Origin of the sequence: Acinetobacter sp. AOR18_HL (assembly GCF_027855145.1) — a bacterium.
Classification (GTDB): domain Bacteria; phylum Pseudomonadota; class Gammaproteobacteria; order Pseudomonadales; family Moraxellaceae; genus Acinetobacter; species Acinetobacter pittii.
Window position 1 is genome coordinate 1 of the sequence record NZ_JAKTIG010000003.1, and the last position, 42,223, is coordinate 42,223.

General features: G+C 40.0%; 39 protein-coding genes and 1 pseudogene. 33 read left to right on the forward strand and 7 right to left on the reverse strand.

The window, feature by feature from the left end; translation table 11 throughout:
- From MKL51_RS00250 to MKL51_RS00320, 15 genes are all read left to right on the forward strand, one after another.
- Positions 1-657, forward strand: a 657-nt coding sequence (locus MKL51_RS00250; RefSeq protein WP_270904154.1) for an acetyl-CoA C-acyltransferase, incomplete at its 5' end; no start/stop codon positions are given.
- A gap of 2 nt (positions 658-659) precedes the next feature.
- Positions 660-2,015 (forward strand): 3-carboxy-cis,cis-muconate cycloisomerase, encoded by a 1,356-nt coding sequence (locus MKL51_RS00255; RefSeq protein WP_032006320.1) that lies wholly within the window; start codon positions 660-662, stop codon positions 2,013-2,015.
- Complete coding sequence (gene pcaD / locus MKL51_RS00260; protein ID WP_032006319.1) at positions 2,012-2,797, forward strand: 3-oxoadipate enol-lactonase; 786 nt, start codon at positions 2,012-2,014, stop codon at positions 2,795-2,797. The genes MKL51_RS00255 and pcaD (MKL51_RS00260) overlap by 4 nt, the downstream gene beginning before the upstream one ends.
- A gap of 42 nt (positions 2,798-2,839) precedes the next feature.
- Positions 2,840-4,195 (forward strand): MFS transporter, encoded by a 1,356-nt coding sequence (locus tag MKL51_RS00265; RefSeq protein ID WP_032006318.1) that lies wholly within the window; start codon positions 2,840-2,842, stop codon positions 4,193-4,195.
- A gap of 15 nt (positions 4,196-4,210) precedes the next feature.
- On the forward strand, positions 4,211-4,624 hold the full coding sequence (pcaC, locus tag MKL51_RS00270) for a 4-carboxymuconolactone decarboxylase (RefSeq protein ID WP_000997505.1): 414 nt from the start codon (positions 4,211-4,213) through the stop codon (positions 4,622-4,624).
- A 10-nt stretch (positions 4,625-4,634) separates the two neighbouring features.
- A complete protein-coding gene (gene pcaH / locus MKL51_RS00275) occupies positions 4,635-5,360 on the forward strand; it encodes a protocatechuate 3,4-dioxygenase subunit beta (protein WP_000077913.1) in 726 nt (241 codons plus the stop codon).
- Between the two features lie 14 nt (positions 5,361-5,374).
- Positions 5,375-6,004 carry a protocatechuate 3,4-dioxygenase subunit alpha gene (gene pcaG, locus MKL51_RS00280; protein WP_270904155.1) on the forward strand — a complete coding sequence of 210 codons (630 nt, stop codon included), beginning with the start codon at positions 5,375-5,377 and terminating at the stop codon, positions 6,002-6,004.
- Positions 6,005-6,073: 69 nt separating this feature from the next.
- A complete protein-coding gene (gene aroD, locus MKL51_RS00285; protein ID WP_080612884.1) occupies positions 6,074-6,901 on the forward strand; it encodes a type I 3-dehydroquinate dehydratase in 828 nt (275 codons plus the stop codon).
- A 19-nt stretch (positions 6,902-6,920) separates the two neighbouring features.
- Positions 6,921-8,372, forward strand: coding sequence for a right-handed parallel beta-helix repeat-containing protein (locus MKL51_RS00290; protein WP_032006314.1), 1,452 nt, complete (start codon positions 6,921-6,923; stop codon positions 8,370-8,372).
- Between the two features lie 65 nt (positions 8,373-8,437).
- Entirely contained in the window at positions 8,438-9,757 is a 1,320-nt protein-coding gene (locus MKL51_RS00295; protein ID WP_032006312.1) for a carbohydrate porin, read from the forward strand.
- 82 nt (positions 9,758-9,839) lie between these two features.
- The gene (locus MKL51_RS00300; RefSeq protein ID WP_270904156.1) at positions 9,840-12,269 is read left to right on the forward strand and encodes a glucose/quinate/shikimate family membrane-bound PQQ-dependent dehydrogenase; all 2,430 of its coding nucleotides are present in this window, start codon (positions 9,840-9,842) and stop codon (positions 12,267-12,269) included.
- A 621-nt stretch (positions 12,270-12,890) separates the two neighbouring features.
- Positions 12,891-13,349, forward strand: coding sequence for a DUF6438 domain-containing protein (locus MKL51_RS00305; protein ID WP_080973551.1), 459 nt, complete (start codon positions 12,891-12,893; stop codon positions 13,347-13,349).
- A 135-nt stretch (positions 13,350-13,484) separates the two neighbouring features.
- Positions 13,485-13,898 carry a YeeE/YedE family protein gene (locus tag MKL51_RS00310; protein ID WP_032006308.1) on the forward strand — a complete coding sequence of 138 codons (414 nt, stop codon included), beginning with the start codon at positions 13,485-13,487 and terminating at the stop codon, positions 13,896-13,898.
- Positions 13,899-13,902: 4 nt separating this feature from the next.
- Entirely contained in the window at positions 13,903-14,316 is a 414-nt protein-coding gene (locus MKL51_RS00315) for a DUF6691 family protein (RefSeq protein ID WP_032006307.1), read from the forward strand.
- Between the two features lie 4 nt (positions 14,317-14,320).
- Complete coding sequence (locus MKL51_RS00320; RefSeq protein ID WP_032042682.1) at positions 14,321-15,187, forward strand: MBL fold metallo-hydrolase; 867 nt, start codon at positions 14,321-14,323, stop codon at positions 15,185-15,187.
- 93 nt (positions 15,188-15,280) lie between these two features.
- Here MKL51_RS00320 and pcaU read toward each other — a convergent pair whose 3' ends face one another.
- Entirely contained in the window at positions 15,281-16,093 is an 813-nt protein-coding gene (gene pcaU / locus MKL51_RS00325; RefSeq protein WP_032038506.1) for an IclR family transcriptional regulator PcaU, read from the reverse strand.
- 42 nt (positions 16,094-16,135) lie between these two features.
- A complete protein-coding gene (locus MKL51_RS00330; protein WP_032006304.1) occupies positions 16,136-17,056 on the reverse strand; it encodes a LysR family transcriptional regulator in 921 nt (306 codons plus the stop codon).
- A gap of 89 nt (positions 17,057-17,145) precedes the next feature.
- Between MKL51_RS00330 and MKL51_RS00335 the strand changes: the two genes are divergently transcribed.
- From MKL51_RS00335 to MKL51_RS00350, 4 genes are read left to right on the forward strand one after another with little or no spacing between them, the layout of a single operon-like run.
- Entirely contained in the window at positions 17,146-18,387 is a 1,242-nt protein-coding gene (locus MKL51_RS00335; protein WP_032006303.1) for an acyl-CoA dehydrogenase family protein, read from the forward strand.
- A 17-nt stretch (positions 18,388-18,404) separates the two neighbouring features.
- Positions 18,405-19,526, forward strand: a complete 1,122-nt coding sequence (locus MKL51_RS00340; protein WP_032006302.1) for a phosphotransferase family protein — start codon at positions 18,405-18,407, stop codon at positions 19,524-19,526.
- Positions 19,523-20,221 carry a histidine phosphatase family protein gene (locus tag MKL51_RS00345; protein WP_032006301.1) on the forward strand — a complete coding sequence of 233 codons (699 nt, stop codon included), beginning with the start codon at positions 19,523-19,525 and terminating at the stop codon, positions 20,219-20,221. Before MKL51_RS00340 ends, MKL51_RS00345 begins: the two co-directional genes overlap by 4 nt.
- Before the next feature lie 15 nt (positions 20,222-20,236).
- Entirely contained in the window at positions 20,237-20,980 is a 744-nt protein-coding gene (locus MKL51_RS00350; protein WP_001140450.1) for an SDR family oxidoreductase, read from the forward strand.
- Between the two features lie 35 nt (positions 20,981-21,015).
- Here MKL51_RS00350 and MKL51_RS00355 read toward each other — a convergent pair whose 3' ends face one another.
- The 3 genes from MKL51_RS00355 to MKL51_RS00365 form a co-directional block, all read right to left on the reverse strand.
- The gene (locus MKL51_RS00355; protein ID WP_032006299.1) at positions 21,016-22,272 is read right to left on the reverse strand and encodes an OprD family outer membrane porin; all 1,257 of its coding nucleotides are present in this window, start codon (positions 22,270-22,272) and stop codon (positions 21,016-21,018) included.
- 109 nt (positions 22,273-22,381) lie between these two features.
- A complete protein-coding gene (locus MKL51_RS00360) occupies positions 22,382-23,731 on the reverse strand; it encodes a spinster family MFS transporter (RefSeq protein ID WP_017399597.1) in 1,350 nt (449 codons plus the stop codon).
- Positions 23,732-24,131: 400 nt separating this feature from the next.
- Positions 24,132-24,599 (reverse strand): MarR family winged helix-turn-helix transcriptional regulator, encoded by a 468-nt coding sequence (locus MKL51_RS00365; protein WP_002121038.1) that lies wholly within the window; start codon positions 24,597-24,599, stop codon positions 24,132-24,134.
- A 149-nt stretch (positions 24,600-24,748) separates the two neighbouring features.
- Here MKL51_RS00365 and MKL51_RS00370 point away from each other — a divergent pair, with 149 nt between their 5' ends.
- The 14 genes and pseudogenes from MKL51_RS00370 to MKL51_RS00435 all read left to right on the forward strand — a co-directional run bounded on the left by MKL51_RS00370 (position 24,749) and on the right by MKL51_RS00435 (position 40,711).
- A complete protein-coding gene (locus MKL51_RS00370; protein ID WP_270904157.1) occupies positions 24,749-25,858 on the forward strand; it encodes an amidase in 1,110 nt (369 codons plus the stop codon).
- Between the two features lie 36 nt (positions 25,859-25,894).
- On the forward strand, positions 25,895-27,043 hold the full coding sequence (locus tag MKL51_RS00375) for an acyl-CoA dehydrogenase family protein (protein ID WP_080593013.1): 1,149 nt from the start codon (positions 25,895-25,897) through the stop codon (positions 27,041-27,043).
- 25 nt (positions 27,044-27,068) lie between these two features.
- Entirely contained in the window at positions 27,069-27,428 is a 360-nt protein-coding gene (locus tag MKL51_RS00380; RefSeq protein WP_000387554.1) for a hypothetical protein, read from the forward strand.
- Between the two features lie 4 nt (positions 27,429-27,432).
- Positions 27,433-27,966, forward strand: coding sequence for a nuclear transport factor 2 family protein (locus tag MKL51_RS00385; RefSeq protein ID WP_080973549.1), 534 nt, complete (start codon positions 27,433-27,435; stop codon positions 27,964-27,966).
- A 29-nt stretch (positions 27,967-27,995) separates the two neighbouring features.
- Entirely contained in the window at positions 27,996-29,273 is a 1,278-nt protein-coding gene (locus MKL51_RS00390) for an aromatic ring-hydroxylating oxygenase subunit alpha (protein WP_005069110.1), read from the forward strand.
- Between the two features lie 10 nt (positions 29,274-29,283).
- Complete coding sequence (locus tag MKL51_RS00395) at positions 29,284-29,769, forward strand: aromatic-ring-hydroxylating dioxygenase subunit beta (protein WP_032006295.1); 486 nt, start codon at positions 29,284-29,286, stop codon at positions 29,767-29,769.
- A gap of 10 nt (positions 29,770-29,779) precedes the next feature.
- A complete protein-coding gene (locus MKL51_RS00400) occupies positions 29,780-30,517 on the forward strand; it encodes an SDR family NAD(P)-dependent oxidoreductase (RefSeq protein WP_032006294.1) in 738 nt (245 codons plus the stop codon).
- 34 nt (positions 30,518-30,551) lie between these two features.
- A complete protein-coding gene (locus tag MKL51_RS00405; RefSeq protein ID WP_032006293.1) occupies positions 30,552-31,505 on the forward strand; it encodes a PDR/VanB family oxidoreductase in 954 nt (317 codons plus the stop codon).
- 45 nt (positions 31,506-31,550) lie between these two features.
- Positions 31,551-32,507 carry a p-hydroxyphenylacetate 3-hydroxylase reductase component gene (locus MKL51_RS00410; RefSeq protein ID WP_081033373.1) on the forward strand — a complete coding sequence of 319 codons (957 nt, stop codon included), beginning with the start codon at positions 31,551-31,553 and terminating at the stop codon, positions 32,505-32,507.
- 198 nt (positions 32,508-32,705) lie between these two features.
- Complete coding sequence (gene feaR, locus MKL51_RS00415; protein WP_032006291.1) at positions 32,706-33,620, forward strand: transcriptional regulator FeaR; 915 nt, start codon at positions 32,706-32,708, stop codon at positions 33,618-33,620.
- Positions 33,621-33,828: 208 nt separating this feature from the next.
- Positions 33,829-36,143 (forward strand): annotated as a pseudogene (tynA, locus tag MKL51_RS00420) (primary-amine oxidase).
- Between the two features lie 144 nt (positions 36,144-36,287).
- Positions 36,288-37,505: a hypothetical protein gene (locus MKL51_RS00425; RefSeq protein WP_080973550.1), complete on the forward strand. Its 1,218-nt coding sequence runs from the start codon at positions 36,288-36,290 to the stop codon at positions 37,503-37,505.
- A 66-nt stretch (positions 37,506-37,571) separates the two neighbouring features.
- Complete coding sequence (locus MKL51_RS00430; RefSeq protein WP_032006287.1) at positions 37,572-39,179, forward strand: GMC family oxidoreductase; 1,608 nt, start codon at positions 37,572-37,574, stop codon at positions 39,177-39,179.
- Positions 39,180-39,223: 44 nt separating this feature from the next.
- Positions 39,224-40,711 carry an NAD-dependent phenylacetaldehyde dehydrogenase gene (locus MKL51_RS00435; RefSeq protein WP_032006286.1) on the forward strand — a complete coding sequence of 496 codons (1,488 nt, stop codon included), beginning with the start codon at positions 39,224-39,226 and terminating at the stop codon, positions 40,709-40,711.
- A gap of 56 nt (positions 40,712-40,767) precedes the next feature.
- Here MKL51_RS00435 and pcaD (MKL51_RS00440) read toward each other — a convergent pair whose 3' ends face one another.
- Entirely contained in the window at positions 40,768-41,547 is a 780-nt protein-coding gene (gene pcaD / locus MKL51_RS00440; RefSeq protein WP_032006285.1) for a 3-oxoadipate enol-lactonase, read from the reverse strand.
- Between the two features lie 10 nt (positions 41,548-41,557).
- Positions 41,558-42,223, reverse strand: a 666-nt coding sequence (locus tag MKL51_RS00445; RefSeq protein WP_270904158.1) for an acetyl-CoA C-acyltransferase, incomplete at its 5' end; no start/stop codon positions are given.

Here is a 42,223-nt window from a genome sequence, read left to right on the forward strand (position 1 = left end):
TTTGCCTTGGTGAGCCAACAACGCACCGCAAGCGCGCAAGCCAAAGGCTTTTTTTCTAAAGAAATCGTGGCAGTTGAAATCCCTCAGCGTAAGGGCGATGCTGTTGTGATTGATACCGATGAACATCCACGTGCATCAACCACCCTTGAAGCTTTAAGCAAACTTAAACCAGTTGTTAAAGCAGATGGTTCTGTGACTGCGGGGAATGCTTCAGGTATTAACGATGGTGCTGCGGCTCTGCTGATTGCTTCTGATGAGGCAGTTCAAGCTTATAACCTCAAACCACGTGCCAAGATCATTGCTTCAACAGCAGTGGGTGTAGAACCACGTATTATGGGTTTTGCTCCTGCACCAGCGATTAAAAAATTACTTAAACAAGCCAACCTGACTTTAGAGCAGATGGATGTAATTGAGCTTAACGAAGCCTTTGCTGCACAAGCTTTGGCGGTGACCCGTGATTTAGGCTTGCCAGACGATAGCAATAAGGTAAATCCAAACGGTGGTGCCATTGCTTTAGGCCATCCACTTGGTGCATCAGGTGCACGCCTCGTGACGACAGCCTTGAACCAACTTGAGCAAACAGATGGCCGTTATGCCTTGTGTTCAATGTGTATTGGTGTGGGCCAAGGCATTGCTTTGATTATTGAGAGAGTCTAATCATGAGCCAGTTATATGCCAGCTTGTTTTATCAAAAAGACGTCACTGACATCTTTAGTGACTCATCTTTAATCAAATATATGATTCAGGTTGAAGTTGCGTTAGCTCAAGCACAGGCAAAAGTTGGTGTGATTCCTCAAAATGCGGCTAATACAATTGCCCAAGTAGCTGAGCAGGCAATAGAAAAGTTTGACTTTTCAGCTTTGGCTGTCGCAACTGGCTTAGCTGGAAATATCGCAATTCCATTTGTAAAACAGCTTACAGCAATTGTTAAAGATGTTGATGAAGATGCTTCGCGTTATGTGCATTGGGGTGCAACCAGTCAGGATATTTTAGACACAGCTTGTATTTTGCAATGTCGTGATGCGTTGAACATTGTGGAAGCTCAACTTCAACAATGCTATGCGACTGCATTACAGCAAGCCAAGCAATATCGCCATCAAGTCATGATTGGGCGTACATGGTTACAGCAAGCTTTACCCATTACTTTGGGGCATAAACTTGCTCGTTGGGCTTCTGCATTTAAACGTGATTTAGACCGTATTCAAGCAATGAAGTCACGTGTACTGACTGCTCAGTTAGGTGGTGCTGTGGGTTCATTAGCTTCTTTGCAAGATCAAGGTTCACTTGTGGTTAATGCATTTGCGAAGCAACTGAATCTGACTGTACCGACAAGCACATGGCATGGTGAGCGTGATCGTATTGTAGAAATTGCAAGTGTGCTTGGCATGATTGTCGGGAATACGGGCAAGATGGCACGGGATTGGTCACTCATGATGCAAACTGAAATTGCAGAGTTGTTTGAGCCAACCGCCAAGGGGCGTGGTGGTTCATCAACCATGCCTCATAAGCGTAATCCAGTTGCGGCGGCATCCGTATTAGCCGCGGCGAATCGTGTACCGGCACTTATGTCTAGCATCTATCAAAGTATGGTGCAGGAACATGAGCGTAGCTTAGGTGCATGGCATGCAGAATGGTTAGCAGTTCCAGAAATCTTTCAGCTTTGTGCTGGAGCATTAAGTCGTACTGGTGAAGTCTTACAAGGTTTTGAAGTTAATGCTCAGCATATGCAACAGAATCTTGAATGTACGAATGGATTGATTATGGCAGAAGCTGTAATGATGGCACTTGCTCCTAAAATTGGACGTTTAAATGCTCATCATTTAGTTGAAGCTGCATGTAAAACAGCGGTAGCACAAAACCAGCATTTGTTTAATGTTGTTAGCCAACTAGAAGAAGTGAAAGGACAGTTTAGCCAAGCAGAAATACGGGATATTTTCAAACCGGAAAACTATTTGGGCAATATTCAGCAACAGATTGATGCAGTTTTGCAAGAAGCACAAGGAGAGTCAAAGTGAATCAGACTATTAGCAATCGCCAAGGAAAACAGCTAGCTGTTTATATTGACGGTTTAAAAGATGCTCCTGTGCTTGTGTTCTCTAATTCATTAGGCACAGACCATGGTATGTGGCAGTCACAGGTAAGTGAATTAAAAAGTCATTTTAATGTCATTACATACGACACACGTGGTCATGGTGAAAGTGAGGTAATTAGTGACACTACATTGCAAAACTTAGCTGAAGATGTGGTTGATATTTTAGATGCCTTGAGTGTTGAAAAAGCTCATTTTTGTGGCATTTCAATGGGTGGAATTACTGGGCTTTGGTTGGGTATTCATCATCCAGAGCGCTTTTTAAGTATTACTGTTGCGAACTCGGCAGCCAAAATTGGTCAGGCGGAGGCTTGGTTGAGTCGTGCGGACTCGGTAGAACAAAATGGTTTAGCTGAGTTAGTTAAAACCACGCATACCCGCTGGTTCAGTGAAAAATTCGACTATCAACATAATGTTGTTGCGCAGACGACGATTCAAAGTCTTGCAAACACACCAGCACAAGGTTATGCAAATGCATGTCGTGCTTTAGCGTATGCCGATTTAAGAGATGAAATCGCACAAATCCAAATTCCGGTACTGCTGGTTGCGGGAACAGAAGATCCGGTGACTACAGTAGCAGATGCTGAGTTTATGCAGCGCGCTATCAACAATAGTCAGATTGCTAAATTGGAAGCATCTCATCTTTCTAATATTGAGCAACCGCAAAGATTTACTCAGGAATTGACTAGGTTTATTCAGCAAATCTAATAGCTTAGTGATTTAAAAGGAATTGGCCTTAAGGAGGCAAATATGGCGTCTCAGGATTACGCTGCACCAAATAAAAGTATCGATGCTCAAGCATTAATTAATGATGCTCCACTCAGTAAGTATCAATGGATGATCGCAATCATCTGTTTCTTAATTATTTTTACTGATGGTATTGATACTGCTGCAATGGGTTTTATTGCACCAGCTTTGGCACAAGACTGGGGAGTTGATCGCTCTCAGTTAGGACCAGTGATGAGTGCTGCACTTGGTGGAATGATTATTGGAGCTTTGGTTTCTGGTCCGACAGCTGACCGTTTTGGTCGCAAAATCGTACTGGCTTTTTCGATGCTTGTATTTGGTGGCTTCACCTTGGCATCTGCTTATGCAACTAACTTAGATAGCCTTGTCGTTTTACGCTTTTTGACAGGTATTGGGCTTGGTGCAGCGATGCCAAATGCTACCACATTATTTTCTGAATACTGCCCAACACGTATTCGTTCATTACTCGTGACCTGTATGTTCTGTGGTTATAACTTAGGTATGGCAACCGGTGGTTTTATCAGTAGTTGGCTGATCCCGACTTATGGTTGGCACAGTCTATTTTTACTTGGTGGCTGGTCACCTTTGATCTTAATGATTTTAGTGATTTTAGTTTTACCTGAGTCTTACCGCTTTTTAATTGTGAAAGGTAAGAATCCTGAAAAAGTACGCAAAATCTTAAATCATATTGCGCCAGCTCAGATCCAAAATGCGACTGCATTTCACGTACCTGAAGAGAAAACCGAGACAGCTCAAAAGAAAAATGTCTTTGGAATTATGTTTTCTAAACCATATGCGAAAGGAACACTTTTACTTTGGTTGACCTATTTCATGGGGCTCGTGGTTGTTTACTTGCTTACAAGCTGGTTACCAACGCTTATGCGTGAAACAGGTGCCTCAATGGAGCGTGCTGCATTTATCGGTGGATTGTTCCAGTTCGGTGGTGTGGTAAGTGCCTTGTTTATTGGTTGGGCGATGGACAAATTCAACCCGAACCGAGTGATTGCTATTTTCTACTTTGCTGCAGGTCTATTTGCGATTGCTGTTGGTCAAAGCTTAGGAAACTCAACATTACTTGCAGTATTAGTGCTTTGTGCGGGTATCGCAATTAACGGTGCGCAATCTTCAATGCCTGCGTTAAGCGCTCGTTTCTATCCAACGCAGTGCCGTGCAACTGGCGTGTCTTGGATGACTGGTATTGGACGCTTCGGTGCGGTATTTGGTGCTTGGATTGGTGCTGTACTACTCGGCAATGATTGGTCGTTTACCGCCATTCTTAGTTTATTACTAATTCCAGCGACTGCTGCGGCTGTTGCTGTATTTGTTAAATCAATTGTTGCGCATACCGATGCAACTTAATAGAGGTCTATCACAATGAATGATGAACAACGCTATAAACAAGGCATTGAGGTGCGGACTGAAGTTTTGGGTGAAAAGCATGTTGGTCGGTCTTTGCAAAATCTGAATGACTTTAACCAAGATTTTCAAAATTTTATTAGCCGTTATGCATGGGGTGAGGTGTGGTCTCGTCCGGGCTTACCGCGTCACACACGTAGTTTAGTCACTATCGCAATTTTATTGGCGCTTGGTCGTGAAGACGAACTACGTATGCATTTACGTGCTTGCTTTAACAATGGCGTGACTAAAGAAGATTTAAAAGAGCTGATCTTACACAGTTCACTCTATGCAGGTTTACCTGCTGCAAACGCTGCAATGCATATGGCTGAAGAAGTCTTTAAAGAGTTGGGGATAGAAGTAAACCCAATTGCAGCGAAAGAACAGGATTAAGGAGATAAAGATGTCACAACATAGCTGGGGTGCCTACGCCCAACGTAATACAGATGATCATCCACCAGCGTATACGCCAGGTTATAAAACAAGTGTATTACGTTCGCCAAAAAATGCATTGATCTCAATTAATGAGACTTTAACTGAAGTTACTGCACCACATTTTTCTTCAAATCTGTTTGGCCCAAAAGATAACGATTTGATTTTGAACTATGCCAAAGATGGTTTGCCAATTGGTGAGCGTGTCATTGTTCATGGCTATGTTCGTGACCAATTTGGTCGTCCTGTAAAAAATGCACTTCTAGAAGTATGGCAGGCCAACGCTTCTGGTCGTTACCGTCATCCAAACGACAAGTTTATTGGTGCAATGGATCCTAACTTTGGTGGTTGTGGTCGTACCTTAACTGATGAAAACGGTTTTTATATTTTCCGTACCATTAAACCAGGTCCATACCCATGGCGTAACCGTATTAATGAATGGCGTCCTGCACATATTCATTTCTCTTTAATTGCTGATGGTTGGGCTCAGCGCCTAATTTCGCAGTTTTATTTTGAAGGCGATACGCTCATTGACACTTGCCCAATCTTAAAAACGATTCCTTCTGAAGATCAACGTCGTGCCTTGATTGCACTAGAAGATAAAAACAACTTTATCGAAGCTGATAGCCGTTGTTACCGTTTTGACATCACTTTACGTGGCCGTCGAGCGACTTACTTCGAAAACGAATTGACTTAATCGGGAGCACGAGCATGAATAACTGGAATTTTCAGGAACTAAAAGAAACTCCATCTCAAACAGGTGGACCTTACGTTCACATTGGCTTATTGCCACAACGAGCAAATATTGAAGTGTTTGAAAACAACTTTAATAACCAGTTAGTACAAGATCAGACCAAAGGTGAGCGTATTCGTCTTGAAGGCCAAGTGTTTGACGGATTAGGTTTACCGCTACGCGATGTGCTGATCGAAATTTGGCAAGCCGATGCGAATGGTATTTATCCAAGTCAGGCAGATACGCGTGAGCAAAAAGCTGACCAGGCATTTCAAGGTTTGGGCCGTACAGGTGCAGACTTTGAAACGGGTGTTTGGAGCTTTAATACAATTAAGCCGGGCGCGACAGCAGGCCGTAAAGGTTCAACTCAAGCACCTCATATTGCATTAGTCATTTTCGCTCGCGGTATTAACTTAGGTCTTCATACACGAGTTTATTTTGACGATGAAGCAGAGGCAAATGCCAACGACCCGATTCTAAATAGCATTGAATGGGCACCACGTCGCCAAACACTTATTGCAAAACGTTTTGAAGAAAATGGTGAAGTTGTTTACCGCTTTGATATTCGCATTCAAGGCGATGACGAAACTGTATTTTTTGATATTTAAGAAACACCTAAGGCTACACCTGATTATTCAAGGATGCGTGTAGCCTTTTTAAGGATGAACCATATGAACATGAAAACATTATTAAGCTTAAGTTTGCTTGCACTCCCATTTTTTACAGCACAGGTGAATGCTGAGCCTGTTGCTTTAGCCGCTCAAACACAACCTGCCGCTACAGCCGTTAAAACGATTGTTCCGATTACCGCAAAAACCAAAGAACAAGCTTTGGCACAAGCTCAGGTCATTGCAAATACAGCAGATGCTGATTTGGCAGAGTTTCGTATCGATTTACTCAGTTTTGCGAGTGATACAAAACAAGTGATTGCTTTGGGGCATGAGTTAAAAAAGATTTTAGGCAATAAGCCAATGATCGCCACAATTCGTACCAAAAACGAAGGTGGCCAGCTTGAAATTAGTGATGTGGATTATGGTAAGACTTATCAGGCTTACTTAAAGAATCCGTTCATGGACTGGTTAGATGTTGAAATGTTCCGTGATCAAAAAGTAGTTTCAGACATTGTTCAAAAAGCACATCAAAAGAAAGTGCTGATTGTCATGTCTAATCATGACTTCCAAAAAACACCAAGCCAAGATGAAATTGAAAAACGCTTGTTAAAACAAGATCAAATGGGCGCAGATATTCTCAAAATTGCTGTAATGCCTAAATCTAAACAAGACGTTTTCACTTTAATGAACGCAACTTTAAAAGTAAGCCAGCAAACCACTAAACCTTTATTGACGATGTCAATGGGGCAACTAGGTACGATTTCTCGTGTTGCGACTGCCAATATGGGCGGAAGTTATAGCTTTGGCATGATTGGTCAGGCTTCTGCACCGGGTCAAATTGATGTGACCAAGCTAAAACAGATTTTACAAACCGTTCAACCAACAAACCCATAAATCATAAGGATATGATGAAATGACTACATTACGTTTAACTACCCTTGCATTAGGTTTGATGGTTTCAGGAGTAGCTGCGGCTCAAACTTATGTGGTTGACCGTTATCAAGACGATAGCAATAAAGGCTCTTTACGCTGGGCCATTGAACAAGCCAATGCAAACCCAAGCGAAGCTAGCGACATTTTGATTCAAGCAGTAGGCAAAGCACCTTATGCGATTAAATTAAACAGCGCACTTCCTGAAATTAAAGCTCCAGTTAAAATCATTGGTACACAGTGGGATAAAACTGGTGAATACATCGCGATAGATGGTTCAAACTATATTAAAGGCGAAGGGGCGAAAGCTTGCCCAGGTGCAAACCCTGAGCAGTATGGCACCAATGTACGTACGATGACTTTACCGGGGTTAGTACTACGTGACGTCAACAACGTTACTTTAAAAGGTTTAGACATCCATCGCTTCTGTATTGGTGTATTGATTAACCGCTCGAGTAATAACCTGATTCAACATAACCGTATTAGTAATAACTACGGCGGTGCTGGTGTCATGCTTACTGGTGATGATGGTCAAGGTAACCCAACCGCAACCACCACCAATAACAACAAAGTTTTAGACAATATTTTCCAAGACAATGGTGATGGTCTAGAGCTGACACGTGGTGCTGCGTTTAACTTAATTGCGAATAACCATTTTGTTTCAACCAAAGCAAACCCAGAACCATCACAAGGTATTGAAATTTTGTGGGGTAATGATAATGCGGTAGTTGGTAATAAATTCGAAAACTATTCAGATGGCTTACAGATCAACTGGGGTAAGCGTAACTATATTGCTTACAACGAAATGACCAATAACTCGATTGGTTTCAACATGACGGGTGATGGCAATATTCTTGATAGCAATAAAGTACATGGTAATCGTATTGGTGTAGCCATCCGTTCTGAAAAAGATGCAAATGCAAAAATTACATTGACTAAAAACCTGATTTGGGACAATGGTAAAGATATTAAACGCTGTGAAGCGGGTGGTTCATGTGTACCAGATCAGCGGTTGGGTGCAATTGTATTTGCTGTGCCTGCACTTGAGCATGCCGGATTTGTAGGTTCTCGTGGTGGCGGTGTGGTTGTTGACCCATCTAAACAACAAAAAACATGTACTCAGCCAAATGAACAAGGCTGTAATGCTCAACCTAATCAGGGTATTAAAGCTCCTAAATTAACTGCAAATAAAGGTTCAGTTGCTGTAGAAGTCAATGGCTTGCCAAATCAACGCTATCAAGTTGAATTTTTTGGTAATCAAAATGCGTCATCAAAAGAAGCTGAGCAATATTTAGGAGCAATAACTGTTGCTACAGATGCACAAGGGATCGCAAAAGCGAATTGGAAGCCGTCTGTAAAAGTTGCCTCAATTACAGCGAATATTACTGATCGTTTTGGCGCAACTTCTGAGCTTGGTTTTACAAGTGTTAAATAACAATAAGGAAAGCGCCTCATATGAGGCGCAGCATAGAAATATAGAAATGATAAAAGGGACTTGAAATGCCAAATTTAATGAAATTGAGTGTTTTAACGCTCGCTGTATTAGGTAGCCAATTTGCGCTCGCGAATGAACCTTGGTCACAAGACCGTCAATGGTTGCTAGGTGACTGGAATGGAAAACGCCAGCAATTAGAGCAGCAGGGCTATAAATTTACAGCTTCTATTATGAGCCAAAGTGCTACAAATTTAGATGGTGGTTACAACGACAGCAATACTTTTGAAAATGCTGCGCAACTTTCTTTAGGTGTAAACCTAGATTTAGAAAAGATTGCTGGGTGGAAAGATACAACAGCGAGCCTAATCGTGACCAAACGTGATGGTAATGCATTAACTCTCGAGCGTATTAAAGACCCACGTTCTAGCCAATTGGGTAATGCTCAAGAGATTTATGGTCGCGGTAAAATCTGGCGTTTATCTCAAGCATGGGTGAAGAAGGGTTTCATCGATAATACTGTACAGGTCAAATTTGGCCGTATGGGAATGTCAGAGGACTTTAATAGTTCTCAATGTGAATTTCAGAACTTATTGCTTTGCGGTGGACAGCTAGGAAAATCAATCGGTTCAATTTGGTATAACTCACCAGTAGGTGTTTGGGCGACAAATGTTAAATATCAGTTTGCACCTGAGTGGACTTTGGGATTGGGTGTGTATGAAGTCAATCCAGACAATATTAAAACCGAATCAAATAGTGATGGTTTTAATCTGGATATGAACAATGTGAAGGGCGCCACCATACCAGTTGAACTTGCATGGAAACCAAAACTTGCTGCCTTTAATGGCTTGCCGGGTGAATATAAAGTAGGTGCGCTGTATTCAACCGCAGAAGCGAATGATGTTAAGACTGCGGGTAAAGTGCATGACGGGAAACAAAGTTTCTGGATTAATGCACAACAACAACTGACGAATAAAGGCGAAGATCCGAAACGCGGTTTATATGTAAGTTTTAATGGCGTTGTAAATGATAAGGCAACGACTTTTGTTCAAAGTACTCAACAACTTGCTCTTTGGTATAAGGGGCCATTTGATAGCCGTCCAAATGATTCGATTGGTTTTGGTATAGCCAATTATGTAGTTAATGACCGTGCTAAAGATAAACAGATCGCAACAAATGAAAGTCGTGGATATTACAGCTATGATCCGTTTGCATCTGACTATATTCCAATTCAAGACGACGAGCTAAATGTCGAGTTGAACTATACCTATCAATGGTCTCCGGCCGTCATGTTACGTCCAAACATTCAATATATTCATCAACCTGCTGGTGTAAAAGAAGTTGATGATGCTTGGGTGGCTGGTCTTAGTGTGAAAGTCAATTTTTAACAATATTGATGGCTGGTTAGACATAGTTTAACTGGCCCAAATGCTTGAACTATTCGGGTTCAGTATATGTGGAGTAGGATCTATGTCTGAGTCAGATTCTAAGTTTCATATCTTATTCAAAATATGGTGTTTTATATTAGGTCTAGTTTTATTGGCTACTGGTGTTTTTTATATCGTAGGTGGTGGAAAACTAGTATCACTCGGCGGTTCTTGGTATTTCCTTATCTCAGGACTGTTTATAACCATTTCGGCAATTAGTATTTTCCGTAAAAAAGCACTGGGTGTCTGGATTTTTGCGGCTGTTTTTGTTGGTACCGTAATTTGGTCATTTGTTGATGCTGGATGGGAATTTTGGCCGTTATTTTCGCGCTTAATGTTTCCTGCTGGTCTTTTTGCTGCCTTGCTATTTACTTTGCCTTCAATCCGACGTTACCAATTTCAAACGAGCTTGGCATCTTCATCCTATGCTGTAGGTGGTCTAGTTGTTGTGGGTATGTTGATTGCCCTCTATCAAATGTTCCAACCGCATCCAACAGTAGCAAGTTCAGGTGAAAAACTACCTTTAGTACCAGTTGATCCTGCAAAAAAACAGGTAAATTGGGAAAATTATGGTAATGATGCAGGTGGTAGCCGCTTTGTTGCTCTCGATCAAATTAACCGAGATAACGTTCATAAATTAAAAGAAGCTTGGCGATTTAGAACAGGCGACTTTACAACGGGTAGCGGTAATGGGGCTGAAGACCAAATGACCCCGCTACAAGTTGGAAATAAAGTGTTTTTATGTACACCACATAACAACATTTTTGCGATAGATGCCGATTCGGGCAAGCAACTCTGGAAAGCTGAGGTGAACTCTACAGCCGATGCTTGGGAACGTTGCCGCGGTGTTGCATACTTTGATTCAACTAAACCGCTTGTACAACCAACTTTAGCTGGTGCAAATGCAGTAACTGCGGTTGCAACTAATACAGCATGTCCACGCCGTGTATATACCAATACACCTGATGGTCGTTTAATTGCAGTGAATGCAGATAACGGTCAGCGCTGTGCTGATTTTGGTGTAAATGGAACGGTTGATTTGCTAGAAGGTCTTGGTGCTGGAACAAAAGCTCCACGTTTTGAAGTGACTTCTGCACCGACTATTGCTGGAACAACTATTGTGGTGGGTAGCCGTATTGCCGACAACGTAGCCGCAGATATGCCGGGTGGTGTTATTCGTGGTTATGACGTGATTACGGGTAAACTTCGCTGGGCATTTGACCCGCGCAATCCAAACCCGAACTATGTTCTTAAACCGGGTGAAACCTATAAACGTAGTTCGGCAAACTCATGGGCTGCAATGTCATATGATCCGCAAATGAATACGGTATTCTTACCTATGGGCAGTTCATCTGTCGACATTTGGGGTGGTAACCGTAATCCATTGGATCATAAATACAATACTTCTGTGTTAGCACTTGATGCGACAACAGGTAAAGAGAAGTGGGTATATCAAACTGTTCATAACGATTTATGGGACTTTGACTTACCAATGCAACCGAGTTTGGTTGACTTCCCATTAAAAGATGGTACGACTAAACCAGCTGTTGTCATTGGAACCAAATCAGGCCAATTCTTTGTTCTTGACCGAGTAACGGGTAAACCGTTGACTAAAGTAATTGAACAGCCAGTTAAACCTGCCAATATTCCGGGTGAACAATACAGCTTAACTCAACCTCGTTCAGTTGAAATGCCTCAAATTGGTAATCAGACTTTAACTGAGTCGGATATGTGGGGTGCAACGCCGTTCGATCAACTGATGTGTCGTATTAACTTCAAGTCAATGCGTTACGAAGGCCTATTTACTGCACCGGGTACTGATGTTTCATTAAGCTTCCCAGGTTCTTTAGGTGGCATGAACTGGGGTAGTATTGCTTTTGACCCGACTCATCGTTATATGTTCGTGAACGATATGCGCCTTGGCTTATGGATTCAATTGATGGAGCAAACTCCTGAAGATATTAAGATTCAGGCGAATGGTGGAGAGAAGGTAAATACAGGTATGGGTGCTGTACCAATGAAAGGTACACCATATAAAGTGAATAAAAACCGCTTTATGTCGGCTTTAAGTATTCCTTGTCAAAAACCGCCATTTGGTAGCATGACTGCGATTGATTTGAAAACTCGTCAGGTTGCATGGCAAGTACCATTAGGTACAGTAGAAGATACCGGGCCTATGGGAATTAAGATGGGCTTAAAAGCACCGATCGGTATGCCAACAATTGGTGGGCCTATGGCAACTCAAGGTGGTTTGGTTTTCTTTGCTGCTACACAAGATTACTACTTACGTGCATTTGATTCATCTACAGGTAAAGAACTGTGGAAATCACGCATGCCAGTAGGTAGCCAAGGAACACCTATAAGCTATGTTTCACCTAAAACAGGTAAACAGTATGTGGTTGTTACCGCAGGTGGAGCACGTCAATCACCTGATCATGGTGATTATGTGATCGCTTATAGTTTAGAACAATAATTAAGTTAGGCAAAAGAGAGTATTTCTCTTTTGCCTTTATATTTAATATATTTTTTGTATAAAACGATAAAAGTAATTTCTATATTTTTAACTAGATAGCTTTACCAAATAGTAAAAAAGTGCTTGAAGTTGTTGCTAAACTTAAAATAGCTTTATGGCTATTTCATCCTGAACGCTAGGTGTAGCTTAACTATTGATCAGTTTCTTAGGATGTTTTACCTATAAATAAAAGCTTAACTTTTATTAAGTTTTGTTTAACTTAACATTGTGAATTTTAATTAAAAATAAACATTATTGAGCTTTTAATCTTATAAATCAGGTTTTTTTTGTTGGAAAAACGAGCGTAAATATATACTTATATTATATTTATATAATTTATGGTGTTGCGCTAGAATGGTCGACGCAGGTTATTACTACCCAGTAATAATTTGTATTTCAGGAATTTAAGCTTTTATGGCTTAAGGCTCATCGCAAGATGGGCCTTTTTTTATGTGTTTATATAAAATAGCCTAAGTAAAAATAAGGCCCAAGAAAATCACAAAAAATAGTGTTTAATGACAAGAAGTGTATGATTTGATAAATTAAAGCCACTTGATAATAATAGGTGATGTAATGAGATTTTTGGTTCTTGCAACTTTATCTGGTTTAGCTTTGATGGGTTGTGCTTCTGTTCAGCAAGCACCGAATACACAAGAGACAATTCGCTATGCTTCTAGCCCATGCTTTGGTGCATGTCCGATTTATTCTGTGGAAGTAACACCTACAGGTTTAATTCGCTTTGAAGGCAAGCAATATACAAAAACAGTTGGTGTTAAAGAGATTCAAGGTAGCGTAAAAGATTATCAAAAACTTGCAAAGGATTTAAAAACTTATCGTCCTGAGACAGGTACTCAATCGAAAACTGCTGGTTGTCAGCAAACAGCGACTGACATGTCTAGCTATTACATTACTTGGATTCAACCTAATGGCACAGAAACTAAATTAAGCCATTACACAGGTTGTATCTCTCCAGCAAATAATAGATTGAATAAGGTTATGGAAAAGTTACCTGAACAATTAGGCATTAAAGATCTAATTTAATGACAAAAGCCCCAGAATCTTGGGGCTTTTTCTTGTTAAGAAGAATTATACACTTAAGAGTTTTATTTTAAGTATTTCTAAAAGAATCAGCGTATAATACAGATTATAAAAACATATATTGTTAAGAGTGGTTATATGTCAAATATTGTCTATGCCTTTTTTGGTGGTTTATTACTAGGCATCGCAACAGTTGGATATTTATATATAAATGGCCGTATAGCCGGAATCAGTGGTTTGCTTGCTCAAGTCATCAATCCTACTAAAGACACCTTTAAGAGTTCGGCATTCTGGTTTATTGCGGGACTCGTGATTACACCTTTCGTATATGGTTATTTTTATCAGCCTGAAATTGAAATTAAAACCAATACATTTCCACTTATTCTAGCAGGTGTACTTGTTGGTTTTGGAACACGACTAGGCTCTGGATGCACAAGCGGCCATGGCATTTGTGGTATGAGCAGGTTATCAAAACGCTCGATGATAGCGACAGCAGTTTTTATGTTTGCTGGCATGTTAACGGTTTATATCATTCGTCATGTGATGGGGTAATCCTATGAAAAACTTTTTTGCTTTTTTATTTGGTAGCTTATTTTCAGTAGGTTTAATGATCTCTGGCATGTCTAATCCAGAAAAGGTATTAGGTTTTTTAGATATTTTTGGGCAGTGGGATATTAGCTTAATGTTTGTAATGTTAGGTGCTATTGCTGTGGCATTTATTCCATTTCAAAAGGCTATAAAAACTCCTAAAACACTCTTTAATGAACAAATTCAATTACCAACGAATACACAGATTGACCAAAGGTTAATTGTGGGTGCTTTTATTTTCGGTATAGGCTGGGGAATAGCAGGTATATGTCCAGCGCCCGCTTTAACTCTGATTGGATTAGGGCATTTTGAAGCGCTTTATTTTATTGTCGCAATGTTATTAGGAATGTTTATTTACCGAATTTTAAATAAAGGAAATTAAGCCTATGCAACAACCTCTAGTAAAAGATTTTTTTGATGAAAACACCAATACTTTTAGCTATGTTGTTGCGGATGTAGCGACTCTTCAATGCACTATTATTGATAGCGTGCTTGATTACGATGCCGCATCGGCCACTACAAAAACATCCAATGCTGATCTGATCGTCGATTATGTCTTGGCGCAAAACTTCAAAGTACAATGGATTTTAGAAACCCATGTACATGCGGACCATATGACTGCGGCTCAATATTTAAAATCTAAATTGGGCGGTACAATTGCGATTAGTCAAAAAATCTCGGTAGTACAAGAAACTTTTGCAGCTATCTATAATTTTGATTTTAAGAAATTCAATGAAAATCAGCCGTTTGATTATTTGTTTGAAGATTATGAACATTTTAAAATAGGGGAGATAGAAGCCTATAACATTCCTACACCAGGGCATACGCCAGCTTGCTTAAGCTATGTGATTGCCGATGCTGTTTTTGTAGGTGATACTTTATTTATGCCTGATTATGGTTCGGCCAGATGTGACTTTCCTAAAGGAAGTGCTGCTGCACTTTATGATTCGGTACAAAAGCTTTATACACTTCCTGACGATATGCGTATGTTTCTATGCCATGACTATAAGCCCGAAGGCCGTGACGAATATATCTGTCAAACAGATATAAAAACTCAAAAACAAAGCAATATCCATTTAAATCGACGAGTTTCTAAAGAATCATTCATCAAAATGCGTCAAGAAAGAGATGCTACTTTGGCAATGCCAAAATTAATTTTGCCTTCAATTCAAATTAATATGAATGGTGGAAATTTTCCGGAACCTGAAGCGAATGGTATTCGCTATTTGAAAATCCCTTTCAATTACTTTTAGAAATAGCCTAAGCATTCATTTGGGAACGTTCAATCTATTCAAATAGCCTAAGCAAACAATAAAATTAACCCTATGAAATAGCCTAAGCAAGATTTAAAGAACTTGTCTTAAATCCCGCGAAGTCTCTTGCAATAAAGGCAGAATATGTTGAATTAAATATTCTTCAGTTGTTTTCATAGTTGGAGAAACAATATTTAAAGCTGCAACCACTTTAAAGTCTTGTCCATAAATTGGTACGGCGAGCGCATGAACTCCTAATTCGTGTTCTTCACGCGAATAACACCAATCTTGTTCTCGAATCTCTTGTAGTAACTCTAAAAATTTATCATTTTCGACATGCGTATATTTAGTTAAACGCTGAAGAGGATATTTTTGGAGCCAGTCCAATTGTTCTTGTTGGCTTAAATGTGCCAGTAAAATTTTACCCGCAGATGTCGCATGAGCAGGTAAGCGGTTACCCAAGTGTAAGCCGTATGGATTTACACGGTCAGTTTGTTGGTGGGCCGCACTACGGGCAATAGTAATGGCTTCATAACCATCAAGTACCATCACTGAATAAATGAGAGAAGTTTGGTTAGTTAACAGATTTAATAAAGGCTGAGATACTTTCGGAAGCTGGGCTGCACCTAAATAAGCTCCTGAAAATTTAAGAACTTTCGGAGTTAAATAGTAATAGTGACCATCTGACTCAAGATACCCTAAATATTCTAAAGTTAATAAATGGCGTCTTGCTGCCGCTCGGGTAAGCCCGGTTTTTTCGGCAGCCATAGAAATGTTTAAACGATGTTGATTACTACTAAAGCTATCTAAAATCGCCATGCCTTTACCAATACCAGCAATGTAATCTTCATGACGAATCGTTTTTTTGTTGTCCTGATTCTGGATTATCCGTTCATCTTTACTCATTACTGATCCTTGTACGATAGAAGCTTAGTAGATCAATTTGCTTTACTGAAAAAGTTTAATAATTTCATGTCGCAGAAATTGATGTCTTAAATTATCCCTTAAATCTTCGTGCCAAAACATACCCATTTTAATATTGGTTATCTCAAAAGGCAGAGAATGTAAGCAAATTTCATGACTATAAGACAAATGCTGTAAAATCATTCGAGGCATGGTGAGTATTGCGTCGGCTTGAGCTCCCAAAACTTGTAACGCCGTTGAATAGTTTTGACAGCGCATAAATACATTTCTTGAAATTTTTTGGTGTTGGTTTAAATAAATATCTTCAAGTAAAGCGCCCGTACGGCGTGACGAAACACCAATGTGCCGACCACTGATATAACTAGCTAAATCGACTTCTTTAAGTTGGCTGCAAATGACAAACTCATCTGTTACCAAATGATCAAAGGTAATTTTTGGAGATAAGTATTGTTCTAGGTCAATCACGAAATCGAGTTGTTGTGTCGCTAAGTCAGTCATAATATGTTTTCGATCGAGTTTCATACTCACAAACTGCAAATCTAAATTAAGATTTTGAAAATGTTGAGCTAGTCTTGGAAGAATAATCGGCTCAATTTCATCATGCACGGCGATTTTTAAGTTTTTTAAGCTTGTTGGATCGAACACATGTTTCTGCTGGCTAATATTTTGGATGGTTAAAAGTGCTTGTTTCACCGTTGGGTAAATCTGCTCAGCAAAAGGAGTGGCAGACATTTTATTGCCTACTCGTATAAATACATCATCTTCAAGTTGCTGACGTAAACGCTGCAAAGCATGACTTGCCGCTGACTGCGTAATATTAAGGCTACTTGCGGCATTCGAAATACTTTTTTGTTCATAAATCGCGATAAAAAGCGGATATAAATTGATATCAATCCGGTGGAAAAAACTTAGATCTAGGCCATGTAAGTTATGAATATTATTCATGAGGTGTTATTTAATAAAATCATTTCATTCATATTAAGTTTCAAGTTATGTTGATGTAAAGACCAGATAATGATGTGAAGGAAAAAAGAATGTTTGAACTTTCAAAGAAAGCTCAAGATTTTGCTGAGCGAACAAGAAAATTTATTTTAGAAGAAATAGAACCTGTCGAAGCAAAATTTTGGGAAGAGGTTCATGAGTTAAATCCAGATGGGAACTGGAAAAAATGGCAGTGGCCTGAACTGTTAGAAACTCTGAAAACTAAAGCTAAACAAGCCGGTCTTTGGAATATGTTTTTACCCGATGAAAAGCTGGGTGCTGGGTTAACTGTTCAAGAGTATGCGCATATTGCTGAATTGACTGGCCGCAGTTTATTGGCACCAACCGTTTTTAACTGTAATGCACCAGATACGGGAAATATGGAATTGTTATGGCGCTATGGCAGTGAGCAACAAAAACAGCAATGGTTACAGCCTTTACTAGACGGAAAAATTCGTTCGGTTTTTTGTATGACTGAACCAGATGTTGCGTCAAGTGATGCAACCAATATGCAAGCGACTGCACTCATCGACGGTAATGAAATTGTTTTAAATGGCAAAAAATGGTGGTCGTCTGGTTTAGGTGACCCAAATGCTAAAGTCATTATTTTTATGGCACATACTCCAGATGAAACAAAAGACCGTCATCATCAACACTCTATGGTTTTAGTACCGATTGATACCGCAGGTGTCGAAATTCAACGTATGTTACCTGTGTTTGGTGACTATGATGCACCGCATGGACACGGTGAGGTTCATTTTAATAATGTTCGAGTGCCTCTCGAAAACTTTATTGGCGGAGCGGGGCAAGGTTTTGAAATTGCCCAAGGCCGTTTAGGACCAGGGCGTATTCACCATTGCATGCGTTGCATTGGGGCTGCTGAAAAAGCACTTGAACTGATGATTGATAGAGGCATGTCTAGAACGGCGTTTGGCAAAGAAATTTTAAAACTCGGTGGAAACCTCGAACGCGTGGCCGATGCTCGAGTCGCCATAGATCAAGCCAGACTTTTAACCTTGTATGCTGCTTATAAAATGGATACTTTAGGAAATATGGCTGCTTTAACAGAAATATCTGCAATTAAAGTGGTCGCTCCGAGTGTTTTAGAAAAAGTAGTCGATATGGCGATTCAGCTACATGGCGGTGCGGGCGTTTCAAGAGATACACCATTAACGGGTTTCTTTGCCCAAGCACGCAGTTTACGTTTAGCTGATGGTCCGGATGAAGTACATAAAGGCATGATTGCCAAATTAGAGTTGGCCAAACGTGGTTATGGTCGTCATAAGAAAGTATAAGTTTAAAGGAAGTGAATATGTCGGTAATTGATGTAGGCGGTGAAGTACGTGAAGGTGAAGAGCTTGATATTGGGGCAGTTGAAAACTGGTTAAAAAACCAAGGTGTTGAGTTGGTTGGCCCAGCAGTTGTTACTCAATATACGGGCGGGGCGTCGAATTGGACTTATCGTTTAAAATATGAAAATACCGATTTAATTTTGCGACGTCCCCCAAAAGGAACAAAAGCGAAGTCAGCCCACGATATGGCCCGTGAATATATGGTGCAGAAAAATCTTGCGCCTTATTATCCAGTGCTTCCTAAAATGGTTGCACTTTGTCAGGACGAATCGGTCATTGGCTGTGATTTTTATGTCATGGAACGCATTGAAGGTATTATTCCTCGTGCAAAATTACCGCCTGAGCTTGGCTTTAATGAAGAAGATGTTCATGAGCTTTGTGTCAATGTTATTGATAAGCTGATTGAGCTACATCAAGTTCCTTATGAGAACACGCCTTTAGCTGAACTAGGCAAAGGTGCGGGATATTGCCGTAGACAAGTTGAAGGTTGGGATAAGCGCTATGAAAAAGTCCGTACAATCAACGTTCCTTCATTTAAATATGTTCGAAAATGGCTAAACGATAATATCCCTCAAGACTCGACGACTTGTATTATTCACAATGATTGGCGTTTTGATAATGTGATTTTAGATCCAGAGCATCCAACAGATGTGATTGGGGTGTTGGATTGGGAAATGGCGACCTTGGGGGATCCATTAATGGATTTGGGTAGTGCTTTGGCTTATTGGGTTGAGCCAACGGATAATATGATTTTTAGATCAACACGCCGTCAGCCGACTCACTTAAAGGGAATGTTCTCTCGTAAAGAAGTCGTTGAATATTATTTGCAAAAAACAGGATTGGACCCTCAAAACTGGGCTTTTTATGAAGTGTTTGGTGTATTCCGATTAGCCGTGATTGCCCAGCAAATCTATTATCGTTATTACCATAAACAAACCCGAAACCCTGCTTTTAAAGATTTCTGGATTGTCATTCATGCGCTACATATTCGAGCTTTAAAACTTATCGCGCAGCAAAAACTGCAAGACTCAGAATTTGCTCAGCAATCTCTACAGAAAATACAGGGTATTTTAAGAAAATGACCACAATTTATCTGGTAAGACATGGTCAGGCATCATTTGGTAAAAGTAATTATGATGAGTTGTCTGAAAATGGTGAAGCTCAAGCGACTTTATTAGGCCAATATTTTAAGCAAATATTAAAAGAACAACCGTATGTGGTTGCAGGAACTATGCAGCGCCACGAGCAAACTGCAAAGCTCGCACTCAATGAATGCTTTCCAGATGCGATGATTCATCATAATAATTTATGGAATGAGTTTAATCATCAGCAGGTTTTTGCCCGCTATGAACCGCGTTTTGAACAGCCTGAACTTTTAAAAGCTGATGTTGCACAAGAACAAAACCCGCGTGCTTATCTTGCCAAAATATTTGAGGGCGCCATTGGACGATGGACAGATGGCGATTTTCATCATGAGTATGATGAGTCTTGGCCACACTTTAAAGAAAGAGTCGAAACAGCATTGCAGCAACTTTGTGATGAGTTAGCAAAAACCAAACCTCGCTATGCAATTGTTTTTACATCTGGTGGTGTGATTTCTGTAGCAATCGGCAAATTGCTTGAACTTAGCCCCAATCGAACTTTTGCGTTGAATTGGGCAATTGCTAATACAAGTCTCACGACTTTGCGGTTGGTTGGAAATGAAGCTCAGGTTTTAAGTTTAAATGAACATCATTTTATAAAAGCTGAGCGTCCAGATTTACTGACATGGATTTAAAATAAGGATAAAAGCATGGCAAAGACGATTTTAATTACAGGCGCAAGTTCTGGATTGGGCGCGGGTATGGCGCATGAATTTGCAGCGAAAGGTTATAACTTGGCGATTTGTGCACGCCGTTTAGACCGATTAGAGACTTTAAAAACTGAACTTGAAAATGAGTACGGTATTAAGGTAATTGCAAAAAGTCTAGACGTTACCAATTATGATCAGGTTTTTGAAGTATTTCGTGCCTTTAAACAAGAGTTCGGCTATTTAGACCGAATTATTGTAAATGCCGGAGTAGGTAATGGCCGTCGTATTGGTAAAGGTAATTTTGAAATTAACAGAGCCACAGCTGAAACAAACTTTATCTCTGCCTTAGCACAGTGTGAGGCAGCGATTGAAATTTTTAGAGCGCAAAATGCAGGTCATTTAGTGGTGATGTCATCCATGAGTGCGATGCGTGGATTACCAAAACATTTATCGACTTATGCAGCAAGTAAAGCTGCAGTTGCTCACTTGGCCGAGGGTATTCGTGCTGAATTACTGGATACCCCAATTAAAGTCTCAACCATTTTCCCAGGTTATATCCGTACCGAAATGAATGAAGGTGCTAAACATTTACCTTTTGAAGTTGACGCCAAAACAGGATGTAAAGCTTTAGTAAAAGCTATCGAAAAACAACCTGTAAAAGCTTATGTGCCACAGTGGCCATGGTTACCAATGAGTATTGCTATGAAGGTTTTACCATTAAAGTTGGTCAATAAATTAGGATAAAAAATACCCCCTAAAGTTTAGGGGGTATTTTTTATTTAGAATTTTTTAGTGTAATTGACAAACAGGCGATCTTCACCAAAGTCGTTGCCATGTTTAACGTTGTAATCAATACGAATATATTGCAGGGCCACGCCTTTTAGGAACGGTTGCTGAAATGCGTAGTTTAAAATCACATTTGACTCGGTTTCGTGATTTTTTTCACCATTGGCTGCTTTAAAGTCATGTCCGTAAACATATTTCACCATCGCATTTAGGCCCGGTACATAATCTTTAAAATCGTAGCCATACATGACGTGGTAAGACTTTTCATCCTCTTTAAAAAAGCCTGTAGCGTTCCAGTTAATGAAATACGTCTCTGGTAAAAAACCATCTGGTAATGGGTAAGCCGATTCACCAATAATCTGTTGGTAACCTAAACCAAAGGTATGGTTTTTTACTTTAATCGTTTCAAGTAATCCAATGTTCTGCGCATCAATATCAAAGGTATTGCCATCATCTTTTGCATTGAAGTATTTAAACTTAGAGGTGAGGGCAAAAGTTGGCTGTTTCCACGTATGTTCAAGTCCTATATAGTGTTTGTTATACAGATCTTCTAAATTACCAAAGTAGTATTCGCCTTTTAAAGACGGTGTAAATTGATAGCGCAGGTCAATATAATTTAACCCATCAGATTCTTTAGTAACCCCATTTGATGTGAAAGAAAACTTTTTAAAGTCTTCTTCATTTCGGGGAGATACTTTTTCAACTCGGCCAATTTCGGCATAAAGCTGATCTGAAAGTTGTGACTTTAAGTTGGTTCCCCAATACGAAGTGAGTAACTGACGACTAGCATCTACGGCAGTTACAGGTAAATCTAGCCAAAGTTCACCGACACTCAAAAGAGTTTTGTCATAACCCAGTTTTAAAGTTGCACCATATTTTAAATAATCTGAAGCTTGAGATTGCGTTTCTTTATTAAAAGGCAAAACTGTATCCGCAACATGTTTGTCTGAACTTAAGCGCACGGCGTATTGAACGGAAGCATCAGCCCCAATCGTAATTGGTTTGTTTGCTATAACTAACGGAGTGTCATGCATTTTCGATTTATAAAATAATGACGCTGCCTGAGACCAACTACCAGTGTCTTTGAGTGCATCATTATCAAAATCACGGTTAATGTAGGCATTTTTTAAAGTGAATTTCCATTCATCTTCAGTTTGCTGATTTGGATTTGCAGCCCATGAGTTGCTGTACATCAGTAATAAAGTGGCAACAGCTAAAGTGTGTGGTTTAAAGCGGTGAAATAATTCCATAATCCATTTCCCAAGTGTAAGCCAGTCCTCGGCACTACGTAATTTTGAATATTTCGGTACTCTCTAAGCGTTTAGTTAGAGAGTACATTTTTGCAATTGGTGAGACCTATTAATTTAATTTTTCAAGCTTCATGCTTTCACTAAAGAATTTGCAGCCTTTAAAAAGTAGAATTAAAGCCAGTACACAAGACAAACCACCCACAATAGATAAAGAAGAACCCACCATTAATGGGCTACCAAAAACTTTATCTGTAATAATGGCTACCAGTGTTGTGCCAATACCGAGTCCAATTAAGTTACTCACCAAAAGGAAGAGGGCAGAAAGGCGTGCTCTAAACTGGTTTGGGGCTAACATTTGCAAAGCAGTTGCTGAAATCACTAGAGGGAAAGATGCAAAGAACATTGCAGGAATCAGTAAGCTAACTGAAAGCCAAAGCTGATCTGTTTGGGTAAAAAATGCAATTGGAATAATCAGGCCAACAATACCAATTACACCTGTGAACATCGGCGCATCTTGGCGACCTTTTTTAATAAACCAGTCATTTAGCCAACCTGCACAAAATACGCCTAATGTATTTGCGACTAACAGAATGGTACCAAGCATATAGCCTGTTTCAGTCGGCGCGAGTTGAAACTTACGAATATAAAATGCAGGTGTCCAGCTAGTTAGGCTATAGAGTGCCATTGCATAAAAGGTAAAACCTAAATAATGACAAGCAAATGTTTTCGAATGTTTTTTAATAAACTGAAGACATTGTGTGAATTTAACTTGGTCAACTTGTCCATTTTGGTTGAGCTGTTGGCCTTTACGTGCAGGATCTTTAACGGTCAAAATAAACAGCAAACCAATAATGATGCCGGGTAAACCCACCACTAAAAAGGCAATTTGCCATGCTTTAAGGGCCCCTAATAATGGAACTTCAATGAGTGTCACGCCTTTAAGCAGGTTAATCACATAACCGCCAACTAAGAAGGCAATACCTCCACCTAAAAAAGCACCAATTGAATAGATCCCGACAGCACGTCCCAGTTTGTCCTTACTAAACATGTCGCTAAACATTGAATAAGCCGCTGGAGATAAAGCCGCTTCACCGACACCTACCGCCATACGGCTTAAGAACAGTTGAATAAAGTTTTTACTTAAACCGCAAGTTGCTGTTGCCAGACTCCAAACAATAATCCCGATTGAAATTAGTTTTGGTCGTGAAAAACGATCGGCAATGTAGGCTAAGGGTAAACCCATAACGGCGTAAAACAGTGAGAAGGCGAGGCCATGTAATAAGCTAAATTGAGTATCTGAAAGTTGGAGATCTGCTTTGATGGGTTCAATCATCAGCGCCAGAATTTGGCGGTCAATAAATGAAAATATATATGCCAACATACAAAGTATGACCACATACCATGCATATGCATTGCTTTTCTTCTGTGTCCTTTCAACAGCGATATTACTTTGGTTCATACACTTAATCCTTATGTATAAAACGCTTAAAGAAATTGATATCTAACTTTTATTATTCCTCTAAAGTTTTCGATATTTCCCCCTTTTAGATAAGAATAATAAATAGGCTAGAAATGAGTAATTTGGTCTCGTACAGACCGGAAGAGTGCGTCTAAACCCAATTAGGAGTTAATGGGATTTTTAAGATCATGGAATTATTATTTTCTTTTTATATGTAAAATTCCATTACTTATTAAGTATGTTAGAATACCTAAAAAGTATGTTAAGTAATTATATACAGATAAATTTATGATATAAGAATTTGATTTTATTAATTTTTATTGTTTAAACGAAAGAGCAGCTAAAGAAAAAGAAATTTTTAACTGCTCTAAGAGAGCTAATTTATCATAATGAGAAATATTTAGCTGGATGGCATCAGGTCAAATAATTTCTTTAACTGGGTATTTAAATTATGTAGCTCGTCTTCTGAAAAAGCATTCAGGATGCCTGCCAAGGTAACTACACTAATTTGATTAATCTGTTCAACCAGCTCAATACCTTTGGCCGTTAATTTCACCATCGAGATCCGTTCATCAGAAGTAGAAGAGTAGACCTCGACAATTCCATCTTCTACCAAGCGATATACAGCTTTTGTTGCCGTCGTTAACTTTAAAGTAGAAAGATTGGCAATGTCGGTAATACTGGCTTCCCCAAGGGCATTAGTACTTAAAATAATTTTACGGCGTGTATTATCAATACCTAGCTTTTTTATTGATTTTTCAATCAGTTGTGAATACTTTCCATTCACTTGGGAAACCCAAAAAAAAGGGAAATTTTGAATACTCGACGGTTCTTTATTAGGAAGAAATTGTTCTAAATGATCAAGCATAGCTAAGCAATAACTTAGTGAAAAAAGGGTAATCCTATTATAAATAAAATTTTGCATATTTCCTTAAGAACAAATTATAAAAAATACTTGACAATTCCATTAAATTTTCCGATATTTTAATTAATGAATAAAAATACATGGAAAAGTGAATGAATATTGTTAGCCAAAGCGTGCACAAAGGAAGTGGCAAGCTCAAGGTCATGGTGAAAGACACAATTGATATTCAAGGTCTAAAAACCATTGCTGGCAGTCGAGCTTTATTAAATGTTGAACCTGCTCAAGATGATGCTGAAGTAATTAAAAACATTCTAAAAGCAGATTGTGAAATTATTGCAAAAACAAATTTGCACGAATTGGCTTTTGGTATTACAGGCATTAATCACGCTTTTGGTACACCCAACAATCCTAAATATCCTGAACTTATCCCAGGCGGATCTTCAAGTGGTTCGGCTGCGGCAGTTGCTGCTAAACAAGCTGACTTTACTCTAGGCACAGACACGGGTGGCTCTATTCGTATGCCTGCTGCGTGCTGCGGAGTTTTTGGTTTAAAACCGACTTTTGGTCGCGTGAGCAGAAAAGGTGTATATCCGCCGTCAAGTTCTTTAGATTGCGTTGGTCCTTTTGCAAATTCAGTCGAGATGATTGAAAAGGCCATGCAAATTATTGATCCAACTTTCAAACCTACTGAATTTACTAGTGCACCAAAAATTGCTGTTTTAGATGTAAGCGCAGATGAGGTTGTTTGGAACTGTATTCATCAAGCACTTCAAAAAGCCAATTTACAGACCGTTTTAGAAAAAGTTGAACATTTTGAAGCTGCTTATGATGCAGGCATGCAGATTATTAATTATGAAAATTGGCAAGCTTTTGGTGAATTAACTCAAACGGGCTTAATTGGTTCTGATGTAAATGGTCGTTTATTAAAAGCTGCCGCAACAACTTTAGAGCAAGTGAAACAAGCAGAAGTTGTGAGAGCACAGCTGACCCAAGAACTCGATGCTTTATTAGAAAAATATGATGCATTGGTTCTACCGACACTTCCACAAATTCCACCAAAAGTTTCTGAAGCTGAAAACACGGTCGCTTTTTTGAATCTTACAGCTTTAGTTCGACCATTTAATTTATCAGGTCATCCTGTCATTTCAGTGCCACTTGAAACCAGTGAAGGTTTACCAGTGGGCTTACAGATCGTATCGAAGCATCAAAAAGATGAGCAATTATGCGCTATAGCTAAATTTTGTGTTGATGCAATGCAATAAATTACAAGGAGTTAGATGATGAATAAGTTGTCTAAAATGGAGTTTGCTTCTCAAGACAAAGCAGTTGACTTAGACGCTTTGTGTCAAGAAATTCGTGAGCGTGCCTGTACAGGTGAATTTGATAATCAAGCGTATGTGAGCCAAGACATTATCGAAAAACTTAAACAAATTGGTGTTTACCGTGCCTTGGTGCCTAAACGTTTTGGTGGTGAAGAGTGGTCTCCACGGCAGTTTTGCGAGTTAATCGAAACTTTATCTAAAGCTGATGGTTCAGTGGGTTGGGTGGCAAGTTTCGGTATGAGCCCTGCCTATTTAGGAAGTTTGCCGGAAGAAACGCTTAAAGAGTTGTATCAAAACGGGCCAGATGTTGTATTTGCTGGAGGTATTTTTCCACCCCAACCAGCTGAAATTACTGATGAAGGTGTAGTGGTTCGTGGACGTTGGAAATTCTCAAGTGGCTGTATGGGAGCTGACATTGTTGGTGTAGGAATTTCACCGCTTAAAAATAATGAAATGCAAGGCTTACCTCGCATGGCAGTGATGCCTGCAAAAAAAGCTAAAATCGAAATGACTTGGGACACCGTTGGCCTAAAAGGTACGGGAAGCCATGATTTAGTCGTTGAAGACGTATTAGTCGAAAAGAAATGGACCTTTGTACGTGGTGAACCTTCAAAACTAAGCGAACCTTTTTTTAAATATCCGTCCCTGTCTTTAGCGACTCAAGTATTAACCGTGGTGGGTATTGGCGTTGCAGCTGCTGCATTAGAAGAATTTGAAAAATTGGCACCGGGTAAAGCATCCATTACTGGCGGGTCAGAAATTGCCAACCGTCCTGTGACTCAATATGAGTTTGCTCAAGCCGATGCGGAATTTCAGGCGGCAAAGTCTTGGTTTTATCAAACCATGGATATTGTTTGGAATGAAATTATTGCTGGACGAGAAGCAACTGCTGAACAGATTAGCGATATGCGTTTGGCATGTACCCATGCAGCGCGAGTTTGCGCCAAAGTCACCCGAAAAATGCAAATGCTCGCGGGCATGACAGCAATTTATACCAACAATCCATTTAGCCGTTTTGTGAATGACACCAACGTGGTGACTCAGCATGCTTTTATGGGCGATGCAACTTTACAAAATGCAGGCTCAATCAGTTTCGGGTTAAAACCAACCCCAGGTTATTTATAAGTTTAATTTTTAAAAGGATATTGAGATGGAAGCTAAAAAATCATTACGCGTTTTGTTCTGCATGGGTATTAATCAAAACTTTTTTGATGCAGAACCTGCTGAAGCAAAAGCAGTTTGGGCAGCGTTTGGTGAAATGTGGAATGGCATTCATGACTTACCGGGCGTACATGTTTTTGGAAATCTTGATGATGACCAAAGCATGGTTGGCCCAAGTGCTGGCTGGCCTTGGACAACGTACTTGCTTGCAGATGTTCCAGATATTGAAACAGTACATGCAGCTTGTAACTTGTTTAGAACGACGGTGGTGGGTGAAGGTCCATACAAACTTTGGAAATATTGCAAAGTTGAAGCTCGTGTTGGGCGCGAATTGATTATCCAACGTTAAGGCGATGGCGATGAATGACAAAGTGAATCTTGCAGAAATCATAGAGCGACTAGAACAGTTGGAAGCGCATAACGCCATTCGTAATTGTCTGAACCGTTATATGGAAATCTGCGACGAGCTCAATGCAAATACAGACCTTGACGAGCTGATGAATCTTTTTGATCAAGACTGTATTTGGGAAGGTGTTGGCGAGAAATATGCCAAATCTTTTGGCCGTTATGATTCTTGGCAGTCGATTTACGACATGTTTAAAAGCTATACCCAAAAAGAATCTCACTTTGTTATGAATGCACACTTTGTCAATTCAGAACAAATTTATGTAAACCAAGGCTATGCAAATGCTTCTTGGTTGATGTTGCAAACTTCAACTTTTCAAGATGGCCGTAGTCATCTGAATGCGGCAAAGCTCAAGGTGAAGTTTCATAAGCAAGCAGATGGAACATGGAAAATTAAACATTTCCAAACACAGAATATTTTCAGTCGTCCCGTATCGCATTGGCACAGTGAAGCTGAATTGCCGGTACCTTCCCAGGAATGACCCAGGACATATTTAAAAGGACTATTGATATGAACAGTATTATCCCAACGCATAACATTGGCATTGATTACGATGCTTTGGTTCAAAGTGACCGTGCTCATACTTCTCTTTATAAAGATGAACGTATTTTTGATGAAGAAATGGAGAAAATCTTTTATAGCACTTGGGTGTGGGTCGCACATGCCAGCGAAATTCCAGAAGGCGGAAGCTATAAAACGATTAACATCGGTAAACAGCCAGTGGTTGTGGTACGTGACCGTAAAAAGAAAGTCCATGTACTTTTAAACCGTTGCCGTCACCGTGCAGCAACCGTATGCGAACATAAAAAAGGAAAAACCAATAGTTTTGTATGCCCGTACCACGGTTGGAGTTATGCACTTGATGGTAGTTTACGTGGTGTGCCATCTCCGGAAAGCTACGGTGATTGCTTAGATAAATCAGAATTACCACTGGTGAGTCTACGTGTAGAAGAATATAACGGAATGATCTTCGCTTCATTTAAAGAAGACATTCAACCGCTTGAAGAGTTCCTTGGGCCTGCGAAAAAATGGATTGACCTGTTTATGAAACAAGGTGCGGGTTATCCAATTAAAGTGTTGGGCGAACACCGTTTCCGCTTCCCGGGTAACTGGAAAATCCAGCTTGAAAATACCACCGATGCATATCACTTTCCATTAGTGCACAAGTCATTCTTAAGTTCTGTTGATGAAAAAACAGAAGAACTCTTTAACTTCGAAAATCAGCCGGGCTTTGTTGAAGACTTAGGTAATGGTCACAGTGTTATGGTGATGATTCCTGAACTGGTTGATTTAGACGAAGAGCTCATGGAACGTCCAATTCAAGAGCGCTTTGAAGACTTGGCTCAAGCTTTGCGCGACGAAGGCCATGAGGAATTAGAAGTACGCCGTATTGTTCGAGCAGTTGGTGGTTCTGGCTTTAACTTAAATTTATTCCCGAATATTGCATGTTCGATGGCGTTCTTCCGAGTGTTACAGCCAATTTCAGTTGCTGAAACAGAAATTCATCACTCGGTAATTACGATGGATGGCGGTCCACAAATTGCCAACCAATATCGCTTACGTTTGCATGAACATTTCCAAGGTCCATTTGGTTTCGGTACACCAGATGACTCAGAAGCTTGGGAACGCGTACAACATGGTGCCAATGCCGGTAATGATTTATGGATCATGCTCAACCGCGGTTTACCGGGTGAAGTCAAAACTGAAGATGGCTTAAAAAGTGATGTCAGTGCTGAAACAGGTATGCGTGCAGCATACCAGCAGTGGAAAAAGATGATGACGGCTTAAGGAGAGAGCAATGAATATGAATCTGCAATTATTAAATGAAGTCACTGCTTTCATCTGGGCTGAGGCAGATATGTTAGATCACAGTGAATACCGTGAATGGCTCAATTTATGGAATGAAAAAGGTGTCTATATCATTCCAATTGACCCAAACCTAACGGACTACGAAAACAACTTAAATTATGCCTATGACGATAATCATATGCGTACTTTACGTGTACAGCGTCTTGAAAATGGTGAAGCAATTTCTACAGCGCCTAAAGCAAATACTGTGCGTAGCATTTCTCGTGTACGAGTGATTCAAGATCAGGATGATGAAATCGTTTTACGCTGTGCTCAAAACTTACGTGAATTCCGTAAAGAAAACCTCAAGCATTACACAGCTGATATTACCTACCATCTAACTCGTGATGCAGCTACAGGTTTTAAGGTTAACCGTAAAATCATCAACTTGGTTAACTCAACCGATACCTTAGCTGGTATTAGTTACATTCTTTAGGAGCGGTAACATGAAACAAGTTGTTTTAGTGACAGGTGCTGCTTCTGGACTCGGTAATGTCATTGCTGAATATTTTGCGAGCCAAGGCCATCAAGTGATTTTGTCGGCAAGTACGCTTGAAAAAGCCGAAAATGCCAAGGCACAAAGTCAATATGCCCAACATATGTTTCCCTTGAAATTAGATATTTCTGTCGAGGCAGATTTTCATGCTGCCGTTAAATGGATTGAAGAGAAGTTTTCTAAACTTGATGTGTTAATTAACAATGCCACCGTCACCAAAGCAACGCCAGTATTAGAAATTACCGCAACCGATTTTGATTGGGTGACCCAAGTCAACCAACGCGGCACCTTTCAGGCTTGCCAAATTATTGGCCAATATATGGCTAAAAAAGGCTATGGACGCATCATTAATATGGCGTCGTTAGCAGGACAAAACGGTGGTACTGCAACAGGTGCACACTATGCGGCAACCAAAGGCGCGATTGTGACGTTAACCAAAATTTTTGCCAAAGAGTTTGCGGCAAAAGGGGTAACGGTCAATGCAGTTGCACCGGGACCTATGGAATCACCGATCGTTCATAGTGTGGTGCCAGACGAAAAAATGGAACAGTTCATCCAGAATATTCCGGTTAAAGCCTTAGGAAGTATGCATTTTATTGCTGAAACTTGTGGGTTGCTTGCGAGTCCAAATGCGGGGTTTGTGACTGGTGCAACATGGGATATTAACGGTGGTTTATTCATGCGCTAAGCCACAAGCTTAGGCATGAAAAGGGAGTTAAATTATGACTACACTTTATGATGTTGTCGTTAAAAATCGCCATGTAGAAGGTGGAAATATTGCAGTCATGGAATTTGAATCTGCAACTTCTGCTGCATTACCAAAAGTTGAAGCGGGTGCGCATATTGATGTGCACTTACCAAATGGTATGGTTCGCCAGTATTCACTTTGCCAAAATCCAAATGACGAAGGTAAGTTTCGCCTTGGAATTTTACGTGACCCTGAATCACGTGGTGGCTCAATATCCGCTTTTGATGAAATTAAAGATGGCATGCAAATTCAGGTCAGTGAGCCAAAAAATTTATTTCCACTTTTAAAAGCCAAACACAGTGTCTTGATTGGCGGTGGAATCGGGATTACGCCATTAATCACGATGGCGTATCAACTTGCACATGAAGGCGAATCATTTGAGCTTCACTACTGCGGGGCTAGCCCAGAAAACTGTGCTTTTGTTGATGAAATTAAAAATGGTGAGTTAGCAAAACACACAACTTTTCATTTTAAATCGGAAGGTGCAAGCCACCGAGCATTTTTTGAATCTGCCATTAAAGATATTGATCTTGAGAGCCATATTTACACCTGTGGTCCAGTCGGTTTTATGGATTGGGTGATTAACCTTGCTACGACTCACAATTTTCCTGAGCAGCAAATCCACAAAGAATATTTCCAAGTCGAAACTGACACCTCGGGAGATTCATTTGAAGTGGTGGCTGAACGTAGCGGAAAAATTATTATGGTTGAAGCTGGCGAAACCATTTTGCAGGCTTTGGCGAAAGAAGGCATCGAGATCGAAATGTCATGCGAGCAAGGTGTATGCGGAACTTGCATGTGCGATGTAATTGAAGGCGAACCTGATCATCGAGATGTTTATTTTACTGATGAAGAAAAAGCCAGCAATGAACAAATATTGGTGTGCTGTTCGCGCTCTAAAACACCGAGACTAGTTTTAGATATCTAATGCTCTCGCGATTTATATGGATGTAAGAGAAGGTTTAGGAGAAAGATGATGAATGTATTACAACAAATAGATGAGTTTACGGTCGATCCATTACAGTTCCGACGAGCATTAGGAAATTTTGCAACAGGCGTTACCATTGTTACCGCACAAAATGCACAAGGTGAGAAAGTCGGTGTAACCGCAAATAGTTTTAACTCGGTGTCACTCGATCCACCGCTTATTTTGTGGAGCATTGATAAAAAATCGTCAAGTTTTTCAGTATTTGAAGAAGCAACACATTTTGCAGTCAATATTTTATCAGGCACGCAAATTGAGCTGTCTAATAAGTTTTCGAGACGCAATATTGATAAATTCGCAGACACAAACTTTCAACTTGGTGCAGGAAGCGCTCCCATTTTAGAAAATTGTTCTGCAGTGTTTGAGTGCGAACGTTATCAAGTGATTGAAGGTGGTGACCACTGGATTATTGTTGGCAAAGTGGTTCGTTTCCATGACCAAGGCCGAAGCCCGTTGGTCTACCATCAAGGCGCATATTCTTGTGTCATGCCGCATCCGAGCCTTCAAGTTAAACAAACTGAAGAGAACGGTGTAGATCAAACACATTATGGGCACTTATATAATAATGTCTGCTATTTGATGAGTCGTGCTTTTAAAGCTTATCAAACCGACTATATCCCTAAGCAAATGGCTTCGGGTTTCCGTACCAGTGAATCACGTCTTTTGCTCGTTTTAGCCAGTGGTACTGCTTCAAGTAAGGAAGATTTACCGCGTGATATTGCTATGCCAATGCAAGAAGTTGAAAGGTCGGCTGAAATCTTAAAATTTGAAGGGTTATTGGTTGACCACGATAATTTGTATGCATTGACCGAAAAGGGTAAACAAACAGCGCAGTATTTATTTGATATTGCCGACAGCCACCAAAATGAGGTGTTTAAAAAGTATTCTGAGGAACAAAAGGATATTTTTATTACCATGCTGCGAGACTTTGCAGGAGTAGCATAAGTCCCATTAAGCTGATAAATTAAATTGATTTATCAGCTTCTTTACATCTAGCTGACTATCATCAAAACAATTCCAAGGATAAGGAATTTTTGGCACACAATTTGTTTATCAATAAAACAAGATTGCAAATAAGCCAAGACAGTGCACCACCACAAACGCAAAATCTTGAGCGGTGGCACGTGTATAGAGAGGTAAGGGATGAACCAATATGTAAGTGATGCATTACTCACATGGACGCACCATATTAAAAGTGTGTGCGGCAATTTTGAAACCGATTTTGACGGAACCCGTAATTTATTCATTGGTGAAGTTCAGTGCTTTTTATTGGGCGATACTGAAATTGCTTTTATTAAAAACAATGCCAATAAAATTGTCCGAAAAGCCGATGAAATTGATCGAGTGAATAACCGTTTTTGTTTTTTGATTTTGCAGTATTCGGGAAAAATGCTGCTCGAGTATAAAAATGAAACGCTAAGCCTGAATGAAGGCGATATTGTGTTGGTCGATCCGGTCGAAACCATTTCAATGTATCCGCAAGGCTTGGTAAGCCAGATTTCTGTCCATCTGTCGCGTGAAAAATTACTGAAAGAAAATATTAGTACTGAATATTTTGGAAAACTGATTACTCAAAATATGAGTGGTTTTTTACTCAAGAATATTTTGAAAAACATGTCTGCTGAAAACATCAAACTTTGGTACGCAACCGAAGACGGTAATGCTTTTGAAGATGCGTTAATTGCCCTAATTAAACCCACAATCAATTATAAAAATATAAATAGCTCCAATAATCTAATGGAAAAAGCCGAGCGCTATATTATAGAAAACTTAGCAAAACCAGATTTAACACCTAAATTAATTGCAGAGCACATTGGGGTATCTCTACGTCATCTTTATCGTCTATTTCTTCAAGAAAAATTATCGATTAACAAATATATACAGCTCAAACGCCTAGAAAAAGTCAAAGCAGATTTGCTTGATAAAAGAAATAAACAAAGCTCAATTACCCAAATTGCCTTGAAGTGGGGTTTCTGGGACGGTGCTCATTTTTCAAAAATCTTTAAAAAGACCTATGGTATCTCTCCTAAAGAGTTTAGAGAGGGTATGACAGTTTAATTTTTCATCTTTGAATGTCATTTTTAGACAAATACGACGTCATTCTTGAACAAGCTAGCCCTATGTAACTGTGTTGAAATTAAATTCATTAAAGCAGGTTAGATAAGCTTAATAACCATAAAACTATTAAGTTGGTCTAATGAATTTCACTCACAGGAAAGTGCATTTTAACTGTCTGATTCAGATAGTTCAGGGATATATGAAAAGGATGAAACCAATGCGTAAACAACGATTATTGAATGACATACAAAAAATACTGGCACTTAACTTATCAATCGCTGCAAGCTTTTGGGGACTCAATACTCAAGCGTTTGCTCATGGTGGAAAGGCCGACATGGTCTCACTTTATCAAAACATGAGTGAGCAAGGCGCTAAAGTTGTTAAAGACGATTTTACGAATACTTATATGATTACCAAAGGCTCTATGGTGGTTCGAGCTAAACCTAATTCAGATCAGGTTTTGGTGAATGGCAAACCTTTCAAGCTCAGTGTCCCGTTATTAATTAAAGATGGTAAACCTGTTATTGGAAAAGATTTTTTTAATGAAGTATTCCAGTCTGGTTTAGATCAAACTTTTAAAATTGAAAATACGTTTCACCCGCTCAATAGCCTAAACTCTGACGAAATTAAAAAGACCTTTGATGTGATTAACCGCTCGAAATACGCCTATAAAAATATGCGTTTTGCCGAGTTAAAGCTTAAAGAGCCTGAAAAAGCCAAAGTCTGGGATTACTTTATTAATCACAAAGAATTTAAAGAAGATCGTATTGCCTCATTTATTTTATTAAAGGGAGTCAAGCGATTGAAGGTGAAGTTAACCTTAACACTCAACAAGTCACAAAATGGAATGTACTGAAAGACACTCATGGAATGGTGTTGCTCGATAATTTTGAAGCCGTACAGCGTGTAATTGAGACGAGTAAAGAATATCAAGATGCATTGCGGAAACGTGGCATTACCGATGTGAAGAAAGTGATTGCTACACCACTAACTGTTGGATATTTTGGCGGTAAAGATGGTCTGGACAAACAACTCAATATATTAAAAGTTGTTGCTTACCTTGATGTCGGTGATGGTAACTACTGGGCGCATCCTATTGAAAATTTAGTTGCTGTAGTCGATTTAGATAAAGAAAAAATTATCAAGATTGAAGAAGGTGCGATCATTCCTGTGCCAATGGCAAATCGACCTTATATGTCGAATAAGCCCGTAGCAAGTAAGCTAAAACCACTCAATATTACTGAACCTGAGGGCAAAAACTTTAGCATTACAGGTCAAACCATACATTGGGGCAACTGGTGTTTGCATGTGGCGTTAGATTCTCGTGTTGGCTTACAGCTTTCAACCGTGACTTACAAAGATAAGGGCGTAAAGCGTAAAGTCATGTATGAAGGTAACTTGGGTGGAATGGTGGTTCCATATGGTGATCCTGATATCGGTTGGTACTTCAAATCTTATTTAGACTCTGGCGAATATGGTATGGGAACACTTACCTCATCTATTATTCCGGGAACAGATGCACCCGACAACGCTGTTTTACTTGATGCCGTGATTGCTGACTATAAAGGCCAGCCACAAGTGATTCCAAATGCCATTGCCGTGTTTGAACGTTATGCTGGGCCTGAATATAAACATCACGAAATTTTTGGTAATCAAGATGCCAGTGAAGCCCGCCGTGAACTTGTTGTGCGCTGGATTAGTACGGTTGGAAACTACGATTACATGTTTGACTGGGTATTTGCCCAAAATGGTGTAATTGGGATTAATGCGGGTGCAACGGGTATTGAAGCTGTTAAAGGCGTTAAATCACGCACCATGCATGACAGTACCGCAAAAGAAGACACCAAATATGGAACTTTAATTGACCATAATATTGTGGGTACAACGCATCAGCACATCTATAACTTCCGCTTAGATATGGATGTAGATGGGGAAAACAACAGCTTTATGCATATGGACCCTGTGGTGAAAGCCAATGACAAAGGTGGTGTTCGTACAAGCTCAATGCAAATTGATAGTAAAGTCATTACGAATGAGCAAAATGCAGCTGAAAAATTTGATCCATCCACTATTCGCTTACTCACGAATTTCAATAAGGAAAATAAATTAGGTAATCCGGTTTCTTACCAATTAATTCCGTTTGCAGGTGGAACACACCCTGTGGCAAAAGGAGCCAATTTCTCTAAAGATGAATGGTTATTTAAACGTTTGAACTTTATGGATAAGCAAATTTGGGTGACTCAGTACAATCCAGACGAACGCTACCCTGAAGGGAAATATTCAAATCGTTCGACTCATGACACAGGATTAGGGCAGTTCATTGGTAACAACGAAAATATTGAAAATAAAGACCTCGTGGTGTGGATGACAACAGGTACAACCCATGTGGCACGTGCTGAAGAGTGGCCAATCATGCCAACAGAATGGGTAAATACACTCATCAAACCTTGGAACTTCTTTGACAACACGCCGACTTTAAATTTGGGTGAACAAGAGCAAAACACACAGCACGACCATCAATAAAAATGTGAATAAGCCAGAATGGGTAACGAATAGGTTACCCATACCTGAGCACGGTTAGACCATTCGCAAAAAAGGAATTTCTCAATGAAAAATTTATTTTCTCAGGTTGTGAGAGGGACTCTCTTTGTCTCATTTTTTTCAACTGTGCATGCTGGTGAGCTTGAAATTAAACCGACTTTTGAAGCAACTTTGGGGGCTTTTAGTAGCGGTAAAAGCTATAACGGTGAAAACCTAGATGATGAAAGAATCAATTGGCAAGAAGGCCATCTTAAATATGGTGCAAAAGGACAATACACCTTCAAAAACAATCAGCTCTATGCAAGCTTGAGCGGTATTAGCTCGGCAACATTTGGTGATGGTGATGCTGGCCAAAATAGTAATGGTAAAGAACGCAAAACGGATGTGAATGAATGGATCATTGGTTTTAAAGACGGCACCAATAAAGATGAGTTAACGACCTATGATTTAAGTATCGGTCGACAAAATATCATGATTGGTGATGGGTTCTTCATTGCGGGTGATGCATTAAATCTCGGTAAAGCGCCCGCGGACGGCACACTAGATCGGGGCGGAGCATATTATCTGGCAGCTCGTCGAAGCTTTGATTTTACAAGTTTGCTTCAATATAAACCGCAAGAGAATACAACCCTAAAGTTGGCTTATTTAAAATCGGACAATAAAGCACAGTTTTCCCCAGAACTCTTTGTGACTGATCTGATGTATCAGCTTAAAGATAAGGGCGTTGGGTTCACTTACTTAAATGTATTAGACCTAGAAGATACTGAGCAGATTTCAGGGCGAGAAGATCTTAAAAATTATGCTTTACGTTTGAATTATCAACCTTTACCAGAGTTGCAAGTTAAAACTGAGTTTGTAGTTCAAGATAAAAAAGATGGCCACGAAAATGCTGGCTACTTAGCGCTGAACTATAACTTTTTATCTTCAAAATATACGCCTTCATTAGGCTACCGTTTTAGCCATTTTTCAGACCAATACGACACGATGTTTTATGGAAATACAGTCGGCTTTGGTACATGGTTTCAGGGCGAAGTTGCAGGAAACTATGCAGGCCCATTCAACAAAAATGCCGATATTCATCAAGTTTCTTATAGTCTGAATCTAAAAGAAAATTTTATGTTGGGTGCTTTGGCCTATAAGTTCAAAACAGTAAATAAGTCTTTAACCAATGTGGATGGACATGAGTTAGATGTCTTTTCAGTCTGGTCGGTTAATAAAAAATTCAATGTTATTCCTTTAGCAGGACTCTATAAACCAAAACACGATATCCATAATGGTGGTACTCAAAACTACGATGACAAGACCAATGTATATGCGCAGTTGATTCTGCAATACATCTATTAAATTAGAGCGAAGGAGATCGTGTTTATTGGCGGTACATTCATAGAAATAAAATTAGGATGAAATCAGATGAATCAACAATATGACTATATCGTGATTGGTGCTGGCTCAGCAGGTTGTGTGGTCGCAGCACGACTATTAGAAGCCAAGGCAGGGCGCGTTCTTGTTTTAGAGGCTGGAAGCCGAGATAGCAGTATATTTCATACTATACCTGCAACAGTAGTTAAAGTATTCCAGCAAAAATCATGGCAATACATGACCGTTCCACAGAAATATTGTAATCATCGTGAAATGATCCTTGCACAAGGAAAAGTGTTGGGAGGTGGAAGCTCGGTTAATGGCATGATCTATTGCCGAGGCCAACGACAGGATTATGATTTATGGTCCTCGGAATGGGGATGCAATCAGTGGTCTTATCAACATGTGCTGCCTTTTTTTAAGAAAGCAGAAAAAAATGAAAGTCTTGCTGATGAATATCACGGACAAGATGGCATTTTACCTGTCAGTGAAAACCGTTATCGCCATCCTTTAACACTTGCTTGTATTAAAGCAGGTCAACAAATGGGGATGAATTATGTCAATGATATTAATGGTTGGGATCAGGCTGGGGTAGGGTTTTATCAAACTACTACTCAAAACGGTTCTCGGGCGAGTACCTCAAAAACTTATTTAAAGTCAGTCGAAAACCACCCAGTTCTTACGGTCATTACGGATGCCTTAGTACATAAAATTGAAACTCAAGGTGATCAGGTTACTGGGGTTACTTACAGTGTTGACGGAAAATCACCGATTACGGTACAGGCTCAAAAAGAAGTTATTCTGAGCGCTGGTGCAATTGGCAGTCCTAAGGTTTTATTACTTTCGGGAATTGGCCCAAAACAGCATTTAGATGAACTCGGAATAGAATGCATTCGTGACTTACCTGTAGGTAACAATTTTCACGACCATTTGCATATGTCGGTTAATGCGACAGTAACAACCAATAACAGCCTGCTCGGTGAAGACCACGGTTTAGCCGCAGTACGACACTTTTTACAATGGTGTTTTACACGTTCAGGATTGCTAACCACCAATATTCTAGAAGGTGGTGGTTTTATTGACACAAACAACAATGGTCGACCTGATGTCCAATTTCATTTTTTACCTGTGCTGGATAATTTCGATAATACCCCCGGTGAAAAAGCAGTTGCTCAGGCACATGGCCTTACCATTAAAGTCGGACATGTACAGCCAAAAGCACGTGGGACTTTGCGTTTAAGCAGTAAAGATCCAAAAGATTTGCCTGTCATTGACCCTAATTATCTAGGTCATCAAGAAGATATTGACGCAAATATCCGTGCCGTACAGGCCGGACTTCGCTTATTACAACAACCAGCATTGAAAGCGATTGTCAAAGAAGTGATTGAGCCTGCAAATGTCGATCCTGATGATATTGATGCGATTGATAAATGGATGCGCCAGAACATTAAAACGGTTTATCACCCCGCAGGTAGCTGCAAAATGGGCAATGCTCCGCAAGATTCGGTCACCGATCAGACCCTTAAAGTACATGGTTTTAAAAACTTACGTGTGGTGGATTGTTCTATTTGCCCACAAGTTCCAAGCGGTAATACCAACGCAATTGCCATCATGATTGGTGAACGCGGTGCAGACTTTATTTTGAATCAGGTCGCGTAGTTGCTGTCATAACAATATTTTAGAAATGAAAAGAGGAAAAGAAAATGAGTGAAGTTCAGATTTTAGAAAGCGTACAACAATTTATGGCACGTCAACATGGACATTTTATTGATGGAAAATTAGTTGCTACCGAGCTTTTAGATAAAGTGGATATTGTGAATCCATCGACTGAACAAGTGGTTGCTCAAATTAGTATTGGTAGTGAACACGATGTCGAAAATGCGGTGAAAAGTGCTGAACATGCTTTTCAAAATGCTTGGGCTGAAACGACGCCGTATGAACGTGGCGTTAAACTGAACAAGCTAGCCGATTTAATTGAGCAACATGGTGAAGAACTTGCACAGCTCGAAACGTTGTCTACAGGAAAACTTATCAATATTTCACGGCATCTTGAAGTCGCACAATCTGTTATTTTCTTGAGATATTTTGCTGGTTGGGCAACTAAAATTAATGGTCAAACCATGCAACCCTCTATTCCTTCTATGCAAGGTGAAAAATATACGGCCTTTACTTTAAGACAACCGATTGGTGTGGTTGCAGGGATTGTGCCTTGGAATTTTTCAGTGATGATTGGTGTTTGGAAAATCGGTTCGGCTTTAACAACTGGCTGTACCATTGTGCTTAAACCAAGTGAGTTTGCCAGCTTATCTTTATTGCGTTTAGCCGAACTTGCCATCGAGGCAGGTATTCCGGCAGGTGTGATTAATGTGGTTACGGGTAAGGGCGATACAGGACAATATTTAATTGAGTCGCCGCTCGTTAAGAAAGTCTCGTTTACAGGTTCAGTACCAACAGGCATTGCGATTGGTAAACTTGCAATGAGCAGTGATTTAACCCGTGTAAGTCTGGAGCTGGGTGGTAAAAATGCCATAGCTGTTTTGGCCGATGCAAATATTGATGAGATTTTACCGACTTTGTTGCAAGCAACTTTTGTACATCAAGGTCAAGTTTGCGCATCCCCAGAGCGTTTTTTTGTACACCGTGCAAAATATAATGAACTGGTCGAGAAACTCTCGAAAGCACTTTCTAGTTTCAAAATTGGATCGGCTATGGATGAGGGAAATATGTTTGGTCCACTCTCTAATCAACCACATTTTAATAAAGTGAAACATTATTTAGATATGGCAAAAGCCAACAACCAGATTATTGCCGGTGGTGAGGCTCTAGATCAGACAGGATATTTTGTACAGCCGACTTTAATTTCCTTCAAAAATACCGATGATCCTTTATTTTCAGAAGAAACCTTTGGTCCCGTGGTCGGGATAATGCCATTCGAAACCGATGAAGAACTCATTCAACTTATGAATCAGTCACGTTTTGGTTTAACCGCAAGTATCTGGACAAATGATTTGTCTAAAGCTTTGCGATTAATTCCTAAAATTGAAGCAGGGACTTTGTGGGTCAATATGCATACGTTCTTAGATCCAGCAGTTCCATTTGGTGGCGTGAAAGCTTCGGGAATTGGCAGAGAGTTTTCAGATGCATTTATTGAAGATTACACCGAATTAAAATCGGTGATGATTCGGTATTAAGTTTCTACGAGATATAAAAAATGGCCTTTATAGGCCATTTCTTTTGAATCATTAAATTAACCTAATAAAAAATCTTTTAAGATTTTATTAAAAGCTTCTGGTTGTTCTACATTGGAAATATGAGAGGCATCTATTTCTGCAAGATGTGATTGTGGAATGCGCTGCTGCATAAATTGACCATCTGCAACGGTTGTTACAGGGTCTTCAGTTCCAGCAACCACCAATACAGAAATTTTGATATCTTTTAATTGCTCACGGACATCCGCTTTAGCCAAAGCCTCACAACAATTGGCATAACCCATTGCGCTGCCAGCACTTAAGTCGTTACATAGGTTGTTGACAATAGAAGGATGACTTTGGATAAAGGGATCTGTAAACCATCGCGAAGCTGCTGTAGCGGCGATTGGTTGTAAACCTTGCTCACGTACTAGTTTTGCACGGTCAAGCCATGCTTGTTCTAGTCCAATTTTAGCGGCAGTATTTGCCACAACCACATGACTAAAACGGTCAGGGTAGTGAATCGCCAGCCATTGACCGGTTAAACCACCCATAGAAATTCCACAAAAAGCAGCTTTACTAATATTCAGATGATCCAGTAAACGGACAACATCTTCACCTAATTGCTCTACAGTATATGGGCCGTCAGGCGTAGACGATGAACCGTGGCCACGTGTGTCATAACAGATCACAAAAAATTGATCTTTTAATTCATTAAACTGTTTTTGCCACATACCGTAGTTAGTGCCTAAAGAATTGGAAAACACCAGAGCAGGGGAAGATGGCTCACCAAAAGTTTGATAGTTAATTTGTGCATCGGCAGATTGAAAAGATGGCATTTGTTTCTCCTTAAAGTGCTTCAACACGTTCAATAATCAATGCGATGCCTTGACCCACACCAATACACATTGAACACAAGGCATAACGACCACCTGTCTGTTCAAGCTGGTTTAGGGCTGTGGTGACTAGGCGTGCACCTGATGCACCAAGTGGATGGCCCAAAGCAATGGCACCACCATTTGGATTCACCTTGGCAGAATCATCTGGCAAACCTAAATCACGGGTGACGGCCAAAGCTTGTGCAGCAAAGGCTTCATTGAGCTCAATTACATCCATCTGCTCTAAAGTCAGGTTGGCTTGTTTAAGTAATTTTTTAATTGCAGGCGCTGGAGCAAAACCCATAATACGTGGTTCTACACCCACCGCTGTTGAAGCAATAATCTTGGCACGGGGTTTGAGGTTATAAGCCTGAACTGCTTCGTCAGATGCAATGAGTAGAGCTGCTGCACCATCATTAATGCCTGAAGCATTACCCGCAGTAACTGTGCCATCTGCTTTTACAACAGGTTTAAGTTTGCTTAAACCTTCCAGGGTAGTCGATGCACGTGGATGCTCATCGGTATCAATCACAACAGCATCACCCTTACGCTGAGGGATTTCAACTGCCACGATTTCTTTAGAAAAAAAGCCTTTGGCTTGCGCGCTTGCGGTGCGTTGTTGGCTCACCAAGGCAAA

Bases quoted from the DNA above. Each gene is read 5' to 3' on its own strand.
- MKL51_RS00255 (WP_032006320.1), top strand. From the start codon at position 660: ATGAGCCAGTTATATGCCAGCTTGTTTTATCAAAAAGACGTCACTGAC.
- MKL51_RS00265 (WP_032006318.1), top strand. From the start codon at position 2,840: ATGGCGTCTCAGGATTACGCTGCACCAAATAAAAGTATCGATGCTCAA.
- pcaC (WP_000997505.1), top strand. From the start codon at position 4,211: ATGAATGATGAACAACGCTATAAACAAGGCATTGAGGTGCGGACTGAA.
- pcaH (WP_000077913.1), top strand. From the start codon at position 4,635: ATGTCACAACATAGCTGGGGTGCCTACGCCCAACGTAATACAGATGAT.
- pcaG (WP_270904155.1), top strand. From the start codon at position 5,375: ATGAATAACTGGAATTTTCAGGAACTAAAAGAAACTCCATCTCAAACA.
- aroD (WP_080612884.1), top strand. From the start codon at position 6,074: ATGAAAACATTATTAAGCTTAAGTTTGCTTGCACTCCCATTTTTTACA.
- MKL51_RS00290 (WP_032006314.1), top strand. From the start codon at position 6,921: ATGACTACATTACGTTTAACTACCCTTGCATTAGGTTTGATGGTTTCA.
- MKL51_RS00295 (WP_032006312.1), top strand. From the start codon at position 8,438: ATGCCAAATTTAATGAAATTGAGTGTTTTAACGCTCGCTGTATTAGGT.
- MKL51_RS00300 (WP_270904156.1), top strand. From the start codon at position 9,840: ATGTCTGAGTCAGATTCTAAGTTTCATATCTTATTCAAAATATGGTGT.
- MKL51_RS00310 (WP_032006308.1), top strand. From the start codon at position 13,485: ATGTCAAATATTGTCTATGCCTTTTTTGGTGGTTTATTACTAGGCATC.
- MKL51_RS00315 (WP_032006307.1), top strand. From the start codon at position 13,903: ATGAAAAACTTTTTTGCTTTTTTATTTGGTAGCTTATTTTCAGTAGGT.
- MKL51_RS00320 (WP_032042682.1), top strand. From the start codon at position 14,321: ATGCAACAACCTCTAGTAAAAGATTTTTTTGATGAAAACACCAATACT.
- pcaU (WP_032038506.1), bottom strand. From the start codon at position 16,093: ATGAGTAAAGATGAACGGATAATCCAGAATCAGGACAACAAAAAAACG.
- MKL51_RS00330 (WP_032006304.1), bottom strand. From the start codon at position 17,056: ATGAATAATATTCATAACTTACATGGCCTAGATCTAAGTTTTTTCCAC.
- MKL51_RS00335 (WP_032006303.1), top strand. From the start codon at position 17,146: ATGTTTGAACTTTCAAAGAAAGCTCAAGATTTTGCTGAGCGAACAAGA.
- MKL51_RS00340 (WP_032006302.1), top strand. From the start codon at position 18,405: ATGTCGGTAATTGATGTAGGCGGTGAAGTACGTGAAGGTGAAGAGCTT.
- MKL51_RS00345 (WP_032006301.1), top strand. From the start codon at position 19,523: ATGACCACAATTTATCTGGTAAGACATGGTCAGGCATCATTTGGTAAA.
- MKL51_RS00350 (WP_001140450.1), top strand. From the start codon at position 20,237: ATGGCAAAGACGATTTTAATTACAGGCGCAAGTTCTGGATTGGGCGCG.
- MKL51_RS00355 (WP_032006299.1), bottom strand. From the start codon at position 22,272: ATGGAATTATTTCACCGCTTTAAACCACACACTTTAGCTGTTGCCACT.
- MKL51_RS00360 (WP_017399597.1), bottom strand. From the start codon at position 23,731: ATGAACCAAAGTAATATCGCTGTTGAAAGGACACAGAAGAAAAGCAAT.
- MKL51_RS00365 (WP_002121038.1), bottom strand. From the start codon at position 24,599: ATGCTTGATCATTTAGAACAATTTCTTCCTAATAAAGAACCGTCGAGT.
- MKL51_RS00370 (WP_270904157.1), top strand. From the start codon at position 24,749: ATGAATATTGTTAGCCAAAGCGTGCACAAAGGAAGTGGCAAGCTCAAG.
- MKL51_RS00375 (WP_080593013.1), top strand. From the start codon at position 25,895: ATGGAGTTTGCTTCTCAAGACAAAGCAGTTGACTTAGACGCTTTGTGT.
- MKL51_RS00380 (WP_000387554.1), top strand. From the start codon at position 27,069: ATGGAAGCTAAAAAATCATTACGCGTTTTGTTCTGCATGGGTATTAAT.
- MKL51_RS00385 (WP_080973549.1), top strand. From the start codon at position 27,433: ATGGCGATGAATGACAAAGTGAATCTTGCAGAAATCATAGAGCGACTA.
- MKL51_RS00390 (WP_005069110.1), top strand. From the start codon at position 27,996: ATGAACAGTATTATCCCAACGCATAACATTGGCATTGATTACGATGCT.
- MKL51_RS00395 (WP_032006295.1), top strand. From the start codon at position 29,284: ATGAATATGAATCTGCAATTATTAAATGAAGTCACTGCTTTCATCTGG.
- MKL51_RS00400 (WP_032006294.1), top strand. From the start codon at position 29,780: ATGAAACAAGTTGTTTTAGTGACAGGTGCTGCTTCTGGACTCGGTAAT.
- MKL51_RS00405 (WP_032006293.1), top strand. From the start codon at position 30,552: ATGACTACACTTTATGATGTTGTCGTTAAAAATCGCCATGTAGAAGGT.
- MKL51_RS00410 (WP_081033373.1), top strand. From the start codon at position 31,551: ATGATGAATGTATTACAACAAATAGATGAGTTTACGGTCGATCCATTA.
- feaR (WP_032006291.1), top strand. From the start codon at position 32,706: ATGAACCAATATGTAAGTGATGCATTACTCACATGGACGCACCATATT.
- MKL51_RS00430 (WP_032006287.1), top strand. From the start codon at position 37,572: ATGAATCAACAATATGACTATATCGTGATTGGTGCTGGCTCAGCAGGT.
- MKL51_RS00435 (WP_032006286.1), top strand. From the start codon at position 39,224: ATGAGTGAAGTTCAGATTTTAGAAAGCGTACAACAATTTATGGCACGT.
- pcaD (WP_032006285.1), bottom strand. From the start codon at position 41,547: ATGCCATCTTTTCAATCTGCCGATGCACAAATTAACTATCAAACTTTT.